Origin of the sequence: Zhongshania guokunii, assembly GCF_040892635.1 — a bacterium.
Classification (GTDB): Bacteria; Pseudomonadota; Gammaproteobacteria; order Pseudomonadales; family Spongiibacteraceae; genus Spongiibacter; species Spongiibacter guokunii.
This window is the reverse complement of sequence record NZ_JBFRYA010000012.1, coordinates 1-57,671: the sequence shown is the minus strand read 5'-3', so window position 1 is coordinate 57,671 and position 57,671 is coordinate 1. Positions and strand designations below refer to the sequence as shown.

Annotated in this window: 52 protein-coding genes and 1 tRNA gene (1 of these 53 running past the window's edge); 20 read left to right on the top strand and 33 right to left on the bottom strand. The window is 51.0% G+C overall.

What is annotated here, in order from left to right; all coding sequences use genetic code 11:
- Both AB4876_RS13670 and AB4876_RS13665 read left to right on the top strand, forming a co-directional pair.
- Positions 1-933, top strand: the 3' portion of a protein-coding gene (locus AB4876_RS13670) for a calcium/sodium antiporter (protein ID WP_368382344.1). 39 nt of this gene lie to the left of the window's left edge; 933 of the gene's 972 nt are visible here — the last part of the coding sequence; its start codon lies beyond the left edge, outside the window; it ends in the stop codon at positions 931-933.
- A 253-nt stretch (positions 934-1,186) separates the two neighbouring features.
- Entirely contained in the window at positions 1,187-2,404 is a 1,218-nt protein-coding gene (locus AB4876_RS13665) for an EAL domain-containing protein (protein WP_368382343.1), read from the top strand.
- Positions 2,405-2,497: 93 nt separating this feature from the next.
- On the opposite strand, the gene AB4876_RS13660 is transcribed toward AB4876_RS13665, so the two are convergent.
- Positions 2,498-5,002, bottom strand: coding sequence for an FAD-binding oxidoreductase (locus AB4876_RS13660; RefSeq protein WP_368382342.1), 2,505 nt, complete (start codon positions 5,000-5,002; stop codon positions 2,498-2,500).
- A gap of 36 nt (positions 5,003-5,038) precedes the next feature.
- Between AB4876_RS13660 and AB4876_RS13655 the strand changes: the two genes are divergently transcribed.
- Complete coding sequence (locus tag AB4876_RS13655; protein WP_368382341.1) at positions 5,039-6,046, top strand: class I SAM-dependent methyltransferase; 1,008 nt, start codon at positions 5,039-5,041, stop codon at positions 6,044-6,046.
- Positions 6,047-6,134: 88 nt separating this feature from the next.
- Positions 6,135-6,641 carry a DUF2244 domain-containing protein gene (locus AB4876_RS13650; RefSeq protein WP_368382340.1) on the top strand — a complete coding sequence of 169 codons (507 nt, stop codon included), beginning with the start codon at positions 6,135-6,137 and terminating at the stop codon, positions 6,639-6,641.
- 8 nt (positions 6,642-6,649) lie between these two features.
- Here the strand turns inward: AB4876_RS13650 and AB4876_RS13645 are convergent, their stop codons facing one another.
- The 12 genes from AB4876_RS13645 to AB4876_RS13590 form a co-directional block, all read right to left on the bottom strand.
- Positions 6,650-7,360 (bottom strand): SIMPL domain-containing protein, encoded by a 711-nt coding sequence (locus tag AB4876_RS13645; RefSeq protein WP_368382339.1) that lies wholly within the window; start codon positions 7,358-7,360, stop codon positions 6,650-6,652.
- A gap of 21 nt (positions 7,361-7,381) precedes the next feature.
- Entirely contained in the window at positions 7,382-7,855 is a 474-nt protein-coding gene (gene ybaK, locus AB4876_RS13640) for a Cys-tRNA(Pro) deacylase (RefSeq protein ID WP_368382338.1), read from the bottom strand.
- 215 nt (positions 7,856-8,070) lie between these two features.
- On the bottom strand, positions 8,071-9,735 hold the full coding sequence (locus tag AB4876_RS13635) for a WS/DGAT/MGAT family O-acyltransferase (protein ID WP_368382337.1): 1,665 nt from the start codon (positions 9,733-9,735) through the stop codon (positions 8,071-8,073).
- Between the two features lie 183 nt (positions 9,736-9,918).
- Positions 9,919-10,869, bottom strand: a complete 951-nt coding sequence (trhO, locus tag AB4876_RS13630; RefSeq protein ID WP_368382336.1) for an oxygen-dependent tRNA uridine(34) hydroxylase TrhO — start codon at positions 10,867-10,869, stop codon at positions 9,919-9,921.
- A gap of 1 nt (position 10,870) precedes the next feature.
- Positions 10,871-11,200 carry a BolA family protein gene (locus tag AB4876_RS13625; RefSeq protein WP_368382335.1) on the bottom strand — a complete coding sequence of 110 codons (330 nt, stop codon included), beginning with the start codon at positions 11,198-11,200 and terminating at the stop codon, positions 10,871-10,873.
- A 175-nt stretch (positions 11,201-11,375) separates the two neighbouring features.
- Entirely contained in the window at positions 11,376-11,729 is a 354-nt protein-coding gene (locus tag AB4876_RS13620) for a TfoX/Sxy family protein (RefSeq protein ID WP_368382334.1), read from the bottom strand.
- 56 nt (positions 11,730-11,785) lie between these two features.
- Positions 11,786-12,865, bottom strand: a complete 1,080-nt coding sequence (locus AB4876_RS13615; RefSeq protein ID WP_368382333.1) for an aminotransferase class I/II-fold pyridoxal phosphate-dependent enzyme — start codon at positions 12,863-12,865, stop codon at positions 11,786-11,788.
- Positions 12,862-13,830, bottom strand: a complete 969-nt coding sequence (cbiB, locus tag AB4876_RS13610) for an adenosylcobinamide-phosphate synthase CbiB (protein ID WP_368382332.1) — start codon at positions 13,828-13,830, stop codon at positions 12,862-12,864. Before cbiB ends, AB4876_RS13615 begins: the two co-directional genes overlap by 4 nt.
- A 141-nt stretch (positions 13,831-13,971) precedes the next feature.
- Complete coding sequence (locus tag AB4876_RS13605) at positions 13,972-14,727, bottom strand: amidohydrolase family protein (RefSeq protein WP_368382331.1); 756 nt, start codon at positions 14,725-14,727, stop codon at positions 13,972-13,974.
- A gap of 144 nt (positions 14,728-14,871) precedes the next feature.
- Positions 14,872-16,113: a glycosyltransferase gene (locus AB4876_RS13600; RefSeq protein ID WP_368382330.1), complete on the bottom strand. Its 1,242-nt coding sequence runs from the start codon at positions 16,111-16,113 to the stop codon at positions 14,872-14,874.
- A gap of 112 nt (positions 16,114-16,225) precedes the next feature.
- Positions 16,226-16,624: an NINE protein gene (locus AB4876_RS13595; RefSeq protein ID WP_368382329.1), complete on the bottom strand. Its 399-nt coding sequence runs from the start codon at positions 16,622-16,624 to the stop codon at positions 16,226-16,228.
- A gap of 180 nt (positions 16,625-16,804) precedes the next feature.
- Positions 16,805-17,482 (bottom strand): class I SAM-dependent methyltransferase, encoded by a 678-nt coding sequence (locus tag AB4876_RS13590; RefSeq protein ID WP_368382328.1) that lies wholly within the window; start codon positions 17,480-17,482, stop codon positions 16,805-16,807.
- 203 nt (positions 17,483-17,685) lie between these two features.
- On the opposite strand from AB4876_RS13590, the gene rlmC reads away from it, so the two are divergent.
- On the top strand, positions 17,686-18,816 hold the full coding sequence (gene rlmC / locus AB4876_RS13585; RefSeq protein WP_368382327.1) for a 23S rRNA (uracil(747)-C(5))-methyltransferase RlmC: 1,131 nt from the start codon (positions 17,686-17,688) through the stop codon (positions 18,814-18,816).
- 23 nt (positions 18,817-18,839) lie between these two features.
- Complete coding sequence (locus AB4876_RS13580; RefSeq protein WP_368382326.1) at positions 18,840-19,826, top strand: 2Fe-2S iron-sulfur cluster-binding protein; 987 nt, start codon at positions 18,840-18,842, stop codon at positions 19,824-19,826.
- An 18-nt stretch (positions 19,827-19,844) separates the two neighbouring features.
- Here the strand turns inward: AB4876_RS13580 and AB4876_RS13575 are convergent, their stop codons facing one another.
- On the bottom strand, positions 19,845-20,324 hold the full coding sequence (locus AB4876_RS13575) for a gamma-glutamylcyclotransferase family protein (protein WP_368382325.1): 480 nt from the start codon (positions 20,322-20,324) through the stop codon (positions 19,845-19,847).
- 123 nt (positions 20,325-20,447) lie between these two features.
- Between AB4876_RS13575 and AB4876_RS13570 the strand changes: the two genes are divergently transcribed.
- Positions 20,448-21,098, top strand: a complete 651-nt coding sequence (locus AB4876_RS13570) for a hypothetical protein (protein WP_368382324.1) — start codon at positions 20,448-20,450, stop codon at positions 21,096-21,098.
- Between the two features lie 50 nt (positions 21,099-21,148).
- On the opposite strand, the gene AB4876_RS13565 is transcribed toward AB4876_RS13570, so the two are convergent.
- The gene (locus AB4876_RS13565; RefSeq protein WP_368382323.1) at positions 21,149-22,540 is read right to left on the bottom strand and encodes a sensor histidine kinase; all 1,392 of its coding nucleotides are present in this window, start codon (positions 22,538-22,540) and stop codon (positions 21,149-21,151) included.
- Positions 22,527-23,204 (bottom strand): winged helix-turn-helix domain-containing protein, encoded by a 678-nt coding sequence (locus tag AB4876_RS13560; RefSeq protein ID WP_368382322.1) that lies wholly within the window; start codon positions 23,202-23,204, stop codon positions 22,527-22,529. Before AB4876_RS13560 ends, AB4876_RS13565 begins: the two co-directional genes overlap by 14 nt.
- 182 nt (positions 23,205-23,386) lie before the next feature.
- Here AB4876_RS13560 and AB4876_RS13555 point away from each other — a divergent pair, with 182 nt between their 5' ends.
- Together AB4876_RS13555 and AB4876_RS13550 are read left to right on the top strand one after the other, a co-directional pair.
- Complete coding sequence (locus AB4876_RS13555; RefSeq protein ID WP_368382321.1) at positions 23,387-23,875, top strand: hypothetical protein; 489 nt, start codon at positions 23,387-23,389, stop codon at positions 23,873-23,875.
- 71 nt (positions 23,876-23,946) lie between these two features.
- A complete protein-coding gene (locus AB4876_RS13550; RefSeq protein ID WP_368382320.1) occupies positions 23,947-24,426 on the top strand; it encodes an RDD family protein in 480 nt (159 codons plus the stop codon).
- A gap of 5 nt (positions 24,427-24,431) precedes the next feature.
- Here the strand turns inward: AB4876_RS13550 and lptG are convergent, their stop codons facing one another.
- Together lptG and lptF are read right to left on the bottom strand one after the other, a co-directional pair.
- Entirely contained in the window at positions 24,432-25,493 is a 1,062-nt protein-coding gene (gene lptG / locus AB4876_RS13545; protein ID WP_368382319.1) for an LPS export ABC transporter permease LptG, read from the bottom strand.
- Entirely contained in the window at positions 25,486-26,598 is a 1,113-nt protein-coding gene (lptF, locus tag AB4876_RS13540; RefSeq protein ID WP_368382318.1) for an LPS export ABC transporter permease LptF, read from the bottom strand. The genes lptG and lptF overlap by 8 nt, the downstream gene beginning before the upstream one ends.
- Before the next feature lie 205 nt (positions 26,599-26,803).
- Here lptF and AB4876_RS13535 point away from each other — a divergent pair, with 205 nt between their 5' ends.
- From AB4876_RS13535 to AB4876_RS13515, 5 genes are all read left to right on the top strand, one after another.
- A complete protein-coding gene (locus AB4876_RS13535) occupies positions 26,804-28,285 on the top strand; it encodes a leucyl aminopeptidase (RefSeq protein WP_368382317.1) in 1,482 nt (493 codons plus the stop codon).
- 3 nt (positions 28,286-28,288) lie between these two features.
- Positions 28,289-28,711 (top strand): DNA polymerase III subunit chi, encoded by a 423-nt coding sequence (locus AB4876_RS13530; protein WP_368382316.1) that lies wholly within the window; start codon positions 28,289-28,291, stop codon positions 28,709-28,711.
- Positions 28,712-28,722: 11 nt separating this feature from the next.
- Positions 28,723-29,115, top strand: coding sequence for a hypothetical protein (locus AB4876_RS13525; RefSeq protein WP_368382315.1), 393 nt, complete (start codon positions 28,723-28,725; stop codon positions 29,113-29,115).
- 167 nt (positions 29,116-29,282) lie between these two features.
- On the top strand, positions 29,283-32,150 hold the full coding sequence (locus AB4876_RS13520) for a valine--tRNA ligase (RefSeq protein WP_368382314.1): 2,868 nt from the start codon (positions 29,283-29,285) through the stop codon (positions 32,148-32,150).
- A gap of 312 nt (positions 32,151-32,462) precedes the next feature.
- Positions 32,463-32,672, top strand: a complete 210-nt coding sequence (locus AB4876_RS13515; RefSeq protein ID WP_368382313.1) for a cold-shock protein — start codon at positions 32,463-32,465, stop codon at positions 32,670-32,672.
- A gap of 63 nt (positions 32,673-32,735) precedes the next feature.
- Here the strand turns inward: AB4876_RS13515 and AB4876_RS13510 are convergent, their stop codons facing one another.
- Positions 32,736-35,351, bottom strand: a complete 2,616-nt coding sequence (locus AB4876_RS13510; protein ID WP_368382312.1) for a PAS domain-containing sensor histidine kinase — start codon at positions 35,349-35,351, stop codon at positions 32,736-32,738.
- Positions 35,352-35,800: 449 nt separating this feature from the next.
- On the opposite strand from AB4876_RS13510, the gene AB4876_RS13505 reads away from it, so the two are divergent.
- Entirely contained in the window at positions 35,801-36,046 is a 246-nt protein-coding gene (locus tag AB4876_RS13505) for a cold-shock protein (protein ID WP_368382413.1), read from the top strand.
- An 84-nt stretch (positions 36,047-36,130) separates the two neighbouring features.
- Here the strand turns inward: AB4876_RS13505 and AB4876_RS13500 are convergent, their stop codons facing one another.
- Complete coding sequence (locus AB4876_RS13500) at positions 36,131-36,352, bottom strand: SlyX family protein (RefSeq protein WP_368382311.1); 222 nt, start codon at positions 36,350-36,352, stop codon at positions 36,131-36,133.
- A 93-nt stretch (positions 36,353-36,445) separates the two neighbouring features.
- On the opposite strand from AB4876_RS13500, the gene AB4876_RS13495 reads away from it, so the two are divergent.
- The gene (locus AB4876_RS13495; protein ID WP_368382310.1) at positions 36,446-36,793 is read left to right on the top strand and encodes a translation initiation factor Sui1; all 348 of its coding nucleotides are present in this window, start codon (positions 36,446-36,448) and stop codon (positions 36,791-36,793) included.
- Positions 36,794-36,830: 37 nt separating this feature from the next.
- Here the strand turns inward: AB4876_RS13495 and AB4876_RS13490 are convergent, their stop codons facing one another.
- On the bottom strand, positions 36,831-38,174 hold the full coding sequence (locus AB4876_RS13490) for a sigma-54 interaction domain-containing protein (protein ID WP_368382309.1): 1,344 nt from the start codon (positions 38,172-38,174) through the stop codon (positions 36,831-36,833).
- Between the two features lie 184 nt (positions 38,175-38,358).
- Here AB4876_RS13490 and gpt point away from each other — a divergent pair, with 184 nt between their 5' ends.
- Together gpt and AB4876_RS13480 are read left to right on the top strand one after the other, a co-directional pair.
- A complete protein-coding gene (gpt, locus tag AB4876_RS13485; RefSeq protein ID WP_368382308.1) occupies positions 38,359-38,823 on the top strand; it encodes a xanthine phosphoribosyltransferase in 465 nt (154 codons plus the stop codon).
- Positions 38,824-38,898: 75 nt separating this feature from the next.
- Positions 38,899-38,975, top strand: a tRNA-Arg gene (locus AB4876_RS13480).
- Positions 38,976-39,004: 29 nt separating this feature from the next.
- On the opposite strand, the gene AB4876_RS13475 is transcribed toward AB4876_RS13480, so the two are convergent.
- From AB4876_RS13475 to AB4876_RS13465, 3 genes are all read right to left on the bottom strand, one after another.
- Entirely contained in the window at positions 39,005-40,459 is a 1,455-nt protein-coding gene (locus AB4876_RS13475; protein ID WP_368382307.1) for an ATP-binding protein, read from the bottom strand.
- Between the two features lie 137 nt (positions 40,460-40,596).
- Positions 40,597-41,106 (bottom strand): TOL_0243 family YfiR-like periplasmic protein, encoded by a 510-nt coding sequence (locus AB4876_RS13470; RefSeq protein ID WP_368382306.1) that lies wholly within the window; start codon positions 41,104-41,106, stop codon positions 40,597-40,599.
- A gap of 41 nt (positions 41,107-41,147) precedes the next feature.
- The gene (locus AB4876_RS13465; protein ID WP_368382305.1) at positions 41,148-43,109 is read right to left on the bottom strand and encodes a TOL_0244 family TonB-dependent receptor; all 1,962 of its coding nucleotides are present in this window, start codon (positions 43,107-43,109) and stop codon (positions 41,148-41,150) included.
- Between the two features lie 236 nt (positions 43,110-43,345).
- On the opposite strand from AB4876_RS13465, the gene AB4876_RS13460 reads away from it, so the two are divergent.
- Positions 43,346-44,365 carry an AraC family transcriptional regulator gene (locus AB4876_RS13460; protein ID WP_368382304.1) on the top strand — a complete coding sequence of 340 codons (1,020 nt, stop codon included), beginning with the start codon at positions 43,346-43,348 and terminating at the stop codon, positions 44,363-44,365.
- Between the two features lie 16 nt (positions 44,366-44,381).
- Here the strand turns inward: AB4876_RS13460 and AB4876_RS13455 are convergent, their stop codons facing one another.
- The 5 genes from AB4876_RS13455 to AB4876_RS13435 form a co-directional block, all read right to left on the bottom strand.
- Entirely contained in the window at positions 44,382-45,917 is a 1,536-nt protein-coding gene (locus AB4876_RS13455) for a TLP1 C-terminal extension domain-containing protein (protein WP_368382303.1), read from the bottom strand.
- A 116-nt stretch (positions 45,918-46,033) separates the two neighbouring features.
- Positions 46,034-46,813 carry an SDR family NAD(P)-dependent oxidoreductase gene (locus AB4876_RS13450; protein WP_368382302.1) on the bottom strand — a complete coding sequence of 260 codons (780 nt, stop codon included), beginning with the start codon at positions 46,811-46,813 and terminating at the stop codon, positions 46,034-46,036.
- 23 nt (positions 46,814-46,836) lie between these two features.
- Positions 46,837-47,865: a phosphotransferase gene (locus tag AB4876_RS13445; protein ID WP_368382301.1), complete on the bottom strand. Its 1,029-nt coding sequence runs from the start codon at positions 47,863-47,865 to the stop codon at positions 46,837-46,839.
- Positions 47,866-47,874: 9 nt separating this feature from the next.
- Positions 47,875-49,098: an acyl-CoA dehydrogenase family protein gene (locus AB4876_RS13440; RefSeq protein ID WP_368382300.1), complete on the bottom strand. Its 1,224-nt coding sequence runs from the start codon at positions 49,096-49,098 to the stop codon at positions 47,875-47,877.
- A 39-nt stretch (positions 49,099-49,137) separates the two neighbouring features.
- On the bottom strand, positions 49,138-49,797 hold the full coding sequence (locus AB4876_RS13435; RefSeq protein ID WP_368382299.1) for a histidine phosphatase family protein: 660 nt from the start codon (positions 49,795-49,797) through the stop codon (positions 49,138-49,140).
- Between the two features lie 133 nt (positions 49,798-49,930).
- On the opposite strand from AB4876_RS13435, the gene AB4876_RS13430 reads away from it, so the two are divergent.
- Entirely contained in the window at positions 49,931-50,863 is a 933-nt protein-coding gene (locus AB4876_RS13430; RefSeq protein ID WP_368382298.1) for a LysR family transcriptional regulator, read from the top strand.
- Here AB4876_RS13430 and AB4876_RS13425 read toward each other — a convergent pair.
- The 4 genes from AB4876_RS13425 to AB4876_RS13410 form a co-directional block, all read right to left on the bottom strand.
- Complete coding sequence (locus AB4876_RS13425; protein ID WP_368382297.1) at positions 50,844-53,330, bottom strand: helicase HerA domain-containing protein; 2,487 nt, start codon at positions 53,328-53,330, stop codon at positions 50,844-50,846. The genes AB4876_RS13430 and AB4876_RS13425 overlap by 20 nt on opposite strands.
- A gap of 135 nt (positions 53,331-53,465) precedes the next feature.
- Positions 53,466-54,350 carry an alpha/beta fold hydrolase gene (locus tag AB4876_RS13420; RefSeq protein WP_368382296.1) on the bottom strand — a complete coding sequence of 295 codons (885 nt, stop codon included), beginning with the start codon at positions 54,348-54,350 and terminating at the stop codon, positions 53,466-53,468.
- A 50-nt stretch (positions 54,351-54,400) separates the two neighbouring features.
- Complete coding sequence (locus AB4876_RS13415) at positions 54,401-54,811, bottom strand: hypothetical protein (RefSeq protein WP_368382295.1); 411 nt, start codon at positions 54,809-54,811, stop codon at positions 54,401-54,403.
- A gap of 122 nt (positions 54,812-54,933) precedes the next feature.
- Positions 54,934-57,291 (bottom strand): TonB-dependent receptor, encoded by a 2,358-nt coding sequence (locus tag AB4876_RS13410; RefSeq protein ID WP_368382294.1) that lies wholly within the window; start codon positions 57,289-57,291, stop codon positions 54,934-54,936.
- Positions 57,292-57,671: the final 380 nt, after the last annotated feature.

Below are 57,671 nucleotides of genomic sequence, written 5' to 3'. Positions count from 1 at the left end.
CTGCTAATTTGGAGCGCGGACCGCTTTGTTGAAGGCGCCGCCGCGACCGCGAAACATTTGGGCATGCCGAGCTTGCTGATTGGTATGGTGGTTGTCGGCTTTGGTACATCGGCACCAGAGATGGTGGTTTCGGCAATGGCGTCGCTAGACGGCAATCCAAACCTCGCGCTGGGCAATGCGATTGGATCAAATATAGTTAATATTGGCCTGATCCTCGGTGTTACCGCATTAATATCGCCGATCACTGTGCACTCTAATATCGTGCGCAGGGAGCTGCCGCTACTCACACTGATTGGCGGCTTAGTCGGTTTTATATTGTGGGATGGCGCGCTCACCCACTTTGAATCACTGCTATTGCTGGCTGGGTTTATTGGGCTTGTTAGCTGGACAATATTTGTGGCGCTGCGCACCCGAGGCGATCACTTAGAAGCCGAAACCGATGAATTGCTAAGCGCGCAAGCGATGCCAATACGAAAAGCACTTTTTTGGCTGGCGATGGGCTTAGTCGCACTGATCATCAGCTCACGTATTTTGGTATGGGGCGCAGTATCCATCGCTCATACACTTGGCGTAAGTGATTTAATTATTGGCCTGACCATTGTTGCCTTTGGCACCTCGCTCCCCGAGCTAGCGGCGTCGATCATTGCGGTTCGGCGCGGTGAGCACGACATCGCCATTGGCAATGTAGTGGGTTCCAATATGTTCAATCTGTTAGCGGTCATCGGCATTGCTGGCGTTATAAATCCCATGAGTTCATTTCCCGCCGACATAATTAGCCGCGACTGGGCAGTCATGATGCTAATGACCATCGGCTTATTGGTGATGACCTTTGGTTTTCGCAACATGGGCCAACTTAACCGGCTTAAAGGGAGCATCTTGCTAATGTTGTTTTTTGGCTATAACGCGTGGCTGCTCAAGACTGTTATAAACTAACAACCAGAATGACCCCGCTATACAGTGCTTGTCCGTCTAAAACTGACAAAATTCCGAGGCAGCTGGAATTTTAAAATAAAATCAATATGTTACTAAGCATAATAAGTAATATGTAGTATCCAAAGACGTACCCGTATACAGATATTCTATTCACTATTTTTACGAACCTAAGTCTAGGGCCGATATTATTCTTTCCAGGCGCTTGTATAAATGAGGCGACTTAGCTAATTTGTTAATTATTGCAATTACTTAGATGATGACCAAAGTGCAGTATTTCCCGTATTTTCAACCTATTATCGACATCAACCGCATGGCGATAGTAGGTTATGAAGCGCTTGCAAGGACGCGGGACAAAGATGATCGAGCAGTGTCTATTGGTGCGCTATTCAGTGATCCAGATTTTAATCGGCGCGAATTACTTACCATAGACCGCAGCGTGCGCGAGCAGGCCTTGGCCTATTTTGCCAAAAGTCAGCACGACGTGTTTCTGTCTTTAAATTTATCCCCCGAATGGATGGACCACATTGGTGACGATACACCCGTGCCCACCATTGCCATGACCCAAAAATGGAAAGTTGATCCTGGCCGTATACTGATTGAATTTGTTGAAGGCGCTGGCGACAACGACAATATGCAAAAATTGCTGGCGCGCTATCGCGCGGCGGGAATGTGTATTGCTATAGATGATTTTGGCGCTGGATCATCGCATTTAGATCGCATCATCGCCCTTGAACCCGACATTATTAAACTCGATATGAATCTTTTTAAACGGGCAATGGCTGGCGGTGTGTCACAGGAAGTAGTGCAAAGTATTGCTCATTTAGCACGGCGTACCGGCAGTGAATTATTATGTGAGGGCGTAGAAACCGAGCAAGAATTTTACTTTGCACTGGAGTGCGGCGCGCGCTATGTACAGGGCTATTTTTTTTGGCCAGCCCTGCCTGAGTTTATCGATCCAGATTCACCAAAAGAGATTATTCGTCTATTACTTGAGGGCTTTGTTAAACGCAATCTCGATCGAGAAAAAAAATTAATGCAGTATATGCAAGAAATGGAGCATTATTTTTTGTCAGTGCAAACGGCACTGAATGATATAGAGCTCAATTATAATAGCTTGCACCAAGCACCTCAGGGCTTTGCAAGGGTTTTTATATGTCGCTATGACGGCATCCAAATTTCACCTAATTATGAGCTATCTCACCACCCTGAAGAGCAGCCAATATGGCAGGTAGACGATAATAACAGAGGCGCAAACTGGTCTATGCGCCCTTATTTCTACCAAGCCTTAGCGGCCAAAGAATTGCAACATAAAAACCAAGTGGCATCACAGCCCTATCGCGACGTGCGCAGCGGACGCATGCGCCAAACCATCGGCAAGGTATTATCCAACAACAGAATATTATTTGCCGACATCCTGTGCTTCGGAGAAGAAGATAAAGACAGCCATGGCAATACATTTTATCTGCGCTAAGCTGAGTTAATAACGGTTTAATCTCTAAATAGCGCTATACCACTGCCCCAACCGCTTCAACGCAGTGAGGGGCCTTTTGTGATTTCGGCAAATTTAATAATCAAATATATGCTCCAGCTCCAACCTCTGGCCTTGTCTATTTTTAGCGACATCTTCTAAGAAATGCGTTAAGTCGGCTACGCCAACTAACACAAAAATTCGCTCACGCTCTTTATCGGAAACTAATGCGGATCGGAACAGCTCACTGCCCGCGAGCGTGGACACATCAACACCCGCACTACCAAGTAGTGATACAACAATTTGGTGATTTCCAGAGATATCACTAATCGCCCATTCGTCGGAGGCAAAGCGTGGCATGGTTTTAGTAAAACCACCCCAGCGAGGTAGCGACATTAAAAAGTCGTCGCCCCCGCCGGCAAGCATTTCAACACCTTCCGGTTCTTTAGCCAAGTGAATGCTATTGCTAGCCAGGCGCTGAGCGGTGAGGTATATACGTTTATCGGTTTCGCCATAGGTAGATTGCGCGGCGTATTTAATGGCTTTAGCGTAAAGTGATTTCAAACCAAACTCTGCGCTAAAAAATAACTTCCGCTCCCATTTACGCAGGGGGTGGTCTCCCCACAAACTGGTTGCATCCCAGAGGCGATCCCGCCAGCCTGCAAAGTCGAATTCATACCATGGCTCGTCGTAAATCAATTTACTGTAAGCGCGGTGAGCTTGTTGGATGACTTTATCTTCTGGGGTGTCTTCGCCACCGGCGCTCCAGCGCGTGAGGCGACCAATACTGGCTTCGTAAGCGCCTTTGGCTAAATACTCCACTGTTGTGCTAATACCAATTACCCGCAGCATGGTGCGGTATTCGGTATTGGCAGGGTAATTTTGACGGCTGATCGCAATGGCACGGTCGTAGAGTGCCCAGTACTCTTCGATGCTTTCATAAAAAGGAAAAGTACTTGGGTCGCGCCCCTCGGCTAAATAGTCGGCGTATTCTTTGGGTTGAAATACCAAATACCATTCGGGAATGGTGAGAAAGGTTTGTTCTTTACCTCGGTAGTAATCGCCCAAGTTAGCCTTGGTTTGCGCGAGTAAATCACGGTTTAAGGGATAGTATTTTTCCCAAAGTAAATTAACAAAGCGGTTGTTTGGGTCGAGGCGGTACTTGAGCCCAAAGTACTCCTGCGCCTTGGGGTAGGCTGCAGCAAATTGCTCTGGACTCGCCTGTAATTGATACGGCAAGTAATAGGCACCGCCCAGCGCAATAGCGGCGTCGATCATTTCGGTGCTCCACACCTTTACCGCTTCTTTCGCGGCGGCATCGGTGCCTTGACGGTAGTAGACCACAAAGGCAAACACCTCGGTTTTCGCCCAATTAAGCAAGGTATTAGGATCGGCCTTGGCGTGGCGCACACTCACGTTGATGATATTGGCTTTATTACGCTGAAAAATATCCCGCATTTGCACCTGAAATTCGTCGAAGCGTTCTACTGGTACAAAGTATTCGCGCAGGCCGTAGCTGTATTCTGAACGATCCGCAGGCTCTAATTCGGCCACGTCGTAACTGGCTTCATAGTTTCGCCACTCGACCCGCTCGGGGTAATACCAAATAGGGTCAATAATATGCTCGCGGGTCCATTTACCGAAATCCGAGGCGGCAACAAACTCGGCCGCTTTAACCTGCCAGTAATAGTCTTTGCCCTCTGGAATTAAGCGCTCGGCGACGGTTGGCGTTTTGTTGGTAGTGAGCCAACTCACATCCCGCAGGCTGTTGTAGTGCGGGGGATAAATGTCGGCGTTATGAAAAACCACATCGCTGTTGTCGCGCACATTGTCGCGAAAGTGCGTTGCGTAGTTCTCTATTGGCATCACCCGCACTTTGCGCTCAACGGCAATATTGTCTTCTAGCTGTAAGGTCGCCTCAACAATCACCCCTAAGCCGCCGTAGCCGCCAATGGCACCGTAAAAAATATCGGCGTTGGTATTAGGCGAGGCATCTACTAGGCTGCCGTCGGCCAGCAGTAATTTTAATCCCAACACCGAACCCACCAGTGGGCCCTCGCCAATATAGCGGCCGTGAACGTTCACGCTCAAGGAACCGCCAACGGTAAAGTTGGCGTAGGTCTGCATAATTTTAATAGACAGATTATGCGGGTCTATCGCCGCTTGCAGATCGCGCCAGCGGATACCAGGCTGCACGGTTACGGTCTTGCGATCTTCATCAATCGCCAGCACTTTATTAAAACTGCGCATATCAATATGCAAGCTGTCGGGATAAGCCGTTTGCCCACCTTGGCTAAACCGGCCACCACCAATAGATACGCGCCCGCTAGTGGCGCTCAGCGCCGCCTGAATATCTGCAATCGATTCTGGGCGCAGCACCTGCCCAACCCGCACTGCATTCAATTTACTCACGTCGTTAACGGTCAGCGGCAATACCGGCGGCACAAAGCCATCATCGCCACTGCGCAACACGGTTACCGTGGTGCCCACCGCCAAAACCACAACCAGCAGAACAAGAATGCTTGCCAGAACACGGAATACCCGCCAAAGTATTCGAACTGGGGCAACGCGATTGAATCGGGGGCTTTTTAGCTTGTACAAGGCCTAAACTCCAAATTTGATGATGAGTTGAGCGTGATGATTAAAAAAACTATGAAACCCGTTTCGCGACGTCAGTTTGTGCAATATTTGGCGCTAGTTGGCGCCACTGTCGCCACCCCTGTTTTTAGCCTGGATCAAGGGCCGGAGTTAACTCCTAAGCAACAACGCGTCACGCCTGTCGGCCAAGAATCTAACGCTGGTAACTTTGCCTATATTTACCGCAACCCTCAGCTTCGCGAGGAATTTTTTGCGTTCTTGGTTAACGTCTTTCACCTATACCCAGAACAGCAACTGCAACAATTAATCCAAGAGGCCGCAGAAGTTTATAGTAGCGACCAAAATGTCTATCGGCATTTGCAAAGCAAGTTGACAGATATTAAGCCGTTTCTCGGTGAATTAACATTTGCCCTGCCCGCTTTAAACAAACAAAAAGCCACTATGGCAGGCCAAACCCTACAATTACTAAATAGCGATCGCCGCTACGAGGGCTATTTAGAGCTTGGCTCGACTGGCCGCTATATCGACGCGTTGGAAGAAGAACTCAATATTGTCGGCGAACGCTATTTTCTTGCTGAAAAAGCGCCGAGCTATTCCTTGAGCGATATGATCGATCGCAATCAAATATGGCAAGCCGGTCCTTATATTCCCTTGGCAGATTACCGCACAGATATTGGCAAACACATCGCCAATAACTCCCTAGATTTAGTCACCGTGTTTATCGGCCTACATCATTGCCCCATTCCGCTGCGCGAGGAGTTTTTAAGCGCGATTCGCGACGCAATGAAACCCGGCGCTTATATGGTGATTCGCGACCACGATGCCCGCAACACCAAAATGCGCGCAGTGGTTGGCCTCGCCCACGACGTCTTCAATATGGGTACCGAGGAGAGCTGGGAGTACAATGCCAGAGAGTTACGGCATTTCTACAGCTTGAATTTTTTGGATAATTGGCTGAATAATTCTGGTTTTGTGGGCGATGGCCGCCGCCTTTATCAAGCTGGCGACCCCACCCACAATGCCTTAATGGTCTATCGCAAAGCCTGATTCTATTTAGATTACCGTGGCGAGTTCTAAGATTTGCGGCCTTTCCCAAATCTGCTGCTAGACTCAGAGTAGCAAGGGAGACTTCGCTATGATTGATGTCCGCAATAAAGAACAGGGTTCAGAAATTATCCTGCGCCCCAATTGCTCGGCAGACTGGCCTGAAAACCGTCGTATCATTCAAACTGTGATGGTATTTAATGGCCTGCTCGGTCTGTGTTTCGCCGCCAACGGTGCGTGGCTGCTGCTGCCGTTTATGGGCATTGAAGTGCTCTTACTGTGGCTGGTATTAGGCAAGGTATTCCGCAAACTGCAGATTCAACATATTGTCAGTCTAGACCCCCAAAACCTGAGCATTGATGTTGGCCATCAGCGCTGTGAGCGTCACTGGCAGTGGCCAAGACAAACCAGTTTCGTATTAGTCACTGTTCTTCCCCACCCATGGGATCCGCTACAAATCAGTATTAGCCACTGCGGCGAATCGGTCAGTATTGGCGACTTTTTAAATAAAGACGATAGTCGCGAATTACTTAGCGCACTGCGCCAAAACGGTCTGTCCATTCGCCACTATTGCGGCCTTAGCAGTCTGCAAGTCTGACACGGGTCTCAATCAGACAGATAGTATTCCACCGTAGAAACAACCCGCACTTTTTTTATGTGAGGGTTGTTTTTGTCGCGATCGCCAATAGTGAACTGCCCCTGCGAAGCGCGTTTTATTTTACCTAGCACGCTGTCTGAGTCGGCGGCAAATTTCTCGGCCACCGCCCGCGCTTCGCGGGTTGCCTCTTCGATCATCGCCGGTTTAATCTCGTTTAAACGCGTAAACAAATACTCAGTCTGCGCTTGGTAATTATTGCCGGTAAAGGCAATACCCTGTTTACCTAACACCGACAGTTGCTTACTGACTTCGCGCACTCGCTCAATATCTTGGGAATACACGGTAACGGTCTGCTCGGCGGTATAACGGAATTCTACGCCGCCATTGCCGCCGTATTGCTGGGCTGATTTATCGGTGATAGCGGGAGCCGAAATAGTAACTTCCTCGGCTGTAAAGCCCTTTTCTAGCAAGAACCCTTGAATCGTCGCGATACGCTGATCCAATAAAGTATAAAGTTTAGGCAGATCATTACTCGCCTCAGTAAACAGAATCGGCCAAATTACCACATCGGCGAGATACTCCCGTTCAGACAAGCCTTTAACCGCCACGCTGCGCTCAAGCTGGCGGTAATCCACTGCCGCCTTGCCTATGAGTAAACCTAGAGCAGACAGACCAAGCACCAATGCCAGTCCTAAAATTACCGCACTTTTGTTACTCATATTCTTCCCTGTTAACTTTGCTTATTCCAATAGCGCTATTGACGCCAACCTCCCGCCCGTCAAGGCCAGTAAATCCAGCACGGCCAACTCTATTTCCAAGCCCCGCCGCCCTGCACTCACGTATATACTGTCAAACGTCGCAGCCGACTCATCGACTACCGTCGGCAATAACCGCTTTTGTCCGAGCGGGCTAATCCCACCCAGCACATAGCCGCTGGAGCGCTCCACATCGGCAGGCGCGGCCATCACAACCCTTTTCACCTTTAAGGCTTTAGCCATGGCCTTTAAATTTAACTGCCCCGCTACCGGCACCACCGCAACGGCCAAGCCCTTCGGCTCTTGAGTCACCACTAAGGTTTTAAACACCTGCGCGGCATTCAAGCCAAGTTTTTCAACCGCCTCAAGCCCATAGGAATGACTAGCAGGGTCATGACTATACTCGTGCACCACGTGCTCTATTTTGTGTTTTTTGGCGAGGTTAATGGCCGGTGTCATGCGCTTATTCCCCGTAGTCTGGAGTTGACCGCAGTGCTATTGCTGAGCTCCCGATTATAGCTAGCGATGAATACACTGCGGCGCAAAATATAAAGTCTATATAGGCGCGGCCCTCTAAACACTAGCCAGAGATCACTAATATACAGCCATAATCCCGTCATAAAAAAAGCAGCGCCACCAGACACTGCTTTGCTACACGCATACTCTAAACGATATTAACTTATGGGCTGACTGATCGGCACCACGTTGGCACCACCCTTAGGTGATGTCGAAACGCTAGCAGTTTTGGTTTTTAGTACAGCAGGTTTAGCCGTGGCCTGACTAGCCGCAGACTTTGCCTTTTTAGCAATAGGCTTTTTCACAGCAGGCATCGCACTGCGTTTAGCAGGCTTTGCTTTGCTGCGTGGCTTGGCCGATATCGCTCGCTTTTTTGCCGGTGGAGATGCTTTCACTCCAAGCGTAACTTGGTCTCTAACCGCCGCCAGTAGTTCTGCGAAAGATTGCTCAAGGCATTCACGGTAAAACGCGGGATCTGCTAGCGACTCGCGATCACCAACTATCGATAAGGTAACAACGCCATTTGAGCTGAAAATCAAATGTGACAAACCCACACCAGGTGTGAGTAAACCCAGGCCGTAATACCTGAGCATCTGCGCCCCAGCCGAATACACCGGAAATGTCGGGCCGGCAACGCTGGACGCTAGCGAGCTAATTCCCGACGGCAAATACTGGGTTAACTCTCTATTCACATAGGTATTGACAAGGGGGCGCATTATCGCCGGCGACATCACCCCAGCCAAACCCAGCACATCAACCAAGGGGGAATTCTCACCGTATACTTTTGCCTCTTGAGCGCTAGTACAAAGTTTTCTTAGGCGCTGTAGCGGATCGCCAATATTGGTGTGAAGGTCCATCACCACGGCGCTCTGTTCAGCTTTTTCGTCGTTCAAAACTCGGCGGTGATGCTTATTTAGGGGAATGGACACCGCGAGACTCGCATCAGGCAGCTCATTATGGTGTTTGAGGTATTTACGCACACCACCCGAAATAATTGCCAATACCACGTCGTTAAACTTAACTTCGCCAAGGTCTTTTATCGCCTTAATATCCGCAAGGGGAAACTCCGTGGCCTCAAAAACACGGTAGGGGCCAACAGGGCTGTTAAAGCGAGTACGGGGGAAACTAACTGCCGGCACAGGAATTTTATTTTGCGCCATGCCAATGGCCATTTTGCCCAAGTCCCGCACAATACCCGCACTGCCTTTCAGCAATTTCACCGTGCCTTTCAGGTTATTTAGTGCGGCTGAACTCATAAGATACAAAGCGTTAGGTAACACCTCGTTCGTTAATACAAACTCAGCTTGGGGGACTGCTGCTGGGTCTGGCTCTAAATCATGAATGACCGACATAATTGACGAGTCGCCAGCGCCATCAACCAAGGCGTGATGCACTTTGGTGTAGATACCAAAGCCCCCCTTCGGAACCCCTGGAATATTGTCCAAGCCCTCGATGATATAGGCCTCCCACAGGGGCCGACTCATATCCAGTGGCCGCGCGTGTAGCCGAGCAACCAGAATACACAATTGCCGCCAATCACCTGGCTGCGGCAGGGCGATATGGCGGATATGAAATTCGACATCAAAATTAGCGTCTTGCATCCAGTAAGGGCGATCAACATTGCCGGGCACTTTAACGAGACGAGAGCGGAACATTGGGTGTTTTTGCAGGCGGCGCTCAAAATTAGCAATAACACCTTTAAAGCGGACAACACCGCCAGGTGCAGTTGAGGGGTCGTAAATACCTAAGCCACCAACATGTTGGGGGGTATTGGCATGTTCTAAATTAATAAACGCGGTATCGAGAACACCTAACTGCTTCATGCAAGCTAACCTCTTATTTTAATATTCCCAGCCTAGGGTATTTTCCATAGTACAGCAATTTCCCCGCGTTCAAAGTAGTGCTCACCAGGGAAGTCGGCGCTGAACTAATTTAGGAAAGGCGTGCAGGCCTAAGCCTACTGAAAATTGCCAGCAAGCTTTAGGCCAAAGTTTGTTTTTATTGCGCTAGGGCGCGGGTTTTCGAGACTTGCGCTGGCGAGCTGGCGGCGGCGCACCAACATGGGATTCATTGCGCAGACGGGCAAGTTCAACCTGTTTCTGGCGATCCCGAAAGCGCTTGCGTTGATCTTCGGTGATGTGGTTAAAACACGCGGGGCAAGTTACCCCTTCTTCAAAATATTCACTGCGCTTATCGCTGTCGGTAATCGGCCGCCGACAACCGTGGCAAAGATCATGGCTACCTGTGTGTAAGCCGTGGGTTACCGCAACCCGATTATCAAATACAAAACACTCGCCCTGCCAGAGACTTTCCGCCTCATCGACTTCTTCCAAGTATTTGAGAATACCGCCCTCGAGGTGGTAAACCTCGTCAAAACCCTCGTGTTTCATAAATGCAGAGGCTTTCTCGCAGCGAATTCCACCAGTGCAAAACATCGCCACTTTTTTATGAACGGCGGGGTCGTAATGCTCGCGCACATATTCTGGAAACTCCCGAAAACTGGTGGTTTTTGGGTCTACCGCGCCCTTAAAAGTGCCAATTTCGACCTCGTAATCATTGCGCGTATCAATCAGTAACACCTCGGGGTCGGCAATCAGCGCATTCCAATCTCGGGGCTTCACATAACTGCCAACCACGTCATTGGGGTCGATGCCTTCGACGCCCATGGTCACAATCTCTTTTTTCAGTTTGACCTTCATCCGATAGAAGGGCTGCTCTTTATCGAAAGACTCTTTATGCGCAAGCCCGGCCAAACGCGGGTCTGCCCGTAAATACGCCAGCACTTGGTCGACACCGGCCCGTGAGCCGGCAATTGTGCCATTAATACCTTCTTCTGCGAGCAGCAAAGTACCCTTCACTTCGGCGCGTAAGCAACAGGCTAAAAGCGGCTCGCGCAGCGCCTGATAATCGGGAAGGCTGACAAATTGATACAGGGCGGCAACAACAAACTGATTCATACTAGTTTCCGCCCTGCTCCTTTTTACTACCGCCCAAACAATCTGGCGATGCTGGCACTGCGCCGGCACGGGCCAACCACTCGTCGGGACTGTAGGTGTGCATTGCCAAGGCGTGAACTGGGCCGGCTAACTCCTCAGACAAAATTTGATAAACCCGCTGCTGGCGGGCCACTTTGCGTAATGTCGCGAAGGCATCGGCGACTACCACCACTTTAAAATGAGTTTCAGAATTGGCAGGAACACTGTGCATATGGCTTTCGTTAATGACCTCAAGGTGGCTGGGCGTCAGCGCCGCCAGTAATTTGCCTTGAATTGTTTTTTGTACCAGCATTTATGCCACTCCCAATTGTTACAACGGCGCATATTATACACAGAGAAATGCTTGCCATGAGGCGGAATTTTGTTCAATAAGAAGGCAAGATTGGCTGCGAACTGGGGTTTTACGCCCCATTAATGCCCACTTTCTGGGGCTTTAAACTGCGAGTTAGGCTTAGCTTTACAGAGAATTACGTCTTGCGGCGTTTGGCCGCCGCCGAGCGCAGCGCTGCCGCATAGGCGCCATTCGCCCATGTCAGCAGCAACTCAACATCATCTAGGGCCTCTTCTGGCGCCTGACAATAAGAAAGCGCAATATCGCGACCACCCCGCTCATAGCTAAACGGCAGCAAACCCAAGGCGTCGAAATCGCTGCGATTTTCAGCATCAGCTTTTAAATACAGGGTGTTATCAAGGACCAAGGCAAACATCAGGCCTTCTATAAACAAGCCCCAGCCGCCAAACATACGCCGCGCAGTGACTGGCCCCATCCACTGTAATTGCTCTAGCAAAAACTGGATAAATGCACTTTCCTTGGCTGCCATTGACCCCTACTCCCGTTTTAGCTAATAGCACCTTGTGCGGTATTGCTCAGCTGCGACTAATTTTGCGCTACGCCAGCGCCAAGTTCAGCGCCAAGTTCCGTAATACCTGCAAAGCAAATACCGCTTAGGCGCTGCGCCAAAAGATTTTGATCCGCAGCCAATCCCCAGCGCATATAGGCCAGCTTGTCGCCGCGATACACGCGCACTGACAGGCCTTGGGCATAGCACGCTAATTGTAATTTTTCTGCAGTAATAAGCGGCATCACCAAGCTAATAAACAGCGGCGTAGTGCTTATATGCTGTATATAAGCACCAAAATATTGCCTCAATAATCCTGTTTGCTGCTGACTAGCTGTTTGCAATTTCGTCAGCATCTGCTGCTGCCACGGCTTATCAGCCAAGGCCAAGCGGCCCAGCCACTGGGCGCTGCCACTCACCCCCCAGGGACCCAAACGGTCATCGAGCTCCGCTAAAAAATCAGCGCGGCCTAGCGCAAAACCGAGGCGTAGGCCCGGCAAGCCAAAGAACTTACCCACTGAGCGCAGTAATACAATACCGGGCTCGGCCGCCAGCATACTCAAGTCACTGCTTGGCAGCACATCGGCAAAGGCTTGATCGAGCACGACCATGCCATCGTCGGGCAACAGGGAGCGCCAGTAGTGAACGTCAGCTTGGCTTACCGTATCACCGGTAGGGTTGTTGGGACTGATAATAAGCAAATACTGAATTTGCTCGCTCGCAATCAATTCGGCAATACACTCGCGCTGATAGTCATGAAACAGGTAAATATCGTGGCCCGCCTGCTGCCAGCGATAGCGGTGCTCTTCATAGGCAATTGCCGGCAGTAGAATTCGGCCAGGCTTAACCATATAGGGCAATTGCTGAATGACCGGCTGGCTGCCTGCCGTTGCCAAAATCGCGTCGCTTGCTACGCCGTAATAATCTGCTGCCGCAAGGGTCAATTGTGGGCAGGTATAGGGCAGCACCTGGTAACACTGCGCCGGCGGCTCAGGTACCGGCCAGGCCCAGGGATTTACGCCCGTTGCCAAGTCCAGCATGGCGAGGCCATGATTTGCCTCTGGAATATTTTTAGGGTCGCCGCCGTGATGGGGACGCGCCAATGTCCTTTCCGTCACAGCCGCAATCCTAATTCCGTGTACAGACCTGCACCTAAACCCAAGACCATCATTAGCCCAATCCATATAGCCAACTGGCTATTCACCAGTTTTACACTCCGCGCTAAATCACCGATAGCCGGCGCCTCGCCATGGCCAAGTGCTGGCCGCAGCACCGCCGCGCCGTGATAGCTCGCCGCGCCCCCCAAATTCAAGCCAAGGGCAGCCGCGCCGCTGGCCATCACCGAGCCGGCGTTAATACTTTTCCAGCGCCAGCCCTGCTGTATCCAGCAGCGCAGGCCCCACCTCGACCCAGCCAATATACTAAACCCCAGCGCGGTGAGCTGAGCAGGAATAAAATTACACACGTCGTCACTGCGCGCCGCCCACCAGCCAAAATATTGATAGCGTGAATTGCGATAGCCCCACATTGCATCCAAGGTATTCGTTAAGCGCTGCAACACCACCCCCGCAGGGCCAGCGACGGCGTAAAAGAACAGGGAGGCAAACAAGGCATCGCTGCTATTCTCTAGAGTCGTTTCCAAGCCCGCACTTAAAATTTGCTCAGCGCTGAGGCCCTCGGTATCTCTGCTTACCAAATAGCCCACTCGCCGGCGCGCCTCGTCGAGATCGCCCACCGTCAGTGCCTCGCCAATAGGCGCAATATGCTCGCGCAAACTCTGCCAACCCACCGCCCAATACAGTACCGCTATGTGTAAACCCACGCTGAGGGCGCCCGAAAGCTGGAGTAACAAATAGTCGAGGTAGGCAATGGCTATGACTGGCGGAAGCACCAGTACACACCAGCAGCCAAGACCTTGTAAACGTTTAACACCAGCAGGCGCTGACCGATTACATTGCCGCTCAATACCGGCAGCCAGGCGTCCAAAGCCAACCAAGGGGTGCCAGCGCGCGGCTTCGCCCAATACTTTATCGACACCAAGCGCCGCAACCCAAACTAGGCTAATGAGCAAGAAATTATTCAATAAGGATTCCAAAGATAAACTGCCGCGCTGAGCAAACTATAAGGTCATCAGCGGGCGCAAATGGTGCTAAACGCACTCGCTAATCAATGCGGGGCACTTTAAAGAATGCAGCTAGGAGGGTCAATTGGAATTACCGCGAGCTTAAACACCCAAGCGGTAGAAGGCGGCGGCGTTATCCCAAAGTACTTTTTTGGTTGCGGTATCGCCAAGTGCGTTACCAATAATTTCAATATCGACGGGATTAAAGGCGCGGGGTGAACGGGTAGAAGGTAGGTCGGTACCAAACATTAATGCATCAGGATTAATCTCGAACAAGCGCCTAATTGCCTGACTTACCGCAAAATCAACTCGACCAAAGCCTGTGGCTTTCACCCGAGCACCACTTTCGGCAAGCTGATACAAAACTGGCAAGCCCTCTTTCGACAAACCTAGGTGGTCGATACTCACCGCCGGCAAACGGCACAGCCGATCACTAAAATCGGCTAGCGACTTACAGTCGGCATAGATCTCGATATGCCAACCCAGTAAATCGTAAATCCGATTGGCAAAATCAATGAGGTGTTCTGAGGTTTCTGAGCCACCTCGTCGCAAATTAAAGCGCACCGCGCGGATGCCATGCCCAGCCAGCAGCAGTAAATCTTCGTCGCTAATGGTATACGGGACTTGAGTTACGCCAACAAACGTCGGCCCCAAGGCCGCCAGCGCGGTAATTAAATAGCTTTGATCAAAGGATTGAAAGGAGCCTGACACCACGGCGCCACCGCCCACACCAAGCGCTGCAGTTTGGCCAACATAATCGTCAACGGTAAACGCATCGGGCAAAAAGCCGTCATTACTGACCAGCGGAAAGGCTGGATCAATAATGTGCAGATGGGCATCAAATATCATGTGCTGCATACCGCTCTTACCTCCGCCAGCTAATCTATGAGCCAGCGTAATCGCCATTTTGTTATTTTATGAGCTGGCTGGCCTGAGCCAAGCTTTTCAACAGTCGCAGATTTACGACCTAAAAGCAATATTGATTACGCCGCCTATGACACATCAGCCCTGCTGGTTTTTGGCGGCAATCCACTGTGACATATATTGATGACTTTTTACGGTGTGGTGGCGCAGCATTAGGCCGTTAAAGTGTTTCAGGCGGTGCTCGTTTAATTCAGTGCTCAGTTCTAACAAGCGCTGAGCAAAATACGCTAGATGACTACTGCACTGATAGCGTTTCAGTAATAGCTCGCCGCCTTGCCGCTGCGCGGCTTCCCACGCGTCACGGTCGCCATACAATGCACAGGCCGCCGCCGTAAAATCGGCTGCAAACTGACTGGAGTCTGTAACAATACTGCCACTCCACGCCAAATCACCGCACATCCCTTCCGCGCCAATAGCACTGGTAATCGATGGGGTGCCACACTCCATCGCCGCCAATAACTTACCCTTCTGGCCGGCACCAAAGCGCAGCGGCGCCAAACATAAGCGCGCCTTACGCACTACCTCATCTGCATCCGCAGCCCAGCCTTTAACCAGAAAGCCCAGTTTATCGCTGTGCAGTTGCAGGGCCTTGGGTGGCGGATAAGCGCCGTAAACATGGCATTGCAGCATCGGCATGCGCCGCCGAATAAGCGGCCATATTTCACTGCGCAAATACTGTACGGCATCCCAATTGGGCGCGTGACGAAAGTTACCCACCACCACGCAGTGCTGGCGCTCATCATAGCTCGGCCAGTTTGCGGCCTGAGAACCATCAAATTCGCTAAGCAGCGGCAAATAATGCAGTAAATCGGTGGGCACACCATAGCTGTCTTGCAGTAGCGCCAATTCAAACTCGGAAATAATCAACGTCAGATCACAGCGCCAAATCGCGGCGATTTCCCTCAATGCCAGCTCGCTGCACAAGTCCTGTCGATTAAGCTCGCGCTTTTGCTTTAAGGCCTGGTGGCGGGCGTGACGCAGGCAGTGCAGATCTTCGCTGTCGAGTATTTTCAGGGCCGCCGGACAACTGCGTTCAACCCGCCAGCCGAATTGCTCTTCCATCAGAAAACGGTCAAATATCACTACCGTCGGCTGTAGATCTTTTATATAGGAATCAAAACTATCGCAGTTAAGGACAATACTTACCGCACTAACGTCCAGCGCGGCAAGATCAACGCTGTGTTCACCCAGCACGGCGGCGCTGGCAAAGTGGATCTCGCCGCCATTTGCTTGCAGTGCAGACACCAGTTCCAGCATTCGCCGCCCTGCGGCCGAAGAGTTTGGTTCAGGCCAGACATAGCCAATAATTAAGACACGCACTATTTCACGCCCGCCGCTAACTTTAATGAGAGGGATAATATTTTCAATAAACAATCGGTGAATTTATCAGCGGACACGAAGGGATTACGCCATCGCAGATTGCATAAATAGTTCAGCGCATGAATAGACCGGAATTCTTTTCACTGATTTGCTGATTTAAGGTCCAGTAATCGTAAATTACGCCGAGTAAAAACACGCCGCCGGTTAGCAAATACAGAATACCACTCAGCCACTTGCCCATATAAAAACGGTGCAGGCCAAAAATGCCAAGAAACGTCAGTAGTATCCAAGCTAAAGTGTAGCTGGTTGCACCACTTTTAAATGAGTTATCCGCTTCCCTATCCATGCTCGGAATAAGAAACAAATCGACAAACCAGCCAATTAAAAATAAGCCTAGTGTAAAAAAATAAATCGTCGCGCTTATGGGGCGTCCGTAGTAAAACCGATGCGCACCCATAAAGCCAAAAATCCATAAAATATAACCAACGACTTTACTGTGGGTGTTATCCATTGTTCGGGAGCTCCATTGCGGCCGCTAGACTTTAATTGCAAAGCCGTTAAAACTAGCGTCTTTGAATATAGGGGAATTTCACCCAAGGGCGTTCACTTAAGGCCCTAGAGTGTAGGCGATTCGGCCCCAGAGCTAAACCCCACCACCTAAATATCCGAGCGCATTCGATCAGCAGCAACGTTATTTTCTTGATGAACCACTGAGTACAAAAATAATCGATGCCGGGCTTCCGCTCTCGGCGTTCAAGGGTTCAATCAACTCTTCTAATTGCAAGCCACAGCCTTTAAACATTGCTAACCACGTCGCTAAAGTTCGAAAATACCACGGTGCTGGGTCGCTAAAATCTTCACTAAAGCCCTGCCAGCTCCCCTCTCTCCAGCCGTCGCAATAAGGCTCACCACTATAAGCGGGATGCAGTGTTTGAATTACGCAGCGTCCCTTTTCATTTATCAGCGTAGCAATAGCAGCCAAAACATCCTCAACGAGCTGATGGCCCAGCAGCGAAAAATTACATACCACGCAGTCTACGGCTTGTTGCCAAGCGCCTGCGGCAAACTCTTCGTAAGACATCACCGAAAATGTACCACCGCGCTGTTGTGCTCGGTCAATTAATCCAGCAACTGCGTCTACGCCTTCAGCAGTCACGCCGAGATCAGCCAGTGCACGTACCAGCCAACCCTCACCACAGCCGAGATCGAGCACGTGCTTAGGACTCTGAGCAATAATCGCATTCACGATTGCGGCGTCACTTACCGCTACGCGGCTACGGATCTCTGACTCGCGAACAGCGCGGGTCCATGGCTCAACATTTTTATGCCACGACCGCAGAATGGCCGCTTCCTTACTCTTGTCCTGCATACTCAACTCCCTGTACCCACTCTATGCAAAAGCCAAAACTCACGCTAAATACAAATGCCGCACCGAGCTAAAGACTATCGCCAAACGCCGAAATCAACCACCGCAAAATACCTTAAATTGATTGCAGTATTGCGGCTCTGAGCTTATAAGGTCTGTTTAATTCTGTCTGAAGCTTAGGCTTAAGCAATTTCTTGAGTTGACTAATGCACTGCCCGTTTTATGAAGCCAATCAATGCCGGTCCTGCAACTTCCTAGAGCAGCCTTATTCTGTGCAGCTGCAGAATAAGGAGGCAGCTCTACAGGCCTTGCTTGCCCCTTTTTCGCCACCGCCATTACTGAATTCAATTAGTTCAGAAGCCCAGTATTTTCGCAACAAGGCCAAAATGGTAGTACTCGGCAGCACTGAGAAACCACTGCTCGGCATTACCAATCATCGCGGCCAAGCCCTGAGCCTATGTGAATGCCCACTCTACCCCGACGACATGCAGCAGCTCCTAACGGTACTAGAGCAATGGCTCGGGCAGCTCGCCATTGCGCCTTACCACATTAAACAACGCAGCGGCGAGCTTAAATACCTGTTGCTAAACCGCAATGAACAAGGCCAATTTATGCTCAGGCTGGTCTTACGCAGCACCAATGCAATGGCAAAAATTCGTGATTCCCTGCCGCCCTTACTGGCGGCACAACCTAGCATTACATCGGTTTCGGTTAATATTCAGCCAGTAGCCATGGCCATTATCGAAGGGCCAGAAGAGCATGTGCTGTGCGGCGATAATTGGCTGCGCCACACGCTAAATGGCATTCCGCTGTACCAAAGGCCGAAGGGCTTTTTCCAAACCAACCCCACAGTTGCCGCCCAATTGTACGCCGCGGCACAGCAGTGGACTGCCGAACTGGATATTCGCCACTACTGGGATTTATTTTGTGGATCAGGGGGCTTCGGACTGCACTGCTTAAATACTGAGCGCCAGCTGGTCGGCATCGAGATCGAGGCCGAAGCCATCGCCTGTGCCAAGCGCAGCGCCGATGAAATGGGGCTTGCCGCTCAAGTAAGCTTTCAGGCCCTAGACTCCAGCGCCTTTGCCAGCGCCGCCACAGATAGCGCGCCCCAACTTATTATTATCAACCCCCCGCGTCGCGGCCTTGGCGCAGCACTTTGTGCGCAAATTGAACAACTGGCGCCCCAGCACCTGCTCTATTCCAGCTGTAATGCGCAATCATTGGCGAGCGACCTGGGCGCACTCGGCAACTATCACATTCAGCGCCTGCAATTATTTGATATGTTTCCCCATACCGCCCACTATGAGGTATTAGTACTACTCAGCCGCAAGTAATCAGCCAGAACACTGACTCCGCTATGACCTCCATCATTTTAAACGCGCAAGAATTTGCCGTGAACGACGGCGAAACCGTATTGGATACATTACTCAGAAATCGGGTTGCCATTCCCTATGGCTGCCGCGCTGGCGCCTGCCAGGCCTGCCTTATGATGAGCGACGGCGAGATTCCCGACGATTGCCAGCTCGGCCTAAGTCAAGAACGCATTCAAGAAGGCTATTTCCTAAGTTGCCAATGTGAACCCGAGCAGACTATGCAGCTGCAGTTTCCAGCCCTAAGCCAAGAGAAACATCTCGCCACGGTTGTGGAAAAGACCCAATTAAACCCGCGTACCTTACGCCTGCGCTTAAGTTGCCGCCTGCGCTGGCGAGCGGGGCAATATATTACGCTGTGGATTAACGACCGTACCGCCCGCTGCTATTCGATTGCCAGTGTTGCCAGCCTGCATAATTTCATCGAACTCCATATTCGAATCTACCCCACTGGCGCCGTAAGCCCGTATTTGCTGAATGCCATCGAGATTGGCGAGCAACTGGCCATTCAGGGGCCTTATGGCGAATGTGTCTACGACCCCAAGCAAGCTCAGCAGGCGCTGTTACTCATTGCTGCGGGCACGGGCTTAGCGCCGCTACTCGGCTTAGCGCAAGACGCACTCAGCCAAGGCCACGGCAGTGCCGTTCACTTACTTTTTAGCGTCAAGCGCCACAAGGATTTTTACGGCATAAGCGAATTGCAAATATTGCAGCAGCAATATGCCAACTTCCATGTAACGCTAGCCTGCGACGAGGCCGTCGCGACCTTAACACCACCGCCAGAATTGCCAGCGACAGCGTCTTATTCAGCAGTTTTACACCGCGACTTCGCTCAGCTGCGCGGGACCAAAGTGTATATTTGTGGCGGCGATGACTTTGTGCAGCGCGCGCAAAAGCAGTGTTTTATGCAAGGGGCCAGCCGCCGCGACATTATTTGCGAAGCCTTTATCAACTTCAGCCCAAGCGAAGCCTAAACAATTAGCAGGAATGCCTTAAGACGGTAGTTTTTGAAAGCCAAGATAAGCACCGCTAAACCGCGCCTTACCCGAGGCGAGGAAGTGTTCAAAATCCCATGGCCAATCTGCCAATAGACCTCGAAACTGAGGGCGAAAAATATAGGCCTCGGCTGCAATAAATTCACCATCAACAAGCTGAACACGCACACTGCGGCGCTGGTAATAATCACCCTCAAACACGTCCAAACGACGCAGGCCTTCATCGCTCACATCGCGATACACAATGCCAGCTACCTCGGCGCTTTTGGCGCAAGTCTCAGGCAGCACTCCAGGATAATCCTCACCCCGCACTGCGTAGCGCCGATAGCCAGCCAATACCCCATTCTCAAATGTGGAATTCTCGCCGCATACCGCCGCCATAATATCGGCGCACATTAAACTGCCATAGGTAAACACATTCGCCATGGTGGCCTCAGCAATATTGATCTCGATAACATGAAGGTCATTAATAGGCATTCGGCTCGGGTCGCCAAAAAACCTGCTTTCTCTTAACAGCGCAGTATAATCTCTGCTAAGTTGAAGATACGTTATACGACAACATCGGCCTTTGCGCCGCAAGCTGCTAGGTATATAAAACTCATGACCACACCCCACTTTGACCTTATCATGACCGGCGAATTGGCGCCTGGCCACAGCCGCGATGCCGCGCTTACCCAGCTCTCTGCGCTCTTTAAGCGGCCAGTCGATCAAATTGAAAAGTTGCTCAATGGCCGACCTAATAGAATTCGAAAAGATCTGAGTGAGGCGGACCTACAGCGCTATCAAGCCCTGTTTGCCAAAATTGGGGTAATCACCCTAGCCCAAGCCAGTAGTGCCGCACCTAGGGGGGAAACAGCAACTCCGCCTGTTGCCGAACCAACGCCTCAAAGCGCTACGCCAACGACAAGCAGTCTCAGTATGAGCCCCCCTGGCACACCGGTTTTGCGCGAGGAAGAACGCCATTTTATCGCGACCGCCGCCCCCGATACCGACCACCTTAGCCTAGCCGCCAGCGGCGTAATCTTGGCAGACGCCGATGAGCGCCCACCAGTGCCCGAGCCCAATACCGATGATTTTAGTTTGGCGCAGGCTGGCGACGACTTACTTCCGCCAAGTCTCGCCCAAATAGAGGTTGACCTCGATGCACTAACCGCTGATCTCAGTCTCTGCGATATTGGCACACCAGTTTTAGACGAAAAACCAGCCGCCAATCACCCTACCCCTGACACCAGCCACTTAAGCTTGAAATAGCCGCCGCTATGTATAATAGCTTTGAATAGAAGATTGTAAGCGCGCCATTATTAAGACGAAAGCGTATCTTGCCGAGGAAAGCGCAATACCACCCGCAAGCCCGGCTTGTTATTTTTCAGTTCGATATAACCGTCGTGTAATTTCACAACCGCCTGCACCAAGCTTAAACCCAGACCGTTGCCAGGATGCTGACTGCGGCTGTGCTCAACACGGAAAAACCGCTGAAATACCTTCTCACGATCTTCTTCAGGAATACCGACGCCACTGTCGGCCACTTCAATCCGCACCACATTATTTTCCACGGCCAAATTCACCTGAACTTTACCGCCCGCGGGAGTGTACTTAATGGCGTTATCAACGAGATTAGCCACGGCCTGAAACAGCAGATTGCGATCGCCGTTAAAGCTGCCAACCTTCGCCAGGCCAGTGTGGAAAATTTGATCCTTCTCGCCCGCCAGCGGCTCATACAATTCAATAACATCCGACACCAATGTGCACAAATCGACACTGGCAAAACCAGAGCGGCGATTACCCGACTCCACTTGCGCGATACGCAACAGCGCACTAAAAGTACCAAGCAGGCCGTCGGCCTCTTCAATTAGGGCTTCCACTTCTTCACGGTTGCCTGGGTCAGCGCAATTATCATGTAAATTGCTGAGTTTATTGCGCAACCGGGTTAGTGGCGTGCGCAGATCGTGAGCGATGTTGTCAGATACCTGCCGCACCCCAATCATTAACACCTCGATTCGGTCTAGCATTTGGTTGACGCTTTCTGACAAGCGTAAAAAATCACCGCGACTGCTTTTAATATCAATGCGCTCAGACAAATCGCCCGACATGATCCGCCGCAGAGTAATATTAATGTGCTCCACTCGCCGTAAACTCAAGGCGGCAACAATAGCGCCACCAATAGTGCCCAGCAGTATGGTGGCGACCATGCTGCGCGTTAAGGCGCCGGCAACCAGTTTGGTGCTATTCAGCACATCCGCATAATGACGAGCCACCAAGACATGCTCACCGCCAGGCAATTGCTTTGATCTAGCGATAAATTCAGTGCCCACCGAGTCGGCGTCGTCGAGCATGGACTCAAAATTAAAGCCCAGCCAGCCGTTGCGATACTCTTCGCTGTCTGGCCATTCGTCGAGGTTACCAGCGACTTTATTGAGGTGTTCATCACCAACAAAGTAAAAAAATCGGATCAGACGATCTGGGCCGCTGTGCACTTGCACAAACTCTTCAACAGCCTGCTCCCCGCCCTCTTGGTAGGCCTGACTTAAGGCCCCCAGTTCGTCGGTAACCGAGTGATGAACTTCTGCGAAAAAGTCGTAGGCAATAAACGCGTAGATAAGCGCCAACACCATAAAAACCGAAAGGCTCAGCCACGCTACATAGCTAACCAAAAACCGGAAAGTGAAGCTGGTAAATATTTTACTGAGAATCATCCAACATATATCCAGCACCGCGTACGGTATTCAGCAGAGGCTTGTCAAAACCCTTATCAATTTTCTGACGCAGGCGGCTGATATGCACATCAATAACATTGGTCTGCGGGTCAAAATGATAGTCCCACACATTTTCTAAGAGCATAGTCCGCGTCACCACCTGACCAGCGTGACGCATCAAATACTCCAACAATTTGTACTCTCTAGGCTGTAAATTAAAAGGCTGGCCGGCACGCGAAACCTTGTGCGCGAGCAAATCCATTTCTAAATCAGCCACTTTAAGGCGTGTTACTGCTGATCCAGCCTCTTGGCGGCGCAGCATCACCTCAATACGGGCTAACAACTCGGCAAAGGCAAAGGGTTTAACCAGATAATCGTCACCGCCCGCCTTCAATCCTTTCACCCGATCGTCAACTTCGCCAAGCGCACTTAAAATCAGCGCTGGAGTGCTGTCGTTAGCCGCTCTGAGGGTTTGAATAATGGTAAGCCCATCTACATGGGGCAACATACGGTCAACAATCAGCGCGTCGTACTGTTCCGTTGTCGCCTTAACTAAGCCGGTTTTACCGTCGGCCGCGTGTTCAACCTGATAGCCGCTTTCGCGCAAGCCTTTAACTATATATTCCGCCACACTGGTGTCATCTTCTATCAATAAAACCCGCATTTAGCTTATTTCCCTTCCGATTTTATTTTTTATACGCGCCAATCGCGCCAGCCTTCGGCGGCTCCCTAGCCCCATCGAGACAAGACCGCAGTCGGCAAAGTACATCTACTTATTCTCCCTTAGTATGCGGGCGAGTAAGCTATTTTCCAACAGTTACAGCGCCGGTAACGGAGACTAAAGCAATGAATAATATAAAAAATGCTTACCAATCTGCTAAAACCCATTTTATATGGCTGAAAAGCCTCGCCGCCATTGCCTTGGGCTTGATATCACTGACTAGCGTCGCTGAAAACTGGGGCTCGCAGGCTCCAAACGATATAACACTGCCCCACGGTCAAAAGCTCGGCTACCAGCCCACGGTCAGCTTTTGCATAGAGCGCAATACCGTCAGCGGTAATTTCCAGGCCATTAATGCCAATCAGGCCCGTTTTAATCAGGTGTGGATGGACCAAGACAACGGCAAGCAAGGCGGCGATGCAGTTCGCGCCCTGCTCAAGATGGGCATTAAATCCCTGTATAAATCCTTTCACACTCGCAGCAGTGGCGCCAAACGCTACCTGCCAGACGAGGAGGGCCGCATTGCTGCCCCGAGTTTTACTCAATTTGAAACAGACTACACCGTGCACCTGCGCAGTGACTCGGTCACGCTCGGTGTTGCCCTCGCGTTTTAAGCCCGTAGATCACGCGCAAGCTCGCGTAGCTCTGCTACAATGCGGCAGTTTTTGAACTTGGGCTGCTCTAAATGACTACCGAACTCTCCGCTCCAGGCGCATTTCGCCGTCTCGCCGCCATTGTGTATGACTGTTTCTTATTATTCGCCATCTTATTTGTTGCCAGCCTAATTCCGGCGCTGCTACTTAGCCCAGAAATAATGAGCAATAACGCCGCTAACGATAGCGTGGTCCACGATTTGAATTCACCGCTGGAAGGCGGCTGGTACCGAGTCTATTTATTGAGTTTGATTGTCGCCTTTTACAGCTGGTTTTGGCGTAAAAGTGGCCAAACGCTCGGTATGCAAGCCTGGCGGATTAAGTTGGAAAGCAGCGATGGCGGCAAACCCAGCTGGGGCCAATGCCTGGTTAGGCTCGCAGTCGCGGTGCCGGCACTGGGGCTGGCCGGGCTGGGTTACTGGTGGATCTGGATAGATAAAGACGGCCTTGCTTGGCACGACCGGGCCTCGAATACACGTCTACGTGCACTGCCTAAACCAAGTAAAAAATAAATTGTTTATGCACGCCGGCTAAGCATATAAACACCCGCCATAAAACACACTACAATGGGTAGCAAACTGGCGTATATTGGATCAAAGCCATAGACCATGCTGGATGGCCCAAGAATATCTTGGGCCGTGCGAAAGACAATACCGACCATCACCCCCACAAAGATCCGAAAACCCATAGTGACATTGCGCAGCGGCCCAAAGATAAATGAGATAGCCACTAAAACCATGCCCATAATGGTGAGCGGCTGCAGCAATTTATTCCAAAATGCCAATTCATAGTCACCGGCATTCAAACCCTGCTTTTTCAAATAATGGGCGTAGCGCCACAAGCCGCTAATCGACAAGTCCTGTGGGTCTAATACCAAAATATTCAATAGGTCTGGCGACAGGCCTGAATCCCAATCCAGCTGCTGAAAATGCTGCTGGGTGGCGCCTTTATCAGTCAAGCTAACCACCTTGGCATCTTCAAGCGTCCAGTGACCGTCAATAAAATAGGCGCGCTCGGCAAAGGTGTTAGTCTCCAAGCGCCGGTCATCATCGAAACTAAAAATACTAACGCCAAACAACACGCCATTGGGCTGCACAGCATTAAAATGCATAAACTGCTGGCCCTCGCGGTGCCACATGCCGTGCCGCGAGTGGATATTGGCGGTCTTTTGCAGGGCTACCGCGCGCTGGCTTTCTGCTATTTGTTGCGACACTGGCGCAACAAACTCCGCCACGCACAGGCCCACTAAAGTCAAAATCAAAGTCGGTTTAATGACGGCCGCCAACAGCTGCCAGGTAGACACCCCTGCCGCGCGCATCACGATAAGCTCACTGCTACTTGCCAGCGAACCAAGTCCAGACAAGCAGCCAACAAGGGCGGCAAAGGGCAAATAATCGTAAAAGCTGCCCGGCGCAATCATCGCCACATACTTCAACACCGAAACAAAGGTGTAATCCCCGCGAATTTCCTTAAGGCCATCCACCAGTTCAGACAAAAGATCTAGGCCAACAATTACCATCAACACCAATAAAATGGCGCCGGCGACAGTGCGGCCGATATAGCGATTTAATTTACGCACGTCGACGTCTCCAACTCAGCACCCAGTGTCTGTGCATACTGTCCCTATACAACAGCAGCAAGCCAAGGACCAAAAACACCCCATGCACTACCCACATACCTGGAAATGCTGGCCACTGCCCCTTGGCAATAGCATCGCGCACTGCGTTTAAACAAACCAGATACACCATATAAATCATAAACGCAGGAAACATTTTGCCGTAGCGACCGCGGCGGTGATCGGTTTTACTCAACGACACCGCGATAAGCGCAGCGATAGGCACTAGCAGCCCCAGTGAGACCCGCCACTGGATTGCGGCAATATCTTCTAGCTGACTCGACCCCCACAGCGCGGAGGTGTCTTTGCCATCGAGCTCTTGGCGATAGGTTTTTTCCTCGGGATCGCGCAGCAATTGGTCAAGACGGTTAAAACTCGTTACTTGGTAGTCCATATCACCAGATTGGCCGACATAGCGGACGCCGCTGTCTAACACCAAATACCGCAGTCCCGTTTTTTCATCGACCTGAAAACGCCCCTCGGCCGCAGTAACTAAAGATAACAAGGGCCGGCCGTCGGCCTGCACTGGCTCAGGCTGGGCAATAAACACCCCTGTCATGGTCTGATCGTCGCGATTGGCTTTTTCGATGTAGGTCACCCGACCGGAAGCCTTATCTAAGCGAAAGCGTCCCTCAACCGCCGCTTTAACACCGATCTCTGATTTACTGTCGGCCAGCAGGTCGAGATAGGCCTGAATTCCAGACGGGGTGAGAATTAAGCTCACGTAGGCGACGATGCCCGCGGTAAATAGAGCTGGAATCATGGTATAGGTCAGCAAGCGGCGGCGACTCATACCACAGGCACTCATTACCGTCATTTCGCTGTCGACATAGAGCCGGCCATATGACAATAAAATACCGATAAACAGGCCAAGGGGTAACACGACTTCTAGGAAATTGGGTAAGCGGTATAACATCACGAGCAGAAGCACGTCGGGAGCAAAATCCCCAGACGCTACCTGCCCTAGGTACTTCACAAAGCGGCCGCTCATGATGATGACCAACAAGGTCAAGGTCACGGCAAACACCGTCTTCAGCATCTCGCTGGCAAGGTACCTAAATAAAATCAAACAGCCATATCTCCATCGCCCCAGCTCATTCACTATTGCTCAGAGCACGCTATGTCTTTGCGTCTAAGTATTTCACGCGCAGATGATACCCTTTACACTAAGCTCAGAACACTGCCTTTACGCCGCACCGTTGCCAATAAATTCATTCGGTCCATAATAATGGCAAACATTATCACTAATCCGCCCACTGTCTGCGAGAGTATCCATGCAAATTAGCCTTAAGCCCTGCAAAGATGTCACCACTGTTAATACCGATTGTCTGATCCTCATCACCGATGCGGCCCTGAGTTCAGACCTTGCAAAAACCGTGGACACAGCCAGTGGCGGCGCACTCAGCCAATTAATTAAACGTGGCGATTTTAAAGCCAAAATTGCCGAGACACTCTACCTGCCAACCGTGAGCGGCCTCAAAGCCCGCCGTTTATTGGTGATTGGCGCCGGTGACAGCGCCAGCCTTAGCGACAGCAATTTTGATAAAATTATTCAGGCCAGCATCGCAACCCCCGCTGCAGCAGATTGCAAAGACGTCAGCTATTTACTCGATAACATCAGCATTAGCGACCGCAAGCCCACTTGGGCATACCAACGCATTTCGCAATTACTCGTCAGCTCAAGCTACCGCTACACCGCAACCGTTAGCAAACCCAAGACGCCACTATCGATGCGCCGCGCCACCCTGCAGGGCGCAAACACCGAAGCCAATCGCAAGGTCATCCAAGTCGGCATCAGCATTGGCAAAGGTATTAATACCGCCTGCGAACTCGGCGATTTGCCTGGCAATATTTGCACCCCAGAATACATTGCCAGCGAGGCCCGCAGCCTCGGTCGCAAATTTGAATCGGTCACTGTAAACGTGCTCGACGAGAAGAAAATGAAACAGCTGGGCATGGGCGCGCTGCTGTCGGTAAGCGCCGGCAGCGACCAAGGTGCGCGCTTGATTGTTATGGAATATAACGGCGGTAAAAAAGGCACTCGCCCCCATGTATTAGTGGGCAAGGGCGTTACTTTTGACACCGGCGGTATCAGCTTAAAGCCCGGCGCTAAAATGGACGAGATGAAATACGATATGTGCGGCGCCGCCAGCGTGGTCGGCACGATCAACGCCATTGCCGACATGGACTTAAAACTTAATGTGATTGGGATAGTTGCCGCCGCCGAAAATATGCCCAGCGGCGGCGCAACCAAACCCGGCGATGTGGTGACCAGCATGTCTGGCCAAACCATTGAAATACTCAATACCGATGCCGAGGGCCGCTTGGTATTGTGCGACGCCCTTACCTATGCTGGACGCTACAAGCCCGCATCGGTCATCGACATTGCCACCTTGACCGGTGCCTGCGTTGTCGCCCTCGGCAAGCATGCATCGGCCGTATACAGCAATGAAGACAGCTTTGCCCAAGAACTACTCGTTCAGGGTCAGCTCGCCCAAGACCGCGCATGGCATATGCCACTGTGGGACGACTACCAAAACCAGCTCGACAGCAACTTTGCCGATATGGCCAATATCGGCGGCCCCGAAGCCGGCAGCGTCACTGCCGCGTGTTTCCTGTCGCGCTTTACCAAGGACTACCGCTGGGCTCACCTCGATATCGCTGGTGCCGCGTGGCTTGGCGGCGCCAACAAGGGTGCAACCGGCCGGCCGGTGAGCTTGCTCTGCCACTATTTAATGAGCAAGGTCGGCAGCTAAGCCATGACCAAGATAGACTTTTACATCCTTAATCAGGACACCGCCGCAGCGGCAATGCTATACGCCTGCCGCTTGGCGGAAAAAGCCTATCGCAGTGGCCGCGAGGTGTATTTGCATTGCGAAGACGGCGACGCCGCCGACGCAATCAATCAATTGCTGTGGAATTTCCGCGACGAGAGTTTTATTCCCCACAGCTGTCATCCCGCCGACACTAACCCAGTATTGGTCGGCTGCGGTGAGTACGCCGGGGAGCACTGTGATGTATTGATTAATACCGCGCGGGAAACCCCCGCCTTCTTTAGTCGCTTTCAACGCCTTGCCGAGATTGTCAGCAAGGATGAGGCAAGTCTAAAGGCATCGCGGCAGCGTTATAGTTTTTACAAGAATCGCGGCTACCCGCTAAACTCGCACACCATCAACAGCTAGCAACGATTATTATGGCCAAAGACAAAGCACCCCTGCTTGGGGAATTAGAAGCCCTGCAAGCGGTACTCCTCGATACCAATGGCATCGACCTCGCCTCAATCCCCTTGTTAGAGGACATTATCGAAATCGGCCCCAGCGCCGCTTTCCACGCCAAAAACCACGATGAACCACGCTTTAGCGACGCTGGCGTCGAATTCCAATACGCGCCACAAACAGTCGCCCAAGAACCAACGCCTCCAGCCTCCGCGCATCACCACGACGATGACTACGCACGTGAACTGTTAATTCAAGATGTGATTGACTCCATGATGCCCAGCATTGAAGCCGAATTGCGCAAACGTCTACTCAGCCTTGATGAATCCCTACTCGAGCGCTGGCACCAGCAAGCACACCACAACAGCTAATCACTGCCAAGAAAATACGCCTATATAAATCCCCCTCAGCTTTAGCCAGAACGGCCAAAACTCAGTATACTTGCTCCCTTTTTAATCGCCGTATTCCTATGCAGCCAAGTGAGTTCCGCCATGGCTGGCGCGGCGTCATTTATCGCTAAACACATTATCGAGACACCATGGACAAGACATTTCAGCCCGCCGACATCGAAACTAAGTGGTATCAAAACTGGGAAGAAAGCGGCTATTTTTCGCCGCAGGGTAAAGGCGACGCCTACAGCATCATGATTCCGCCGCCGAATGTCACCGGCAGTCTGCACATGGGCCACGCCTTCCAAGACTCCATCATGGATGCCCTAACCCGCTACCACCGTATGCAGGGTAAAAACACGCTCTGGCAAGTGGGTACCGACCACGCCGGTATCGCCACCCAAATGCTGGTTGAACGCAAACTCGCCGCTGAAACCGGCCAAACTCGCCACGACTTGGGCCGCGACGCCTTTTTAGACAAGGTTTGGGAGTGGAAGGAAGAGTCTGGCGGCACCATCACCCGCCAGCTGCGCCGCCTCGGCGCCTCGGTAGACTGGAACCACGAACGCTTCACCATGGACGACGGTTTTTACAAAGCCGTGCAGGAAGTTTTTGTTCGCCTCTACGACGACAAACTGATTTATCGCGGCAAACGCCTCGTTAACTGGGACCCCAAACTGCACACTGCCATCTCTGACCTTGAAGTCGAAAACACCGACGAAAAAGGCTTTATGTGGCACTTCCGCTACCCACTTGCCGACGGCGCCACCACTAGCGACGGCAAAAATTATCTCGTAGTTGCCACCACTCGCCCCGAAACCATGCTTGGCGACACCGCCGTTGCGGTGAATCCAAAAGATGAGCGCTACGCCTCACTGATCGGCAAATTTATCACCCTGCCCTTAGTTGGCCGTCAAATTCCGATTGTTGCCGACGACTATGTAGACCGTGAATTTGGCACTGGCTGCGTAAAAATCACTCCCGCCCACGATTTTAACGACTACGCGGTTGGTCAGCGCCACAAGCTGCCGATGATTAATATTCTCGATCAAAACGCCGCGGTGCGCACAGAAGCCGAAATATTCAATAGCGATAGCTCAGAGAATACCGAGCTCGATAAAACCCTGCCCGCCAGCTACGCTGGTTTAGACCGCTACGCGGCGCGCAAAATAATTGTTGCCGATTTAGACAGCGCAGGTCTGCTTGAAAAAGTCGACGACCACGCCCTTAAAGTACCCCGTGGCGACCGCTCAGGGCTGGTCATTGAACCCATGCTCACCGACCAGTGGTTTGTTGCCACCGCGGCCCTCGCCAAACCAGCGATTGAAGCGGTTGAAGACGGCCGCATCGAGTTTGTACCCAAGCAGTACGAGAATATGTATTTCAGCTGGATGCGCGACATTCAAGACTGGTGTATCTCGCGGCAGCTGTGGTGGGGCCACCGCATTCCCGCGTGGTACGACAGCGAGGGCAATATTTATGTTGCCCGCAACGAAGCCGAGGCCAGAGAAAAATATCAGCTAGCCGACAGTCTTGAACTCAAGCAAGATGATGACGTGCTGGACACCTGGTTCAGCTCCGCACTGTGGACTTTCGGCACCCTCGGCTGGCCTGAGCAAACCGAACGCCTGAAAACCTTCCACCCCACCGATGTCTTGGTTACCGGCTTCGACATTATTTTCTTCTGGGTGGCGCGCATGATCATGATGACCATGCACTTTAATAAAGACGAAAACGGCGAGGCGCAAGTGCCCTTCAAAACCGTTTACGTTACCGGCCTAATCCGTGACGAGCAGGGCCAGAAAATGTCCAAGTCTAAGGGCAACGTCTTAGACCCGCTAGATATGATTGACGGCATTGAACTCGACGCCCTGCTCGACAAGCGCTGCGGCAATATGATGCAACCCCAGCTCGCCGAGAAAATCGCCAAGGCCACCCGCAACACCTTCCCCGAAGGTATCGGCGCCCACGGCACCGACGCCCTGCGTTTTACCCTGTTCTCATTAGCCTCAACCGGCCGAGACATAAACTGGGATATGAAACGCCTTGAAGGCTACCGCAACTTCTGCAATAAAATTTGGAATGCCGCCCGCTACGTGCTGATGAACACCGAAGAGCAGGACTGCGGCATCAATGGCGAGGCCGTAGAGCTGAGCTTAGCCGACCGCTGGATCATCTCGCGCCTGCAGCAAACCGAGCAGACCGTTGCCGACGCCATGAGCGCCTACCGCCTCGACCACGCCTCGCAAGCCATTTACGAATTCATTTGGAACGAGTACTGCGATTGGTATCTCGAACTGTCTAAACCGGTACTCTGGGACGACAACGCCAGCGCAGAAGCCAAGCGCGGCACCCGCCGCACCTTGATTCGGGTTTTAGAAGCCACGCTGCGTATGGCTCACCCCTTTATGCCCTTTATCACCGAGGAAATTTGGCAGCGAGTAGCACCCATTGCCGGCATTAGCCTCAAGGCTGGCGGCGACACTATTATGCTGCAGGCCTACCCCATTGCCGCCAGCGAAGAAATTGACAGCGATGCGATTGCCGACGCCGAGTGGCTAAAAAGTGTCATTTTAGCCATCCGTAATATTCGTGGCGAAATGAACGTACCACCGGGCAAAACCCTCAGTTTGCTGCTTAAAAACGGCAGCGACGAAGATTTGCGCCGCCTCAATGGCAACCGCCAAGCGCTGAGTAAACTCGCCAAACTTGACGACATTCAGTGGCTAGCCGCCAGCGACGAAGCGCCCATGTCGGCAACGCAATTGGTTGGCAGCATGGAAGTATTGGTGCCGATGTCCGGCTTAATCGATAAAGTGGCTGAAATTGCCCGCCTTGAAAAAGAGATTCAAAAGCTCGACAAAGACATCCAGCGCATTCAAGGCAAACTCGGTAACGCTGGCTTCTTAGACAAAGCCCCAGCAGACGTTGTCGCCAAAGAGCAGGAAAAACTCGCCGCCCAGCAAGCCGCGCAGCAAACCCTGTCTGAGCAAATCAAGAGCATCCAAGCCCTGTAAGTAGCTCACAAAAAAGCTAATAGCGCCCTGCTATAACCGCCTAAACCGTAGACAAATACGCTAAAGCCGTTATAGTAGGGCCTAACACTGGCCCGATACCCCGCCGTATAGTGATGCTTGCACGTATTTGCCAAGCGCTGCATTTTTCAGCGCACCCCTCTCCTGCAGTACCTGCATTGCCTTTCTTTCCCCCATCTTTTGACCAAAATAAAGCCACAACTTACTGCTGGCCAAGCGCTACGGCCGACTTTTTTGCAAAAGCGATTCCTTTAGCATCATTCCCAACCACAAGTATTTCTACGAGGTACAACGATGAGTGAACGCGTTTCAGGAACAGTTAAATGGTTTAATAACGCGAAAGGCTTTGGCTTTATTAGCCACAGTGAGGGCAGCGATGTCTTTGTGCATTTCCGCTCTATTCGCGGCGATGGTTATCGCACCTTAGACGAAGGGCAAACCGTGGAGTTTAATTTAATTAATGGTCCTAAAGGCTTACAGGCTGAAGACGTGACAAAAGTCTGAACGGCAAAAAACAGATATAGCGGCGCAACGCTTAATCCGAGCCGATAAGCTGACAGGCCAGGGTCACCCGCCTATGGCTGGGTTTAGCACCCGTTGTTCACGCTCTAAGGCCCGCATTAGCGCCGAGGGTAATAATGGGTCCGTATACACCACATCCAAACCCAAAGTGGCCTTACCTCGCGGCCGCTCACTTAATTTAATAATCTTTAATTTTTGGTCCGTGCAACAATCCAATATTTCGTGATTGTCGGCACCGGCCAACACTATTCCCTCACCGCTTAACGCCTCAACTTGCGCCGCTAACTCTGCTGGCGATTCGAAGCATTGCAGCTTATAGCTATGCCGCTCAAGAGTTGCGGCTACCGCATTGCGCAGCAGTTTCTCTGGAATACAAGCTAAAACCGTAACGTTGCGAAGCGACTCAACAACAGGCGACACTTCAGGCACATCAAGGGCAATTTTCAGCGTAAAACAGGTATCTTGGCCAGCACTGCTGGTCAGTGAAAGGCGCCCCCCCATAAGCTTAACCATGCGCGACGCAATTGCTAAGCCCAGTCCGGTGCCGCCGAAACGACGGGTGCGACTATTTTCTATTTGCACAAACGGCTCAAAGAGTTGGCCGCGCTGTTCACTCGAAATACCAATGCCATTTTCGATGACCTTAATTTCCAAACGCTGCTGTCCAGTGCGCAAGCCAGATTGATCAGCAGACAAACCCAGCCGCAGCTGGATAATACCGTGCGGCGCGGTGTACACCGAGAACTTAATTGCATTATCAATTAAGGCCAGTAGCGCTTTGCGCAAATTGCCGGCGTCTGCACTAACCTGCGCAGGCAGATCAGCAGCTATGTGCAAAATAAAACGCTGTTTATTTTTGGCGAGCTGCAAGCCCACGCTGTCCGCAATACCTTCAACAAATTCAATGAGCTGGAATTCTTCTGGAACAATTTCCACGCCACCCGACTCAAGTGCCGCATAATCTAGAATATGGTCAAGTGTAGTTAATAGACTTAATGACGAGCGACGCACGGTATTGAGCATCATTTGCTGCTCTCGATCTAATTTCGTTTTTGCCAATAAATCAGCCATACCAATCACCCCATTCATTGGGGTTCTAATCTCATGGCCCATTACCGATAAGAAAGCCGCTTTTGCGCTATTGGCCGCCTCAGCGCTGACCAAAGCTTGCTCTAATTGCTGGGTGCGTAATCGAACTCGATCTTCCAGATTGCGATTCAAACGCCGCACTTCCCGCTCCACCTCTTTAAAGGAGGTTACGTCGGAATGCACACCCACCATGCGCACCACCTTTCCTTCTTTGTTACGCAGTGCGCAGCCACGACTCACAATGTCGTAAATCCGCCCGTCTCGACTCCGCAGACGGTGCTCAGTGCGGAATAATAAATCCTTACTCTTTAAAAACTGTGCCACCTCGCGCTCGACACGCTGCCGATCTTCACTGTGCACCGCATCCTTAAAAACCACAAAACCATTCAAGGGGTGCCCGTTCCGAATACCCATCATTTCTAGCCAAGACGCGCTAAACAACACTTCGTTAGCTTCTAGGTCCCAATCCCATAGCCCATCGCGCGACGCCGTCATCGTCATATCAAAGCGTTTCTGAAGATGCTGGTAGCGCTGATATAGGGCCCGCTGTTCGGTCACATCTCTAAAGCAAACCAGCAATACCTCGCCTTCACTGGTATCGAAATGGCCAAAATGCAGCTCGACGGGTAATTCCTTGCCCCCAGCATTCATAACCAACAGCTCGCGGCCCTTGACCATCTCACCCTTAGTATCGAGATAGTTTTTGCTGTAGAGCTGGTATTGCTGGCGAAAACGTTTGGGTAATAGCTGCGCCACCGACGCATGCTCATACCATTCGCGGGAATGACCTAAATACTCGGCAAGCGAATTGCTCGCAGCGAGAATTTCGCCGCTGCGGTTCGTCAGCAACACTAAGCCAGGCAGGTTGTCGATAAGGTGATTAAAGTTCTCGCGGGTTTCTAAAAGCAGCAAATGCTCACGGGCAAAACGCCGCGAAGTCACAATGCCACCAAACAATGGGATAAAGCCCAGCAATATAAAAAACACCACAATAGCTGACTGGGAGCTCCATAAACGGCGCTCATCCAAACCACCCGCTGCCAATTGAGCCATCCATTTCTTTTGATCGGCTCGCAAATTTTGCAGACCGGTAATCAGGGAGTGGGTATCTAGCTGCGGATTAAGTGGCAATATTATGGTGTCGACGCTTTCCGCATGATTTCGCTCATACGAAATGTAAATATTGAGCAAACTAGCGAGATCGGTGCGCATCGCCTTTGGAAAATCCGCCATAGCATCACTGAGTAAAAGCTGGCGTGCGGAGATGAGACGCGTGCGCGCGCTATCGGCAGCGAATAAGTCGCCCTCAGCCATAGCGTCAACCAACTCATTTATAGCGAGACCACGGTTGAGCACCGCATCCAAGGCAAACAGACCGTCTTCTCGGGAGTGATAGCTCTCAGCTAATTTCTCGCTCCTCTCGAGCTTATCAGACGCACCAAAAAGCGTAATAACTTCGGAGGCGGCGACCAGAAACATCAACAGAAACAAGGTCACTATCGACAGGTTCAGAATAACGCGATTCCGCCTAGCGTAGCTTGCTCCCTCCTTAGATTCCATCCAATCGCGCACGAATATACCCCAGCCTTAGTTAACACCATAATCATGCCTGCCCGCGGCGTCGGTAACTATGCGTAATTTCCACTAAAGTACCGCCGCGCAAGGGGGTTACGTTTATTAAGGGTAGCTGAAAATGACTTAAAACCCACAACCGGCGCATTTAATACCTGCCAATGGCCTGCCAACTCTTGGGTAAACATAAGCTCTGCCGCGACGTTTCCATTAGAAAATGCTATGCTTGCGCGCGGGTTTATCGCGTTCAGACCCACTAAACAACTTTGTGATATTTCAACTTCAGCTATATTTGGATTTTTATGTTATTGATAATTAGAACTATTCTTATTGCCACCTTAAGTTTTGCCAGTGTTTGGGCTCTACACCTTCTCGGTTTTAACACCCTACAAGCCGTTCCCGCCACCATCGTAGGCATTGCACTTGTACTTACCATGCTACTTTCACCAATGCTGCCCGACTTGGCAGACAAATTTAAAAGTCAGCGCGAACGCGGCACCGTAAAATGGTTCAACGTGAGTAAAGGCTATGGCTTTATTACCCGCGACGCCGGCGGCGACGTGTTTGTGCATTTTCGCTCGATTCGCGGCCAAGGTCGTGGTCGCCGCAGCCTCAATGAAGGTCAGCTAGTTGAATTCGTGCTGAGTGAAGGCGAGAAAGGCCCCCAAGCCGAAGAAGTTTCTGTACTGAAATAAGTTTAAAAAGGCCGCAGACATTCGCCTGCGGCCCCCTTTACAAAATAAACCCAGCCGCAAATGCCAAGCCAAGTTACCTGCCTGTTAATAGTGCGGCGGACGGTCTGACTCTATCGTCTGCGCAGCACCTTCGGCGTCAGTATTCTGCTGACGAAGCTGCTCACTCAGCTGGGCAATAGCGCGTCGCATTTCCAGCAGTTCACGATCCTGAGCAATCACTCGCTCATTGAGAGCCCCGAGTAAATCTTCCTGAAAAGCAAATTGACTTTGCAAGTCAATGAGTTGGGCAGAAATATCGCTGGCCATTGGTATAAACTCCACTAAGGGTTTTGATTAAGAAAGGCGCCACCGACGGCGCGCAGCCATTATAATCAGCACAGCGTAAAATAGGAGAAATTCGTGTCTAGACTTGTTTATTCCACCGAACAGGGCCGCTTGTGTCCCGATTGCCAACAGCCCAGTGAGCAATGCCAGTGCAAAAAACGCAACACAGCTAATCACGACGGTGACGGCATTGCCCGCATTCACCGCGAAACTAAAGGCCGCAAAGGTAAAGGCGTCAGTATTGTAAAGGGGCTGATGCTCGACGAAGCCAGCTTTAAAAACCTTGCTAAAGAATTGCGCCAAAAACTCAGCACCGGCGGCGCTATCAAAGATGGCGACATGGAGTTCCAGGGTGATCATCGCCAAGCACTCAAAACCCTGCTGGAAGCCAAGGGCTTTCAAGTGAAATTGGCAGGTGGCTAAGCTCAGCAAAGAGCAAACTAGCTACATTTGCAGGAGCTTAGACGTAAATCTCTAACTTGCGCATTTTTTCAATCAAGGTGGTTCGGCGCAAGCCCAAATGCGCAGCCGCCTTACTAACGACTCCGAAATGCGTGGCGAGGGCTTGCTCGATCCACGACCGCTCCAAGGCCTGTAAACTCGCTTTCATATCAAGTCCCTCTTCGGGCAATGCCGAGCTAAGCGCAGATTTAGGCGCCGTCTCCAGCCCCGCAGCATGCTCTGCAACGCCCTGCTCCCGCCAAGACTCTACTGCCCAGCGATAGTTTTCTGGTAAATCGCCCAGGCCGACCACTTGGTCGGGATACATAATAATTAGTCGTTCAAGTAAATTCGCCAACTCGCGAATATTGCCTGACCACGGCTGCTGAGCCAAAGACTGCATGGCCGAACTCGCCAAACGCAAGCGCCCCAGGCCATCAGCCTCTAACTGCCGACTCAAGACCCTAATCAAATCCGGAATATCTTCTTGGCGCTCCGCCAGTGGCGGCACGTGTAATGGAAATACATTAAGCCGGTAATAGAGGTCCTCACGAAACTCACCAGCGGTAATCATAGCGGCCAAATCCCGATGCGTGGCGGCAATAATACGCACATCAGCAACTCGCGTTTTATCTGAGCCCACGCGCTGAAACTGGCGCTCTTGGATTACCCGCAAAATTTTAACCTGCATATCGAGGGGCATATCGCCAATTTCGTCGAGAAACAGGGTGCCACCTTCCGCCAACTCAAACCGACCTGCGCGGCTGGATATCGCACCGGTAAATGCACCCCGCTCATGGCCAAAAAGCTCACTTTCCAGCAACTCCCGCGGAATCGCACCACAATTAATCGGCACAAAGGGCCCGTTGCTACGCAGCGAGTGACGATGGAGACTTCGCGCCACCACTTCTTTACCCGATCCCGACGGCCCAGTAATCAAGACCGTCACCATTTTATCGGCCACCTGCCGCACCAAGCGCCGCAACTCGTCAATTGACGCGCTGCTGCCAACCAAATCCTCGTTAGGCTCAGCGCAACAATCCGACTTGCCGCTTGTACCAATCATCGTCCGAAGGCGATATAGCAACTCTAAAACATCTTGGTAGTAAAAATCATCGGGCAGGCTAAGAGTATGCTCGGCAAGGGGCTTTACGCTAGAGGTAGATATAATTGGAACCCTTAGCGCTGAGCATCTAGCTAAGTAGTCGCTCTGTTCAGGATTCAGTTCGGCATAGAAAACCACGTCGACATTATCAGCGTCCAAGCCAACGTAATCGCTACTAACTTGTTCTTCACCCACTGCCTGCAGAACAGCAGCCAAACGCTGAGTTAATGACTGAGGGGCCAAAATTAAAATGCGCAAAGCAGTTACCATAGATAGAACCAGTGCCGTCATTTTTTTGACTATACTACAAAAATAGTCCGAATCATCACTAGCCGTCAAAATTCCGACAAAACAATAAAGTAGTCCAAGTCTCGAGCCTTGCGGTAAATCATGTCATCCGGCACAATCTGCCACCTTTGCCGACAGCACAAAGGCCAACACCATGCCAGACACCAATATTCCCGTTTACTACCTAAGCTGGGATGAACTGCACCGCGATACCCGCAATCTTGCTCGCAAACTCACCGACCGCAGCTGGAAGGGCATTATCAGTATTGCTCGCGGCGGGCTAGTGCCTGGCGCCATACTCGCGCGCGAGTTAAATTTGCGGGTTGTCGACACTTTGTGCATTGCCAGTTACGACCACGACCAACAGGGTAAAATCAACATTCTAAAAACCGTTGAAGGCGATGGTGACGGCTATTTGCTTGTTGATGATTTAGTTGATACTGGCGGAACTGCCAAAATTGCTAAAGAGCTGCTTCCCAAGGCCTGCTTTGTAACGATTTACGCGAAACCGCAGGCCATGGCCCTAACCGAGCACTATGTACGTGAATTCTCCCAAGACACCTGGATACACTTCCCCTGGGACAGCGAGCCGAGTTACAGCGAACCATTGGTAAAATAAGGCTTTTTTTGATTCACAAGGCTAATCACTATAGAATCTGCGGCGCGGTTATGGGTGACCACAGTCGCATTTGATGTCCCCGTGGCACAGCTGGATAGCGCGGCCCCCTCCTAAGGGGCAGGTCACAGGTTCGAATCCTGTCGGGGACACCATCTCGTCGCAGTGCTCATCAATCAATACCTCAGTCCAACTCCCGCTTGGGGAATACAATATCCACTGAGCTACCCTCGCCGAGACTACTGCGTAAACTAACTGTTCCCCTCAACTGCTGGGTAACTAAGTTATAAACAATATGCATCCCCAAACCGCTGCCACCTGAACCGCGGCGAGTTGTAAAAAATGGTTCGAACACCTTTTTTAACACCTCTGGCGGCATACCCTTACCATCATCGCTGTAGCGAATATGGATATGCTTGGCCTGATCCTCTACGCTAATTCGCAAACAGCCTGACACACCGTCATCATAGCCATGCTGCACGGAATTCATCACTAGATTGGTAATGATCTGGGAAATTGCGCCTGGCACCGAATTAATTGCTAAATTGGGATCACACTCAACCTCTACCTTTAACTCCGTACTGCGCAACTTTGGCTTAAGACTTAACAAGGTTTCATCGATATAGCGTTTGATTTCAAACATGCGATATTCGCTACTGGTTTGATCTACCGCCACTTGTTTGAAGCTATGGATTAAATCTGCCGCGCGCTGCAGATTGCCAAGAATAATTTCGGTAGCTTGCATGCAAGTAGAAAAATAGCGTTTAAGCGAAGAGTTGGTCAGTTCACCAGCCTCGTAAAGCGTTGTTGTCGCTTTAGTATCTTCCCTAAGGGTACTCGCTGCGGTCACACCCACCCCCACCGGCGTATTAATCTCATGGGCGACCCCCGCCACCAAGCCACCAAGCGACGCCATTTTCTCGTTATTCACCAACTGTTCTTGGGTTTCTTTTAATTTAGTCAGCGCTTCCTCAAGCTCACTATTGGCCTTATCGGCTTGGTCAATTCTGACTTCTAGCTCTTTTTTAGTCGATTCAAGCGCAATATCGCGGTTCTCAATTTGCACCAACATATTATTAAAACCAGCAATCAGTTCACCGATCTCATCATTGCCAGTCGGAATCGCACGCAGCGAGTAATCTCCAGCCACTGACACCGCCTTAGTCGTTCCCAATAAAGCTAATATAGGGTTTGAAATTAGACGCTGCAAAAACAGTGACAGAACCGAGGCAATGCCAATACTTGCTAAAACCATTAGCGCTACAACAATACTGTCTAGGCGCGTCGACTCCCACAGATCACTTAGACTTCGCTCAATATACAAGCTGCCAATACGCTCATTACCCAAAATCACTGGGCTAACGACTACAAGGTGATTATGCGTAAAAAAATCTTCACTCGGCGGGATTTGCGGACACAGCCGGCTGTCATCCTCACCGCTACTATAACGCGCGAATAATATTTCCTGGCCTTCGTTATCAAGTTTATAAATACAGGCTTGCAGTACTTCGCGTTTGGCCCGTAACGACGATAATATTTCGGTAGCGGCAGGCGCGTCATTAAAGCTCAGCGCAGCGGTGGTATTTAAGGTGAATACCTCCGCAACAGCCGCAAGATTATTGGTTAAGGTGGTTCGCACGCTAAACCAATTATATACAACGAACACTGCTGCCGTCGCGATCAAACATAAAGAGGTTGTACCAACTATAGCAGACAGCAACTTAACTCTAATTGGAACATCAGCGCCGCGAATCATAAACCACACAGTCCTTGTAATTAATTAACATTGCGCGCCAAGCCCAATAACTTCGAGCTCATTTTTATACTCGAACGATTTGCCGCAGACTGATTGATATCAAAGCGAATTTTGCCATCAATAATGACAAACTGAATCATGCCGCCCAAGTTTATGAAATCTTGTTCGTCGCTCACGGTAAGTACCGCAAGGTCAGACATGGCACCAATCCAATCCCCTAAACGCTCACGCTCAGGAAACCCCAAAAACACCATCTGACAATATTGCGCTTCACCTGGGTGTTTAATAATCGTAAATTGTATTGGTTTACCATTATTCTGTTTGGTGCCAACGGTTTCGATTAGCTTATTGTGGAGTTGCGGATTACCAGCAACACACATCACAAATTCGCTGCGCGGGATCTCCGCCACCGGCCACTCGATAAACTTGGTAAAATTGAACAGAAAAGCCGATTTAACGCGGTATTCCAACTCACTATTGTCCGCATAGGCATATATCGAGGTGCAAAATAACGGTAACATCACCGTCATCAACAGCCTACAAAGCCATGCTGGCCTTATAAATTTCAAGTTTAGAAATGCCATGTAAATTGTCCAGTTAGGCTGCGGCTTATTTCTTTGCCCCCACTAAACTCAGCGTGCTGGGGATCAAGCAAATTAGTCCCCAGCAGCGACAGTTCAACGCTTTTACTCACCCGCCATATCGCGGTTATATCCAATGCGGAATAGGCTTTCACCCCAACATCATCTAAGCCATCAACCCAGCGAGCACGGGTCTGTACAGAAACGCTCTCCGCAACATCCCAATCCACTCGGAGGTTAAACTGATTATTGGGGTCATTTTCGTCATTCTTAGCAATATTGGTATCTTTACTACCGAATTTGGCCGCCACGTCCATATCTTGATAAACGTAACTCGCTAACACTTTTATCTCCGGTAGCGGCTCCCAACGAACAGTAAGCTCAAGCCCTTGGGTGCGTCCCGCGCCATCATTGACAATCCGAATCGGCTCCGGCTGCGGCACCCCAAAGGTTCCCGAAAATGCACGAAGCTCATCATATTCATTGTAAAAAATGGCAATATCTGTAGACAGAATCGAGCTTAAAATAGCTCGGTAACCTAGCTCATAGGCCACAACTTCTTCGGAGCTGAAACTTTCATCACCAACAAGAGCGCCGTTATAAATATCTAAGGTGTGATCTAAGCGATTTGGAATACGAACAGCCCGCGACACTGCTCCCCAAGCCGTATTACGTTCGTTTAAAATATAGCTAAAGCGCGCACTAGGTTGAAATTCATCGCCCGTATAATCGTTATTTTCGTATTTCGCACCTAAAGTGAGATGTAATTTATTTTCTATCAATGCAATTTGATCTTGAATAAAAAAGTCCAAAGTCTCATCTTTACGCTCGGCGGGCACAAACTTCAGCACAGCGGGATTAAGACTTTCAATATTGTCATCCGTCGTATGGTACCCGCCACCCAACACAAAATGTTGACGCTCACCTACTGCAAAACGATGTTTAACTTCAACATCATATATATTTCGGTCCTCAGAAAAAGTCCTCGTTTCATCGCGACTAATTTGATCGTAATAAAATTGTATTTCAGTGTCGGAGTTGTCATCGTAACGCCGCTTCCAGCGGGCAATTACATTATGGCCACTGGTAGACTCATCCATATTACTTAGTGGATTTGCTATCCGCCCCTTATACAAATCCCCCTGTAAACTTAGGGTATCGCTATCGTTAAGCCTGAGGTCGGTCCGAAAGCCAAGTTGATCATTGTTACGAGCGTCGCTAGCGTCACCGGCTCCCGCAATTTCTTGAGCGTTATAATGCGTGGTTTTGGCGTAAACGCGGTAGTGACCCAGCTCGCCTACTTCGCCACCATAACGCCACGCCGCAAAGCCTTTATATTCACCGCCACCACCAATTTGTTCTACGCCACCTTGGGTTTTTGCCGCCGCCTTAGTAACAATATTTACAACGCCGTTCACGGCATTGGCACCCCACAATGACGCACCAGGGCCGCGAATAACTTCGATGCGGTCAATATCTTCCATTAAGGTATCTTGAGCGTCCCAAAACACTCCTGAATATAAGGGCGTATAAAGACTCCGTCCGTCCATCAGCACTTCCAACTTATCGGCCACGGTCGAGTTAAAGCCCCGAGCGGTTATGGCATAAGTGTGAGAATCTAGGCGCGCCACCTGTAAACCAGGGATCAAACGTAGCGCTTCGGGAATACTTTTTACACCAGAGCGGATAATCGCACTGCTATCTAACACAAATACCGCTGCTGGTGACTGCTGTAACGGCTCGCTACGTTTCGACACAGATACCACATCAATATTCATTAGCGATTCAAGACTCAAACTGGCTAAGTCATCAACACGAGCAAGCATGACCGGCTCTGTATTAGCCGCGTAGCTACTACTTACCGCGCTGACGAATACCGCCAAAGCTGATAAGCCGCTGAGTCCTGCATTCTTGCCAAATTTACTTATGACCTTCCAATCACACTTTTCCATGCTTTAGACTCATATATGGGTGTGCTGAGCTACTCAGCTATTATGGTTTTCTCACCGCCTCAATACAGTGTCGTAGTTACGCTAAGTCAACACTAATATACGTACGCTTGCGGTGATATAGTCGCTTTTACCTATGTTCTACAAACATACTTATAGCTGTATTTTAGCTCTTACTATCTTGCTATGCCCAAAAACCAGTCATAATGACGCAATGAGACCAGCTAAAAAAGGCACAAATGAGTAATATCTCCTCAATGCGCAACATCTCGGTTGCCAACTATTTTCTTCATGCGGTACTCCGCAATGCCGCTGAAAAAGGGCTGGACCCCGCGCAACTACTGCATGAAGCTGGAATATCTGCCGAGTTGCTTAAGCAGCAAAACGCTCGGATTCCGGCTGTAAAATTTGGCAAGCTGCAAGCCATCACCATGCGCGCAATGAAAGATGAATTTTTAGGCTATGGCCCCGGCCGCTACCTGCCCGGCACATGGACTAATATGTGCTATTCACTTATTAACTGCGCAACCCTTGGCCATGCACTGGCGCGCTATTGCCGTTTTTATCAAATGTTTGAATGGGGCCTGCAACCACGCTTCGAAATTAACGGCGATGAGGCGCGACTCATTCTTGATCGTGGCGACCCAAACTACCCTTACGGGATCTACGCCTTCGAATTAATTATGTTTAATCTCCACCGTTTCAGCAGTTGGTTTACCCAGCAGCACCTGCCCTTAATTGCGGTTAACCTAGAATACTCAGCCCCCGATCACGCCGAGGAATACCGGCATTTATTTTTGGGCCAAGCGATCTACTTTGACAAACCCCAAACCGAGCTGGTATTTCACCGCAGCCTTACCGAGCTGCCTGCCAAGCAAACCGAACAATCTCTGCACCGATTTTTACAGCACCCTATTTTGGTCTTTCTTATTCAGCAATATAAGGAAAAAAGTTGGACAGCACAGGTCCGTATTATTATTAATAAAAATCTCGTTAACACCCCCGGCATTGACGAGATTGCAGAGCAATTAAACTTGCATCCACAAACCCTGCGCCGTCGTCTCGCCCAAGAGGGCAGCACCTTCAATGAGGTGAAAACCCAGTGTCGGCACGATACCGCGCTCTACTATCTTGGCAAATCCAAGCTGTCGATTGAAAGCATTGCCCAGCGCACCGGATTTTCTGAGGCCAGCGCCTTTACCCGCGCGTTTAAAACTTGGACCGGAATGACGCCCCAGCACTACCGACAACAGCTGTAAGCGTCTACCGTCGTTTTTAGTTATCTGTAAACGTAAATGTGTTCTTACCAGCATCATGATGAACACTTATTTTGCGACCCATCACCTCCTCTTCAGCGGCCATTATAGCCAAGGTAAGCACGTCGTCTGCCGCGTTATTGGCGAGAAAACGCCGGCCATCATTAAGACGTCCCACCACAATAGCCAAATTCGCCACGCCGCGGTTATACACCACCGTATAGGTTTCAATAACGCCCTCACCCACAGCTTGCTCAACCAGCTCGCACACCGGCAGCGCATCAAATTTAGCCTGTAAACTCGGGTCGGCGTTGTGGCAAGGTTTAACTGGTGGCTGCGCAGAATAAACACCCACCGACTGCTTAGACAAAAAACCACCATTGGCGGTAATCAAACCATAACTCGCGGGCTTAGCCCTAAGCATATCCGTTAAGCTCGCAATGGCATTGGTACTATAGCTATTACCGGGACCGCCAAAAAAGGGCAGGCCACCAGTTACCGTTAGTGGCTTATCGGTGGTCCAGTCTAAGCCCATAGCCTCGCAGGCGGCCAGTACCGCTATGGGGAAGCAGCTGTAAACATCCATAATATCGATCTGGTCGATGGTTTTATCTACGCTACGCAGCACCGCATTTAGGCTCAGGTTCATGGTTTCTGAAACCGCCAAGTCAGGCCGCTCCGACACCCAGCGGTCATCTACGTCGGCATAGCTGTGCAGATAAACCCATTGGGATTCTGGCACCCCTAATTCAATGGCCTTGTCGACCGAACACATTAACAGTGCCGCGCCTTGGTTGACGGCATCCTGCGCCACCATCCATTTGGTGTAGGGCCGCGCCACCCAGTAATTATCTGCTGAAACTTCATTTAAAAAATCAGCACTGCGCGCCAGAGGAAACTGCGAGTAGGGGTTTTGCGCGGCCACATCGGAAAACTTAGCAAACAACTCCGCCGCGAGACGTCGATGCGCCGCCTCAGAGAGCCCGTGGCGCGCCCGCCACGCATTTTCAAACAAAGGGTAAACCTGAGTGGGGAAAGTAATGCCATGATTGACTTCATGGGAGGTAAATAGCAGGTGACAGCCGCGATCATCCAACTCGCCGTCGACGGTTTCACTCCAATCCAGCGCCAAACCACTTTTCAGCGCCTGTTTCATAATACCCGTTGCTTCTGCCCCAGCAATTAAGCCCATCGACATTTCGCCAGCCGCAATTTTCTCGGCAAACTCATTTACAAAGCGCTGTGGGGAATGCCCCCCTTCACGACCATAAATTGCATGGCGAGGATTGGCGCCAATGCGATTCGCCAAAGAGCGTGGAATATTATTGCTCACCCCAAACGGGCCTGCGCCACCAGGGATTGAATCGATAAAACCGCGAATAAAGGCGATGGTGTCAATATGCTCGACAAGGGAGCTAGCGGCATTGGCGGAGGCCAGTGCCACCCTCGCCGCCTCGGCGGCAATATCCACCGGTGATCGCGCATTATCCGCGCTTACCGCATCGCGGAATACATATTGACCGGACGCAATGAGAATGGGAGTTGTATTTGCCACTGGGCTACCTCTGTTGGAATATTTTTATCCAAACAGTGTAGCCCGTGACTTATTATTATGTATTGGCATTAACCGCCAGTACGCTGCAAATTTGCGCCAAGGCAAACAGTCAAGCCTTATAGTGACTGCACCAAGTGACCGCCATCCACCGGTAGCGCCACGCCATTAAGGAACGACCCCGCATCGCTGGCCAGCATTAATAATGGCATATCTAGCTCATGCATCTGACCAAGTCTCCGCGGCTGTATACGGCCAAGATACTGACGGCCTTTTTCCGATTTAAAAAAGTCCGCATTTATCTCAGTTTCAAAATAGCCCGGGCAAAGCGCATTAACCCGAATATTACTTCGCCACAATTCTTGGGCAGCGTTTTTAGTGAGCTGAACAACACCGGCCTTAGCCGTTGCATACAAGCTATTACTAGCGCCAGGCTGCAGGCCCAAAATTGACGCGATATTAACGATGCTACCGCCAACACCAGACTTGATCATCCGCGCTGAGGCCTCGCGCGATACCCGCCACACCGCCCGCAAATTGGTATCAACAACAAAGTCCCACTGCTCCTCGGTAGTATCAACAAAACGACCTGGATCAGCGACTCCTGCGTTATTAATCACAATGGCTATTGTGCCTAGCGCCGCTTCGGCTGTATCAAAGGCCGCAACGACCGAGGCCTTGTCATTAACATCCATAGCCACCGCTAGCGCCTTGCCACCCTCGCCTTCAATACTGGTCACTAGAGCCTGCAATTTATCGACGCGCCTCGCGGCGACCACCACAGTAGCACCGGCTTGAGCCAAAACCTTGGCAAAATGCGCACCTAGGCCACTAGACGCGCCGGTTACCAAGGCCACTCGGCCTGACAAATCAATACTTTTTGCTATTGCTTCATTCATGTTAAAAACCTTATTAACCGCTATTACTCGCCTTTTTCAATCAGGGCCCAGCCCAGATCGGCCAAGGGTGCCGCCAAGGCGCCATAGGCCATAGCCTTCTCGCTAGAGGCATTGCCATCGAGCGCGCGCTTGTACACGCCTTGTAAAATTGCACTGAGCCGGAAAAAGGCAAAAGCCAAATAAAACACCCAGTGATCAATACCCTCAATACCCCGCCGCTCGCAGTAGCGACGCACATATTCTTGCTCAGAGGGAATACCCAGCGTCTCGCGGTCGACACTGCCCAGCCCAGGAATCGCAGCGTCACCGGGAATCCGCAATTGCATACACTGGTATGCCAAGTCGGCGTAAGGATGACCTAAGGTCGACAACTCCCAGTCCAACAAGGCCAAAACCGTAGGTCCGTTATTGTCGAACATCATATTGTCGAGACGGAAGTCACCGTGGTTGATACACACCAAGCCGTCGTCTGGCGGCAGATTGGCATTCAGCCATTCGATCATGGCTTCCATCGCCGGTATCACGGCAGTTTCACTGGCCCGGTACTGGGTGGTCCAGCGGCTAAGCTGACGCTCAAAATAATTGCCGGGCCGGCCGTAATCACTCAAGCCAATAGCGTCAACATCCACATTATGTAAATCTGCTAAAACCTGATTCATAGCATCGTAAATTGCGCCGCGCTCTGCGGGGCTTTGCTCTGGCAGCGCCGCGTCCCAAAGAATACGACCATCAATGTAATCCATAACGTAAAACATCGAGCCGATAATACTGTCGTCGTCACACAGCACCCGCATTTTGGGCACCGGCACATTGGTTTGGGCCAGCGCCTTCATTACGCGATACTCGCGGTCTACCGCATGGGCAGATTTCAACAACTCACCCGGTGGCTTGCGCCGCAGCACATATTTACCGCTGGCCGCCGCAATCAAGTAGGTCGGGTTAGACTGACCGCCGGCAAATTTGTCAGCGGTAAACGGCCCTTTAAAGCCCGCTATGTTTTTTTCAAGATATGCGCCTAATGCCGCAACATCTAATTCAAAGGTATTTGCCATGCATCCTCCTTAAACAGCGTAGCGATCAATAATTTGTTTGCCCAAAGCCATTTGGTGCACTTGATCTGGACCATCGGCCTGACGACACCAGCGCGCATAGTTAAAAGCTTCGGCCATAAAATAATCTTCCGTTAGGCCGCCCGCGCCATGCAATTGCATGCAGCGATCAATCACATTTTGGACCAGTAGTGGCACGGTAGTTTTGGTGGCCGCGATCATATCGGTGGTCTGCATTGGCCCCTGTTCGTCGATCTGCACGCAGGTTTTTAATACTAACAGGCGCGCCATTTCAATTTCAGAAAAGCTCTTGGAGATTTCTTCGCGCACCGATTGATGCTTGCTCAGCGGCTTGCCAAAGGTGGTACGAGATACCGCGCGCTGGCAGGCCAGCTCCAGCGAACGCTGGGCAGCGCCAATCAAACGCATGCAGTGGTGCATACGGCCGGGCGCCAAACGGCCCTGTGCGATTTCAAAACCGCGACCTTCGCCCAGCAAAATATTTTCCAGTGGCACGCGTACATTCTCAAAGACAATTTCGGCGTGGCCGATTGGTGCATCGTCGTAGCCCAAGGTACTCAGCGGGCGAACAATCGACAAGCCTGGGGTACCCTTGGGCACCAATACTTGGCTCTGCTGCTTGTGACGGCTGGCATTCTCGGGATCAGATTTGCCCATCACAATAAAAATTTGAGTGCGCTCATTCATCGCGCCGGTAATAAACCATTTGCGACCATTCAAAACCCACTCGTCACCGTCTTTAACAATGCTGAGTTCAATATTGGTGGCGTCACTAGACGCTACTTGAGGCTCGGTCATCGCGTAAGAAGAGCGAATATCACCATTGAGCAAGGGGGTTAACCACTTTTCGCGCTGGGCGTCGGTGGCGTATTTCATAAACACTTCCATATTGCCGGTGTCTGGCGCATTGCAGTTAAACACTTCTGGCGACCAAATAACTCGGCCCATTAACTCGGCAAGGGGCGCGTAGTCGAGAAAGCTTAAACCGCCGTGCTCGCAGTATTGAGGATACTCTTCTGGGCAAAATAAATTCCACAAACCCGCCGCCTTGGCTTTAAGCTTGAGCTCATCCATTAACGGGATAATGCCAAAACGATTCTCAGCGTTGTGCAACTGCTCGGCATAGGCTTTTTCGTTCGGGTAGATATGCTCGTCCATAAAGGCGCTGAGCCGTTGTAGTAAATCTTGGGCCTTTGCTGATGGCGTTAAATTCATTGTTATTTCCTCTTTGGTAAATCAAATAGACGGTAAATTTCAGGTATAGGTAATTAAGTGCCGCGTAGCCGGCTGATCAAGATGGGCTACGCCGTTAAACATGTTCAAATTAAAGTGCTCACCCTTAGTGAAATAGCGGGTTACGCCGGTGTTCTTGGCCTGTAAGTTCAGATTAACCATAGTCTCAACGTCGAGCTTAAGCACCTCGCGCAACATTGCGCTGATCGGCCCACCCGAGCTAACCACCAACACACTGCCTTTAGGCGCCGCTAAACGTGCCAAGGTCGCTTTTACCCGCGCCTCAAACGCCGTCCAAGGTTCAGACACATCGACCAAATCACCTCGGCTCCACGCCATTAAGGCCTGCCGTAATGTTCGGTAAAAAGCGCGACTGTCACTTACATCGATAGTCTCGCCCGCCACCGCCAAATAGGCCGCCACCAGCTGGTGAAAATCGTATTCATTCAAGCCCGGCAGCTCAGTGGCGTTGGGCACTGCTGGCAATACGTCGCGAATAGCGGCGAGAGTTTCACGGTGGCGACGCATAGTGCCGGTAAATACCGCCGTAATAGGCTGCCCAGCAGCCGCCAAATGTTCCCCTAACAGGCGCGCTTGCTCCCAGCCAACTTCCGTGAGCCGATCATAATCGTCGGTGCCAAACGCGGCTTGACCGTGCCTGACTACAATGATTTCTGACATGAACAAGCTCCTCGCTTAGCGCTACGCTGACTAATGGAGCCTGATAATAGCAACTGCACAATCATTATTGAAATTTATTGTTTTTATGCCTCATAATAAACACCACTTATTATAATCAAGATTAAGGCCCGCCATGAGCACGTCAAAGATAGACCTCAATCTGTTTCTCGTCTTCGACGCCATTTACTCTCAGCAGAGTCTAACGAGAGCAGCTGGGGTGCTACACGTCACCCAGCCCGCCGTTAGCAGCTCACTGGCCAAGCTGCGCGCTATCTTCGACGACCCGCTATTTGTGCGCAGCCCCAGCGGCATGAGCCCCACACCCTTGGCACGGACCTTGATTAGCACGGTACGGGAGTCCCTCAAAAATCTCGATGACTGCGTAGTGGCCCGCATCGGCTTTGATCCTGCAACCAGTAAGCGCACCTTTCGCCTACACGCGACCGAGAATGCCGAGCTTATTTTGCTACCAGAATTACTGAAGCAACTGGCAATACATGCGCCAGCAACCAAATTGGAAGTGGTCTTTATGGACCGCCGCGAGGTCGCCTTTGAAATGGCTAGCGGCAATATCGATCTCGCAATTGACGCGCCACTCCTCAGCCACCCCGAGCTGGTCAGCCAACCACTTTACGCCGACGAATACTGCTGCGTTATGCGCAATGGCCACCCACTTAGCGAGGGCAAGTTCGAGATCGACGAGTACATCGACAGCCGTCACATCCATGTATCCAGCCGCTCAAGTGGCTCGGGCCATATTGATCTGGCCCTGCGTTCTATCGGCCAGCAACGGCGTATCGCCCTGCGCCTACAGCACTATGCGGCGCTACCGGCGCTGCTCAGCCAAGCTGATTTTATTGCCGCCATTCCCAGCAGCATTGCCAAACACTGGCAGCTCAGCAGTCGCGCCCTGCCCTTTGACACGCCAAAACTCGAGCTGCGCCTCTTTCACCACAAAAGCGTTGGCCACGACCCCGCCCTGCTTTGGCTAAGAGAATTACTCAGTCAAGTGCAGCAGCAGGCAGCGACCACCAGTGATGTAACTGCTAATAAGCCCGCTCACTAAATCCATCTGGCGCCTGCCAATAAGGCCGCCACAATACGCCGAGCAGTGACACATGAATATTGCTCGCCGTGGCGCGAATGACCACTTCCTGTAATTCGTCACGCTGACTGTCCCACTGCTCGCCCATAGCCGCCAATTCCCGCTGAAGGTCGGCTTCTAATTCTGTTACCTGCACGCGCAGAGCCTCAGCATTTTCCTTGGCATTTTCGACATCTTGGCTTTCTTTGCGAATGCGATTGGCCTTGCTCATTGCCGAACCCGCGCGCCGAGCAGTGCTAGACTTGCGGCCACCACCAAATAACGCGCCAAGAATCGTGCTACCAATAGACACCATGGTATCCAGTTTTTGTTGGCTAGCCTGGGACTGTTCGCGCTCGATAACTTGCTCCGCCTTGCGCAACCGATCCTCTAACCGCTGAACCTTTGCCTCATATTTTTTGCGCAGCTTACCCGCGGCGAGGTCGCGCTGCTCATTTGCCCGGGTTTGTAAACGAATTCGAAAATCCCCCTCGCTCTCCCCAACCTCAGAACTGAGTTTCAAGCCCGCACTGCGATACAGACTTAGCGCCCGCTCGGTGCGTATATAGCGTTTAAACTGCTTATCCCATTGCCTGTAATTGTTAGCTTGTTCTAAACTCGCGGACGGCACGCGGTAGCTCGCCGCTTGTTCACCGCGCTTACTCAAGTCATTAACATCTATTGCCAGTACTTCGGCATCTTGCCAAGCAATACTAACCTGACTATCGTCAACCGCCACACCCATAACCAGTTTTTCAAGCTGCTCAATTTTATGTCTTTTACTGCTAAACAATACCTCGGCTGCCGCCACCAAACAGGGCTGATAGCACAGATGAGAATCCGTCTCTGGCGCAGCGATACTTGGCGCAAGAAAATACTGGGGAATATCCGGCGCCAAACTCGGCTTAGCCGTTAATACCGATATAGATACCTGTGGGGATGGGCTTGCCACTGGGGCTTGGTCTATCACTGTGGCCACTGCTGGCGGTGCAACAGGCAAAGTCGCAGGGCTTAAGGAGTTCGCTTTTTCATCCGTTAAGCGTTTTATTTGTTCACGGGTCAGTGGGCCAGCCAAATAGCTCAGTACCCAACGGGTATTAAACACCTCTAAATGACCATTAGCGTGGACGTTATGCAATAAAAACTGCCGTTGCCCTAGGCCGGTCAGGGTTCGCTCCAACTCACTTTTCGCGACGGCTTCCGCGCCTGCCGCCGCGCCCACCAAACCATCTAACACCCGCTGTTTGTCGCGGTCAGTTTGCAGGCGGCCGATAAACCACGTACCGGTATTTGAAAGCCCCTTATAGTCCAAATCCACAGGATTTTGAGTACTCAATACCACCCCCAAACCAAAGGCCCGCGCCTGCTTAAGTAATAACAGCAATAGCATTTTACTCGGCGGGTTCGCAGTCGGCGGCATATAGCCGAAAATCTCATCCATATACAAAATGGCGCGCAAACTCCCCGTGCCGGGTTGACTGCGCATCCAGTTAATAATCTCACTGAGCAGCATGGTCACAAAAAACATACGCTCGGTGTCGGATAAATGAGCAATGCTCATCACCGACACCCGTGGCTTGCCCGCCTCGGTATAAAATAATTGCCGCGCATCCAGCGGCACGCCTTGCAGCCACGCCGCAAATCCCGGTGAAGCCAGCAAACCATTCATGCGCATCGCCAGTCCAAAGCGATCTTTAGCGGAGTAGACGCTGTCTAGGCTCATCACCCCAATACGCTCAATTGGCGGGCTTTGAATAGCGCCAATTAAGCCCGCAATATCCAAACCCTCGCCCTTGTCCCAGTAGTGCTGGAGAATATTGGCAATCAAAATATGTTCGCGACTGGTCAGCGGATCGGCGTCCAAACTCAATAACGTCAGTATACCGGTGGTGGTGGCTTGAATACGCTGGGCATAGGCGTCGTAGTCTGCCCTTATTGCCGCCGACGGCGCCGTAAAAGATTGCAGTACCGACACGGGGACGCCAGCAGAGCTGCCCGGCGTGTATATATTGACCTCGGCAGCATCGCGCAAAGCCTGGATTCTGGCCAGCGGTTGATCCCAGTCCGCCAGACCCTCCCGCCACATTTTAGCCTGCGCCTCAGCATACTGACCCAGACTCATGCCCTTGCTGCTCGCGGTTTGCGGGTCTACCCAAGGCGCCAGATCGCTGCCCTGCATAGCCGGAAAGTTGAGCATGAGGTTGCCCAAGTCCCCTTTAGGGTCAATGGCAATTACCGGAATTTTGTCGATGGCGGCTTCTTCAATCAGCCCTAAACCCAAACCAGTTTTACCGCTGCCGGTCATACCAATGATGACCGCATGGGTGGTCAAGTCTTTGGAGTGATAGAGAATCGATTCACGGCTGGCTTCACCCGACGCCAATATCCGTCGGCCTAAATAAAAGGCGCCCAATTTTTCATAGGCTTTAACATTGTCATTTATCGTCATGAACTACCCCACCCAATGCCCGCCTGCAGCCCTCACCGCAAACAGTAAATATTGAGCTTACAAAGTAGTTGGAATTTCAGGGTGTCACAAGCTAACTGAGAATGACGGTGAGTAAAATCAGAAACGCGCGTCCCGCTAGACGCTAGCGACATGATTTAGCACTAAATCGGCTAAGTTATCCAAGAGCGCTGCCGGCAAATCGTGGCCCATGCCCGCTATGATTTCCAAGCGCGCATTGGGAATACGCTGCGCAGTGTCACGCGCGCCACTTAACGACAACATAGGATCTTTATCCCCGTGAATCACCAGCGTTGGCGCCGTGATTTTAGCGAGATATTTTTTGCGACTACCACTGGCAACAATAGCCGCCAATTGCCGCGCTCGGCCCTCTGGGTAATGATTCCGCTCATAGGCGGCTTGTATTCGCGCTCTGAGCTGGGGCTCGGGATCACCAAATTCGGGGCTGGCAATTAGTTGCCACGTCTTAAGTGAGTGGTTAATTTGCGCCACCCGATGGGCTTTAGGCTTTTTCAGTAAATGCATCAAAACGGCAGGTTTTATACCGCCATAGCCAGAACTCGACATCATCGACACCAAGCTCACTACCCGCTCTGGGTAATTAATAGCCATCAATTGGCCGATCATGCCGCCCATCGACGCGCCAACGATATGGGCCCGTTCGATGTTTAATGCAGCCAACAAACCAACGGCGTCAGCGCACATATCATCTAAGGTATAGGGCGTGCGAATGGGCAGACGCAGGCTGCGACGCAAACGCAAGCTCACAACACTGGGCGGCACTTGGTCATACACTTTGTGCGACAAACCCACATCGCGGTTATCAAAGCGAATAACCCGATATCCCGCGACCGCCAAAGCACTGCAAAACGCCTCGGGCCACACCGTGAGCTGACTGGCAAAGCCCATAATCAACAGTATCGCTGGAGCACTGCTATCACCTAACTCTTGGTAGGCAAGCTCTATTCCATTGGCCTGCACCTTGCCGCAAATCCACTGCATTACACCACCAAATACTTAATTAACCGCTTCAAACCCAGTTTCATATCAGCCTAGTGAGTGTTTATTAACTCGCTATCTGTGTCTTTAAAATAAATTCGAAACGGCCAGTCCTTGCTCTTGCCAATGTAGATATACAAGCCATAGCGGTCGCTACTGTAATCATTCACAAACTCATAACGCGTCGGTACAGGTAAATCCTCGGCATTGATTGCTGGGGCGCTAACGAGGATTTCCTCTATTTCTAAGGTATCTGCTCCGTCCTTACCCGGTATCGAAATCAGTACCCGATACTCGCCAGACTGCTCGCCGCGCTCTATAGCTTCGACCTTGGCACCGGTACTTTCATCAACAAAGCCAACCCGACCTTCAATATCACCGCTTTCTAGCGCGTAAGCTGTGGTCCCCGCACCTGCCAGCATCGTAAGTAGCAAGCCCTTTTTTAGCAATCGCATTCTTAGCATTATTATTGTCCCTCGACTTCGCATTCTTAGCTGATGCTAACACTGTCATTACAGAATAACACCAGCCTTGCGGCGCTATTTTGCCGGCCGTTAGCGAGCTAGGTATTAAAATCGCTCTTGGACTAATCTGCAGTATCAAACGCCCACTTTGCACTTACCCCATAGCTAACAGGCTGCGCCAACTTGCCAACCACCCCAAAGTCAGTTTGAAATTGGTAGAGGAAATATTCGCTATCTTCCAAATTAGACGCAAAAATGGATACATCTATATTTGAGCGTTTATGTGCATACGTCATACGGGCATTGAGCATGGTATAGGCATCTTGCTCTAGTTGATTTGCCGCATCATAGTAATAACCCGAGTTATAATAATAATCCGCGCTCACATTCAGGTCGCCACCCGGAACTGGGTGATTCCAGTTCAAACCAAATGTCGCAGACAGCTTGGGATTTCTAACAATTGTATTACCACTATAATCCTCCCCAGTTGAATACGTTCCAGCGTACTCGCCATCTGACTCGGTATACCCCACTGCATCAGTAAATGAATCATATCGGCCTTTTAGGTAGCTACCGCCCAAGGTGAATACCCAGTGTTCAGAGGCTGCCCACTGAATGTCGATGTCGGCACCTTCTACGATAGCGAGTTCGGCATTTTGAAACTGCACTACCCCGCCAGAAAGCAAAGACACAAATTGCGACTGTAAATCTTCAATTTCGGTTTGAAATAGCGCCGCGTTTACTTGCAAACGCCGATCAAACATTGACGCCTTAATACCAAGCTCAGTCGAGGTCACTGTTTCTGGGCGTATGAAGGTAGGCGCAGCCGTTAGATTGATAATATTGTAACTACCACTCTTAAATGCTTTCTGCCAAGACGCGTAAATCATGGTGCCATCCTCCCAAGGCCGAATTGCAATATTCAGCTTTGGCGAGAAGTTATCCTCTTCAAAGCGCTCACTTGGGTATGAAAACAAACTAGTGCTTGCCGGCTGCCCTAGCGCCATTACCTCAGCACTTACTTGCGAGTTATAAACGATTCTCTTCTCTCGCTGGAAACGTCCCCCAGCGGTGACATCAACCCAGTCAGTCGGACTCCAAGTTGCCTGGCTAAATACCGCATAGGCTTCCGTATCGAGAGACCCGGTAACCTTAATAGAATTACTGACAAGGCCATCTAATGGCGACAACAAACCTACCAGTGGCCCAGTAAATAAGGAGGTATCTATCGGTAACGGCGCTGCGCCGCCCACCGCGCCAGACAAGCCGTTGTTCAAGCCCGCCACGGCAAATCCCACGGGGTCGTAACCCACGGTACTATCAATGAAATACAGGCCCACAATCCATTCAAGCTGATCAGACCAAGGCGAATCTCCATTAGAAACAAATTGCAGCTCCTGAGTGAAAATCTCACCAAATAGCTGTGGCTGATTTTCCTTTTGCCGGCCATCGCCGCCAAACTCGATTAAATTTGCTTGGGAACCATCGAAATCGACCAACGATTGGCCATTGGTGTCCTGATAAGCTGAGATCGACTTAATGTCAAAAGGGCCAGGAAAAAACTGCAGGGTTAGCGCTGCCGCTTTTAAAGTACTAAACGCCGTATTATCTAGGTTGGTATTGGTTTTGTATTTAGGCGCGCAGCTAATGCCCAGCGCACTGCCCAAGGCAGATGGCTGCTGGCAAGCTAGCAATGAGGTTCCCACCCCCTGCGACTTAAAGTAGTAGCCCGCCAGCGAGCCCTCCAGCCAATCATAGGGCGTCCAGCGAAAGGCTAAGTTCGCGCCTTTCTCGCGGTATGGCTGCAGCTCATCATAAGACAAGCCTTCGATAGGCTCATAGTAATCGTTGCGGGTATTGTAAATAGCCGCAGCGCTCGCGCTGATAGTTTCCGATACCGGCCCGCTCACATATAGACGGCTATTACTTTCATCAAAGCGTTCGTAGCTTGACGAAACCTTGATAGCTAAGGTGTCGCTAGGCTGCCTAGTGGTAATACTAATTGCGCCGCCAGTTGAGTTGCGGCCAAACAAGGTACCCTGCGGCCCTTTAAGCACTTCTACTCGTTCAACCTCACCTAGAGAGCGGGCGAGACCAAAGGAAATAGGAAAGTAGACTCCGTCAATATACGGTGCAACACTCAAATCAGCAGAGGGAATAAAGGCGTCTGTACCCACCCCCCGAATAAAAATTACCGCATAATTCACTAAGGTATCGTAAACCAGCCCAGGGGTTTTTATCGCCAAGTCAGCCATAGTTTTTACACCAGCGCGCTCCAGTGCATCACCGCTAAATGCGTTTATTGCGATGGGCACATCATTGACGTTTTCGGCGCGTTTCTGGGCAGTAACCACCACCTCCTCGAGTGCATATTTAGGTTTGTCAATTACTGCATTTGCCGTATTAGCCAGCGTCACCACCAAGCATATCAATATGCTATTACAAGCAATACGCTGACTTTTTTTCGCTTTCTCGTACATAATTATTATCCTGTTTACCATTGAATAGCGGTTCTCTAGCCGTTTTTTACTAAGGCATAAAGAAACTATTCCAACCGGTAAATATTCTAACGCTGAGCAGCGGAACGATTAGACACACTACAAACGTAATATTAAAAATAAATACCCAAGCCAAGGCGCGAATATAGGGGAATGTGACACTAGCCTCTACTGCCGCGCTGCTGCCGCTTACTTGTATATTATTAAAGCGCGACAACCCCAAGTACTGCTCCAGGCGATTTGTAGTGGCATAGTGAATTTGGCCACCTGATTAGAGGTGATATGATCACCTCTATAACGATACAGGTGATCAATGAGCAACCGTACAAGACCGACTTTTAGCCCAGAATTTCGATTGGAGG

Bases quoted from the DNA above. Each gene is read 5' to 3' on its own strand.
- AB4876_RS13665 (WP_368382343.1), top strand. From the start codon at position 1,187: ATGATGACCAAAGTGCAGTATTTCCCGTATTTTCAACCTATTATCGAC.
- AB4876_RS13655 (WP_368382341.1), top strand. From the start codon at position 5,039: ATGATTAAAAAAACTATGAAACCCGTTTCGCGACGTCAGTTTGTGCAA.
- AB4876_RS13650 (WP_368382340.1), top strand. From the start codon at position 6,135: ATGATTGATGTCCGCAATAAAGAACAGGGTTCAGAAATTATCCTGCGC.
- AB4876_RS13645 (WP_368382339.1), bottom strand. From the start codon at position 7,360: ATGAGTAACAAAAGTGCGGTAATTTTAGGACTGGCATTGGTGCTTGGT.
- ybaK (WP_368382338.1), bottom strand. From the start codon at position 7,855: ATGACACCGGCCATTAACCTCGCCAAAAAACACAAAATAGAGCACGTG.
- AB4876_RS13635 (WP_368382337.1), bottom strand. From the start codon at position 9,735: ATGAAGCAGTTAGGTGTTCTCGATACCGCGTTTATTAATTTAGAACAT.
- trhO (WP_368382336.1), bottom strand. From the start codon at position 10,869: ATGAATCAGTTTGTTGTTGCCGCCCTGTATCAATTTGTCAGCCTTCCC.
- AB4876_RS13625 (WP_368382335.1), bottom strand. From the start codon at position 11,200: ATGCTGGTACAAAAAACAATTCAAGGCAAATTACTGGCGGCGCTGACG.
- AB4876_RS13620 (WP_368382334.1), bottom strand. From the start codon at position 11,729: ATGGCAGCCAAGGAAAGTGCATTTATCCAGTTTTTGCTAGAGCAATTA.
- AB4876_RS13605 (WP_368382331.1), bottom strand. From the start codon at position 14,727: ATGCAGCACATGATATTTGATGCCCATCTGCACATTATTGATCCAGCC.
- AB4876_RS13595 (WP_368382329.1), bottom strand. From the start codon at position 16,624: ATGGATAACACCCACAGTAAAGTCGTTGGTTATATTTTATGGATTTTT.
- AB4876_RS13590 (WP_368382328.1), bottom strand. From the start codon at position 17,482: ATGCAGGACAAGAGTAAGGAAGCGGCCATTCTGCGGTCGTGGCATAAA.
- rlmC (WP_368382327.1), top strand. From the start codon at position 17,686: ATGCACTGCCCGTTTTATGAAGCCAATCAATGCCGGTCCTGCAACTTC.
- AB4876_RS13580 (WP_368382326.1), top strand. From the start codon at position 18,840: ATGACCTCCATCATTTTAAACGCGCAAGAATTTGCCGTGAACGACGGC.
- AB4876_RS13575 (WP_368382325.1), bottom strand. From the start codon at position 20,324: ATGCCTATTAATGACCTTCATGTTATCGAGATCAATATTGCTGAGGCC.
- AB4876_RS13570 (WP_368382324.1), top strand. From the start codon at position 20,448: ATGACCACACCCCACTTTGACCTTATCATGACCGGCGAATTGGCGCCT.
- AB4876_RS13565 (WP_368382323.1), bottom strand. From the start codon at position 22,540: ATGATTCTCAGTAAAATATTTACCAGCTTCACTTTCCGGTTTTTGGTT.
- AB4876_RS13560 (WP_368382322.1), bottom strand. From the start codon at position 23,204: ATGCGGGTTTTATTGATAGAAGATGACACCAGTGTGGCGGAATATATA.
- AB4876_RS13555 (WP_368382321.1), top strand. From the start codon at position 23,387: ATGAATAATATAAAAAATGCTTACCAATCTGCTAAAACCCATTTTATA.
- AB4876_RS13550 (WP_368382320.1), top strand. From the start codon at position 23,947: ATGACTACCGAACTCTCCGCTCCAGGCGCATTTCGCCGTCTCGCCGCC.
- AB4876_RS13535 (WP_368382317.1), top strand. From the start codon at position 26,804: ATGCAAATTAGCCTTAAGCCCTGCAAAGATGTCACCACTGTTAATACC.
- AB4876_RS13530 (WP_368382316.1), top strand. From the start codon at position 28,289: ATGACCAAGATAGACTTTTACATCCTTAATCAGGACACCGCCGCAGCG.
- AB4876_RS13525 (WP_368382315.1), top strand. From the start codon at position 28,723: ATGGCCAAAGACAAAGCACCCCTGCTTGGGGAATTAGAAGCCCTGCAA.
- AB4876_RS13520 (WP_368382314.1), top strand. From the start codon at position 29,283: ATGGACAAGACATTTCAGCCCGCCGACATCGAAACTAAGTGGTATCAA.
- AB4876_RS13515 (WP_368382313.1), top strand. From the start codon at position 32,463: ATGAGTGAACGCGTTTCAGGAACAGTTAAATGGTTTAATAACGCGAAA.
- AB4876_RS13505 (WP_368382413.1), top strand. From the start codon at position 35,801: ATGCTGCCCGACTTGGCAGACAAATTTAAAAGTCAGCGCGAACGCGGC.
- AB4876_RS13500 (WP_368382311.1), bottom strand. From the start codon at position 36,352: ATGGCCAGCGATATTTCTGCCCAACTCATTGACTTGCAAAGTCAATTT.
- gpt (WP_368382308.1), top strand. From the start codon at position 38,359: ATGCCAGACACCAATATTCCCGTTTACTACCTAAGCTGGGATGAACTG.
- AB4876_RS13470 (WP_368382306.1), bottom strand. From the start codon at position 41,106: ATGACGGTGATGTTACCGTTATTTTGCACCTCGATATATGCCTATGCG.
- AB4876_RS13465 (WP_368382305.1), bottom strand. From the start codon at position 43,109: ATGGAAAAGTGTGATTGGAAGGTCATAAGTAAATTTGGCAAGAATGCA.
- AB4876_RS13460 (WP_368382304.1), top strand. From the start codon at position 43,346: ATGAGTAATATCTCCTCAATGCGCAACATCTCGGTTGCCAACTATTTT.
- AB4876_RS13450 (WP_368382302.1), bottom strand. From the start codon at position 46,813: ATGAATGAAGCAATAGCAAAAAGTATTGATTTGTCAGGCCGAGTGGCC.
- AB4876_RS13445 (WP_368382301.1), bottom strand. From the start codon at position 47,865: ATGGCAAATACCTTTGAATTAGATGTTGCGGCATTAGGCGCATATCTT.
- AB4876_RS13440 (WP_368382300.1), bottom strand. From the start codon at position 49,098: ATGAATTTAACGCCATCAGCAAAGGCCCAAGATTTACTACAACGGCTC.
- AB4876_RS13435 (WP_368382299.1), bottom strand. From the start codon at position 49,797: ATGTCAGAAATCATTGTAGTCAGGCACGGTCAAGCCGCGTTTGGCACC.
- AB4876_RS13430 (WP_368382298.1), top strand. From the start codon at position 49,931: ATGAGCACGTCAAAGATAGACCTCAATCTGTTTCTCGTCTTCGACGCC.
- AB4876_RS13425 (WP_368382297.1), bottom strand. From the start codon at position 53,330: ATGACGATAAATGACAATGTTAAAGCCTATGAAAAATTGGGCGCCTTT.
- AB4876_RS13420 (WP_368382296.1), bottom strand. From the start codon at position 54,350: ATGCAGTGGATTTGCGGCAAGGTGCAGGCCAATGGAATAGAGCTTGCC.
- AB4876_RS13415 (WP_368382295.1), bottom strand. From the start codon at position 54,811: ATGCTAAGAATGCGATTGCTAAAAAAGGGCTTGCTACTTACGATGCTG.
- AB4876_RS13410 (WP_368382294.1), bottom strand. From the start codon at position 57,291: ATGTACGAGAAAGCGAAAAAAAGTCAGCGTATTGCTTGTAATAGCATA.